At 55.5% G+C, this 52,120-nt stretch carries 50 protein-coding genes and 1 pseudogene; 29 read left to right on the forward strand and 22 right to left on the reverse strand.

The window, feature by feature from the left end; translation table 11 throughout:
- Window positions 1-483 precede the first annotated feature (483 nt).
- Genes ACI9KD_RS06030 through ACI9KD_RS06040 form a run of 3 tightly spaced genes read right to left on the reverse strand, consistent with a single transcriptional unit; the run spans window position 484 to window position 4,419 of the window.
- Complete coding sequence (locus tag ACI9KD_RS06030) at window positions 484-2,637, reverse strand: carbohydrate-binding family V/XII (RefSeq protein ID WP_414980258.1); 2,154 nt, start codon at window positions 2,635-2,637, stop codon at window positions 484-486.
- Between the two features lie 27 nt (window positions 2,638-2,664).
- Window positions 2,665-4,212 carry an arylsulfatase gene (locus ACI9KD_RS06035; RefSeq protein ID WP_414980259.1) on the reverse strand — a complete coding sequence of 516 codons (1,548 nt, stop codon included), beginning with the start codon at window positions 4,210-4,212 and terminating at the stop codon, window positions 2,665-2,667.
- A 36-nt stretch (window positions 4,213-4,248) separates the two neighbouring features.
- On the reverse strand, window positions 4,249-4,419 hold the full coding sequence (locus ACI9KD_RS06040) for a hypothetical protein (RefSeq protein ID WP_414980260.1): 171 nt from the start codon (window positions 4,417-4,419) through the stop codon (window positions 4,249-4,251).
- Between the two features lie 348 nt (window positions 4,420-4,767).
- On the opposite strand from ACI9KD_RS06040, the pseudogene ACI9KD_RS06045 reads away from it, so the two are divergent.
- The 5 genes and pseudogenes from ACI9KD_RS06045 to ACI9KD_RS06065 all read left to right on the forward strand — a co-directional run.
- A pseudogene (locus ACI9KD_RS06045) lies at window positions 4,768-5,034 on the forward strand (hypothetical protein); the annotation flags it as partial.
- Between the two features lies 1 nt (window position 5,035).
- On the forward strand, window positions 5,036-5,608 hold the full coding sequence (locus ACI9KD_RS06050) for an acyl-CoA thioesterase (RefSeq protein WP_414980261.1): 573 nt from the start codon (window positions 5,036-5,038) through the stop codon (window positions 5,606-5,608).
- 6 nt (window positions 5,609-5,614) lie between these two features.
- Window positions 5,615-5,803, forward strand: coding sequence for a CPXCG motif-containing cysteine-rich protein (locus ACI9KD_RS06055; protein WP_414980262.1), 189 nt, complete (start codon window positions 5,615-5,617; stop codon window positions 5,801-5,803).
- Entirely contained in the window at window positions 5,800-7,008 is a 1,209-nt protein-coding gene (locus ACI9KD_RS06060) for an NAD(P)/FAD-dependent oxidoreductase (RefSeq protein WP_414980263.1), read from the forward strand. The genes ACI9KD_RS06055 and ACI9KD_RS06060 overlap by 4 nt, the downstream gene beginning before the upstream one ends.
- On the forward strand, window positions 7,005-7,967 hold the full coding sequence (locus ACI9KD_RS06065) for a nucleoside hydrolase (RefSeq protein ID WP_414980264.1): 963 nt from the start codon (window positions 7,005-7,007) through the stop codon (window positions 7,965-7,967). Before ACI9KD_RS06060 ends, ACI9KD_RS06065 begins: the two co-directional genes overlap by 4 nt.
- On the opposite strand, the gene ACI9KD_RS06070 is transcribed toward ACI9KD_RS06065, so the two are convergent.
- The gene (locus tag ACI9KD_RS06070) at window positions 7,953-8,795 is read right to left on the reverse strand and encodes a 2OG-Fe(II) oxygenase family protein (RefSeq protein ID WP_414980265.1); all 843 of its coding nucleotides are present in this window, start codon (window positions 8,793-8,795) and stop codon (window positions 7,953-7,955) included. The genes ACI9KD_RS06065 and ACI9KD_RS06070 overlap by 15 nt on opposite strands.
- Before the next feature lie 4 nt (window positions 8,796-8,799).
- Window positions 8,800-9,990, reverse strand: a complete 1,191-nt coding sequence (gene tsgA / locus ACI9KD_RS06075; RefSeq protein WP_414980266.1) for an MFS transporter TsgA — start codon at window positions 9,988-9,990, stop codon at window positions 8,800-8,802.
- Window positions 9,991-10,118: 128 nt separating this feature from the next.
- Here tsgA and ACI9KD_RS06080 point away from each other — a divergent pair, with 128 nt between their 5' ends.
- On the forward strand, window positions 10,119-10,973 hold the full coding sequence (locus ACI9KD_RS06080) for an SDR family oxidoreductase (RefSeq protein ID WP_414980267.1): 855 nt from the start codon (window positions 10,119-10,121) through the stop codon (window positions 10,971-10,973).
- Between the two features lie 31 nt (window positions 10,974-11,004).
- Here the strand turns inward: ACI9KD_RS06080 and ACI9KD_RS06085 are convergent, their stop codons facing one another.
- Window positions 11,005-11,595: an HD domain-containing protein gene (locus ACI9KD_RS06085; protein ID WP_414980268.1), complete on the reverse strand. Its 591-nt coding sequence runs from the start codon at window positions 11,593-11,595 to the stop codon at window positions 11,005-11,007.
- Between the two features lie 187 nt (window positions 11,596-11,782).
- On the opposite strand from ACI9KD_RS06085, the gene ACI9KD_RS06090 reads away from it, so the two are divergent.
- The 3 genes from ACI9KD_RS06090 to ACI9KD_RS06100 are packed head-to-tail and all read left to right on the forward strand — an operon-like array spanning window position 11,783 to window position 14,259.
- The gene (locus ACI9KD_RS06090; RefSeq protein ID WP_414980269.1) at window positions 11,783-12,670 is read left to right on the forward strand and encodes a DUF1295 domain-containing protein; all 888 of its coding nucleotides are present in this window, start codon (window positions 11,783-11,785) and stop codon (window positions 12,668-12,670) included.
- 9 nt (window positions 12,671-12,679) lie between these two features.
- Window positions 12,680-13,600 (forward strand): lysophospholipid acyltransferase family protein, encoded by a 921-nt coding sequence (locus ACI9KD_RS06095; RefSeq protein ID WP_414980270.1) that lies wholly within the window; start codon window positions 12,680-12,682, stop codon window positions 13,598-13,600.
- Window positions 13,597-14,259, forward strand: a complete 663-nt coding sequence (locus tag ACI9KD_RS06100) for a DJ-1/PfpI family protein (protein ID WP_414980271.1) — start codon at window positions 13,597-13,599, stop codon at window positions 14,257-14,259. The genes ACI9KD_RS06095 and ACI9KD_RS06100 overlap by 4 nt, the downstream gene beginning before the upstream one ends.
- Window positions 14,260-14,294: 35 nt before the next feature.
- Here ACI9KD_RS06100 and ACI9KD_RS06105 read toward each other — a convergent pair whose 3' ends face one another.
- Together ACI9KD_RS06105 and ACI9KD_RS06110 are read right to left on the reverse strand one after the other, a co-directional pair.
- The gene (locus tag ACI9KD_RS06105) at window positions 14,295-15,110 is read right to left on the reverse strand and encodes a polysaccharide deacetylase family protein (protein WP_414980272.1); all 816 of its coding nucleotides are present in this window, start codon (window positions 15,108-15,110) and stop codon (window positions 14,295-14,297) included.
- The gene (locus ACI9KD_RS06110) at window positions 15,101-16,012 is read right to left on the reverse strand and encodes a mitochondrial fission ELM1 family protein (RefSeq protein ID WP_414980273.1); all 912 of its coding nucleotides are present in this window, start codon (window positions 16,010-16,012) and stop codon (window positions 15,101-15,103) included. The genes ACI9KD_RS06105 and ACI9KD_RS06110 overlap by 10 nt, the downstream gene beginning before the upstream one ends.
- A gap of 69 nt (window positions 16,013-16,081) precedes the next feature.
- Between ACI9KD_RS06110 and ACI9KD_RS06115 the strand changes: the two genes are divergently transcribed.
- Window positions 16,082-16,975, forward strand: a complete 894-nt coding sequence (locus ACI9KD_RS06115) for a patatin-like phospholipase family protein (protein WP_414980274.1) — start codon at window positions 16,082-16,084, stop codon at window positions 16,973-16,975.
- A gap of 3 nt (window positions 16,976-16,978) precedes the next feature.
- Here the strand turns inward: ACI9KD_RS06115 and ACI9KD_RS06120 are convergent, their stop codons facing one another.
- On the reverse strand, window positions 16,979-17,395 hold the full coding sequence (locus tag ACI9KD_RS06120) for a YidB family protein (protein ID WP_414980275.1): 417 nt from the start codon (window positions 17,393-17,395) through the stop codon (window positions 16,979-16,981).
- A 168-nt stretch (window positions 17,396-17,563) separates the two neighbouring features.
- Here ACI9KD_RS06120 and ACI9KD_RS06125 point away from each other — a divergent pair, with 168 nt between their 5' ends.
- The 4 genes from ACI9KD_RS06125 to ACI9KD_RS06140 all read left to right on the forward strand — a co-directional run bounded on the left by ACI9KD_RS06125 (window position 17,564) and on the right by ACI9KD_RS06140 (window position 22,123).
- A complete protein-coding gene (locus ACI9KD_RS06125; protein WP_414980276.1) occupies window positions 17,564-19,393 on the forward strand; it encodes an alkyl sulfatase dimerization domain-containing protein in 1,830 nt (609 codons plus the stop codon).
- Window positions 19,394-19,425: 32 nt separating this feature from the next.
- Complete coding sequence (locus ACI9KD_RS06130) at window positions 19,426-20,769, forward strand: MFS transporter (RefSeq protein ID WP_414980277.1); 1,344 nt, start codon at window positions 19,426-19,428, stop codon at window positions 20,767-20,769.
- Window positions 20,770-20,847: 78 nt separating this feature from the next.
- Window positions 20,848-21,627 carry a trans-aconitate 2-methyltransferase gene (gene tam / locus ACI9KD_RS06135; protein ID WP_414980307.1) on the forward strand — a complete coding sequence of 260 codons (780 nt, stop codon included), beginning with the start codon at window positions 20,848-20,850 and terminating at the stop codon, window positions 21,625-21,627.
- Between the two features lie 73 nt (window positions 21,628-21,700).
- Window positions 21,701-22,123, forward strand: coding sequence for an acyl-CoA thioesterase (locus tag ACI9KD_RS06140; protein ID WP_414980278.1), 423 nt, complete (start codon window positions 21,701-21,703; stop codon window positions 22,121-22,123).
- Here ACI9KD_RS06140 and ACI9KD_RS06145 read toward each other — a convergent pair.
- Window positions 22,120-27,792 carry an SdrD B-like domain-containing protein gene (locus ACI9KD_RS06145; RefSeq protein ID WP_414980279.1) on the reverse strand — a complete coding sequence of 1,891 codons (5,673 nt, stop codon included), beginning with the start codon at window positions 27,790-27,792 and terminating at the stop codon, window positions 22,120-22,122. The two genes, ACI9KD_RS06140 and ACI9KD_RS06145, sit on opposite strands and share 4 nt — an antisense overlap.
- A gap of 266 nt (window positions 27,793-28,058) precedes the next feature.
- Between ACI9KD_RS06145 and ACI9KD_RS06150 the strand changes: the two genes are divergently transcribed.
- Window positions 28,059-29,111 carry a hypothetical protein gene (locus ACI9KD_RS06150; RefSeq protein WP_414980280.1) on the forward strand — a complete coding sequence of 351 codons (1,053 nt, stop codon included), beginning with the start codon at window positions 28,059-28,061 and terminating at the stop codon, window positions 29,109-29,111.
- 34 nt (window positions 29,112-29,145) lie between these two features.
- Here the strand turns inward: ACI9KD_RS06150 and ACI9KD_RS06155 are convergent, their stop codons facing one another.
- Window positions 29,146-29,703, reverse strand: a complete 558-nt coding sequence (locus ACI9KD_RS06155) for a DsrE family protein (protein WP_414980281.1) — start codon at window positions 29,701-29,703, stop codon at window positions 29,146-29,148.
- A gap of 110 nt (window positions 29,704-29,813) precedes the next feature.
- Between ACI9KD_RS06155 and ACI9KD_RS06160 the strand changes: the two genes are divergently transcribed.
- Entirely contained in the window at window positions 29,814-30,749 is a 936-nt protein-coding gene (locus ACI9KD_RS06160) for an alpha/beta fold hydrolase (RefSeq protein ID WP_414980282.1), read from the forward strand.
- A 9-nt stretch (window positions 30,750-30,758) separates the two neighbouring features.
- Complete coding sequence (locus ACI9KD_RS06165; protein ID WP_414980283.1) at window positions 30,759-31,271, forward strand: hypothetical protein; 513 nt, start codon at window positions 30,759-30,761, stop codon at window positions 31,269-31,271.
- 25 nt (window positions 31,272-31,296) lie between these two features.
- Here the strand turns inward: ACI9KD_RS06165 and soxB are convergent, their stop codons facing one another.
- The 8 genes from soxB to soxC are packed head-to-tail and all read right to left on the reverse strand — an operon-like array spanning window position 31,297 to window position 37,696.
- Window positions 31,297-33,060, reverse strand: a complete 1,764-nt coding sequence (gene soxB, locus ACI9KD_RS06170) for a thiosulfohydrolase SoxB (RefSeq protein ID WP_414980284.1) — start codon at window positions 33,058-33,060, stop codon at window positions 31,297-31,299.
- 57 nt (window positions 33,061-33,117) lie between these two features.
- Complete coding sequence (locus ACI9KD_RS06175) at window positions 33,118-33,417, reverse strand: hypothetical protein (RefSeq protein WP_414980285.1); 300 nt, start codon at window positions 33,415-33,417, stop codon at window positions 33,118-33,120.
- 13 nt (window positions 33,418-33,430) lie between these two features.
- Complete coding sequence (gene soxA, locus ACI9KD_RS06180; protein ID WP_414980286.1) at window positions 33,431-34,267, reverse strand: sulfur oxidation c-type cytochrome SoxA; 837 nt, start codon at window positions 34,265-34,267, stop codon at window positions 33,431-33,433.
- Window positions 34,268-34,285: 18 nt separating this feature from the next.
- The gene (gene soxZ, locus ACI9KD_RS06185) at window positions 34,286-34,597 is read right to left on the reverse strand and encodes a thiosulfate oxidation carrier complex protein SoxZ (protein WP_414980287.1); all 312 of its coding nucleotides are present in this window, start codon (window positions 34,595-34,597) and stop codon (window positions 34,286-34,288) included.
- 25 nt (window positions 34,598-34,622) lie between these two features.
- The gene (soxY, locus tag ACI9KD_RS06190; RefSeq protein ID WP_414980288.1) at window positions 34,623-35,075 is read right to left on the reverse strand and encodes a thiosulfate oxidation carrier protein SoxY; all 453 of its coding nucleotides are present in this window, start codon (window positions 35,073-35,075) and stop codon (window positions 34,623-34,625) included.
- A 17-nt stretch (window positions 35,076-35,092) separates the two neighbouring features.
- Entirely contained in the window at window positions 35,093-35,452 is a 360-nt protein-coding gene (soxX, locus tag ACI9KD_RS06195) for a sulfur oxidation c-type cytochrome SoxX (protein WP_414980289.1), read from the reverse strand.
- Between the two features lie 11 nt (window positions 35,453-35,463).
- Window positions 35,464-36,402 carry a c-type cytochrome gene (locus ACI9KD_RS06200; protein ID WP_414980290.1) on the reverse strand — a complete coding sequence of 313 codons (939 nt, stop codon included), beginning with the start codon at window positions 36,400-36,402 and terminating at the stop codon, window positions 35,464-35,466.
- Complete coding sequence (gene soxC, locus ACI9KD_RS06205) at window positions 36,386-37,696, reverse strand: sulfite dehydrogenase (protein WP_414980291.1); 1,311 nt, start codon at window positions 37,694-37,696, stop codon at window positions 36,386-36,388. The genes ACI9KD_RS06200 and soxC overlap by 17 nt, the downstream gene beginning before the upstream one ends.
- 124 nt (window positions 37,697-37,820) lie before the next feature.
- Here soxC and ACI9KD_RS06210 point away from each other — a divergent pair, with 124 nt between their 5' ends.
- The 5 genes from ACI9KD_RS06210 to ACI9KD_RS06230 all read left to right on the forward strand — a co-directional run bounded on the left by ACI9KD_RS06210 (window position 37,821) and on the right by ACI9KD_RS06230 (window position 41,561).
- Window positions 37,821-38,111 (forward strand): ArsR/SmtB family transcription factor, encoded by a 291-nt coding sequence (locus ACI9KD_RS06210; protein ID WP_414980292.1) that lies wholly within the window; start codon window positions 37,821-37,823, stop codon window positions 38,109-38,111.
- Window positions 38,112-38,126: 15 nt separating this feature from the next.
- Window positions 38,127-38,315, forward strand: a complete 189-nt coding sequence (locus tag ACI9KD_RS06215; RefSeq protein WP_414980293.1) for a hypothetical protein — start codon at window positions 38,127-38,129, stop codon at window positions 38,313-38,315.
- Between the two features lie 236 nt (window positions 38,316-38,551).
- Entirely contained in the window at window positions 38,552-39,001 is a 450-nt protein-coding gene (locus ACI9KD_RS06220; protein WP_414980294.1) for a DUF6691 family protein, read from the forward strand.
- A gap of 100 nt (window positions 39,002-39,101) precedes the next feature.
- Window positions 39,102-40,916: a cation:proton antiporter gene (locus tag ACI9KD_RS06225; protein ID WP_414980295.1), complete on the forward strand. Its 1,815-nt coding sequence runs from the start codon at window positions 39,102-39,104 to the stop codon at window positions 40,914-40,916.
- A 93-nt stretch (window positions 40,917-41,009) separates the two neighbouring features.
- Complete coding sequence (locus ACI9KD_RS06230; RefSeq protein ID WP_414980296.1) at window positions 41,010-41,561, forward strand: HNH endonuclease; 552 nt, start codon at window positions 41,010-41,012, stop codon at window positions 41,559-41,561.
- On the opposite strand, the gene gcvT is transcribed toward ACI9KD_RS06230, so the two are convergent.
- Window positions 41,562-42,674 carry a glycine cleavage system aminomethyltransferase GcvT gene (gene gcvT, locus ACI9KD_RS06235; RefSeq protein ID WP_414980297.1) on the reverse strand — a complete coding sequence of 371 codons (1,113 nt, stop codon included), beginning with the start codon at window positions 42,672-42,674 and terminating at the stop codon, window positions 41,562-41,564.
- 107 nt (window positions 42,675-42,781) lie between these two features.
- Between gcvT and ACI9KD_RS06240 the strand changes: the two genes are divergently transcribed.
- A complete protein-coding gene (locus ACI9KD_RS06240; protein WP_414980298.1) occupies window positions 42,782-43,300 on the forward strand; it encodes a shikimate kinase in 519 nt (172 codons plus the stop codon).
- 419 nt (window positions 43,301-43,719) lie between these two features.
- The gene (locus tag ACI9KD_RS06245; RefSeq protein ID WP_414980299.1) at window positions 43,720-43,938 is read left to right on the forward strand and encodes a PA3496 family putative envelope integrity protein; all 219 of its coding nucleotides are present in this window, start codon (window positions 43,720-43,722) and stop codon (window positions 43,936-43,938) included.
- Window positions 43,939-44,027: 89 nt separating this feature from the next.
- Here ACI9KD_RS06245 and ACI9KD_RS06250 read toward each other — a convergent pair whose 3' ends face one another.
- Window positions 44,028-44,873, reverse strand: coding sequence for a hypothetical protein (locus ACI9KD_RS06250; protein ID WP_414980300.1), 846 nt, complete (start codon window positions 44,871-44,873; stop codon window positions 44,028-44,030).
- A 4-nt stretch (window positions 44,874-44,877) separates the two neighbouring features.
- Window positions 44,878-46,224, reverse strand: coding sequence for a glutamine synthetase family protein (locus ACI9KD_RS06255; RefSeq protein WP_414980301.1), 1,347 nt, complete (start codon window positions 46,222-46,224; stop codon window positions 44,878-44,880).
- Window positions 46,225-46,392: 168 nt separating this feature from the next.
- On the opposite strand from ACI9KD_RS06255, the gene ACI9KD_RS06260 reads away from it, so the two are divergent.
- The 5 genes from ACI9KD_RS06260 to ACI9KD_RS06280 all read left to right on the forward strand — a co-directional run bounded on the left by ACI9KD_RS06260 (window position 46,393) and on the right by ACI9KD_RS06280 (window position 52,049).
- A complete protein-coding gene (locus tag ACI9KD_RS06260) occupies window positions 46,393-47,673 on the forward strand; it encodes an NAD(P)/FAD-dependent oxidoreductase (RefSeq protein ID WP_414980302.1) in 1,281 nt (426 codons plus the stop codon).
- Between the two features lie 5 nt (window positions 47,674-47,678).
- Window positions 47,679-48,701: an EF-P beta-lysylation protein EpmB gene (gene epmB, locus ACI9KD_RS06265; protein ID WP_414980303.1), complete on the forward strand. Its 1,023-nt coding sequence runs from the start codon at window positions 47,679-47,681 to the stop codon at window positions 48,699-48,701.
- A 112-nt stretch (window positions 48,702-48,813) separates the two neighbouring features.
- A complete protein-coding gene (locus tag ACI9KD_RS06270; RefSeq protein WP_414980304.1) occupies window positions 48,814-49,650 on the forward strand; it encodes a hypothetical protein in 837 nt (278 codons plus the stop codon).
- An 11-nt stretch (window positions 49,651-49,661) separates the two neighbouring features.
- Window positions 49,662-51,233 (forward strand): tetratricopeptide repeat protein, encoded by a 1,572-nt coding sequence (locus ACI9KD_RS06275; protein ID WP_414980305.1) that lies wholly within the window; start codon window positions 49,662-49,664, stop codon window positions 51,231-51,233.
- A 6-nt stretch (window positions 51,234-51,239) separates the two neighbouring features.
- Window positions 51,240-52,049 carry an SDR family NAD(P)-dependent oxidoreductase gene (locus ACI9KD_RS06280; protein WP_414980306.1) on the forward strand — a complete coding sequence of 270 codons (810 nt, stop codon included), beginning with the start codon at window positions 51,240-51,242 and terminating at the stop codon, window positions 52,047-52,049.
- Window positions 52,050-52,120 lie beyond the last annotated feature (71 nt).

A 52,120-nucleotide genomic window follows, 5' to 3' on the forward strand; every position in this document is an offset into this window, starting at 1 on the left:
AGGCTAGGCTCACGGCAATCCAAGCAGCATCGCGTGCTATCGTTGATTTCGGCATCCCTACTGTTCTTTGGCGTATTAACTTACAAAGCTGTGTGGCTGATCCGCAAAATACAGGAAGACCCCCCCAAACACAGAGAAGGGCCCTGGTAACGCAACACCGGCTAGTAAAGAACCTGAATCAGCGTCGCGGCAAGACCCGCAATGATCGTAGCCATGGCACATCTGCGAAGCAGTACCTGACGATAAAATCCATGAGAACTACGCATACTAAAGTGCCTCGCCGAGCATCAAGGTTTTCACAACGGCTAGTCGTGCCTTAACCGCCACAGCATTGGTAAAAGATCGGAACGCACTGATAAACACAGGCAGCCTCCGGGATGGTTGACTGCCTGAATACGCCAAGTGCGACGGGGAGGATTAACTATTACTGCCTGTTTTTTGAACAACATCCAGCGTTTTTAGCCAGCACCGTCGTCGCTATTCCTAGCGCCGACGCCGCGCAGGCCTCGAACGCTCACGGGATGCCCCCATGTTTCGCGCAGTATGCGCACGATCAAAGTCGTTTCGATTGAAACTGCTGCGGCTTGAGTCTCGCTGCTTCGATACATCGCGAGTCGACGAAGAAGGCAGATTACTTGTTCTCGTTCCAAGACTTTCAGCCTTGTTGCTTGCAGTACCTCGATCCCACTGCCCTTTATTGCGAGTCTCCCAGCCATCGTCGACGCGACGCGCGACGTTGCCTTCACGGTCAGCAAATACATTGTTGGCGCGCTGTGTCGAGGGTCGCGCTTGCTTCAACTGATCTCTCTGGCTCTTATCAGCCAAGCGTTCGCGATTCTCTGGCCGCTGGTATAGGTTCCTGTTGCCGTCTCGATCGCCAACAGACAGTTTGTTGTTACCGATACGATTACTGATGTCTGTGCGATTCCCAACATTGATGTTATTGCCAATATTGATATCGCCCGTGTTGATAACGGTCGGGCCGCGATAGCCCCCACCGTACCAACCACCGCAGCAACCCCCTCGCCCGTAACCACCGCCCCAGCTCATACCCATGGTCATAAAGCCGTTGCTCCAACTCATACCAAAGTTCCAGCCGGTCCAGGGGTTGTATCCCACATGCAGACCCCAGGTAGGAGGACGGGGATAGTAATAGCGGCCCCAGTAGGGTGGGTAATACCAGCCGGTACCGTAGACCGGCACGCCGTAATAAGGAAATGACCACATATAGCCCGGCGTGTACCCGACATACACCACCTCTGGCGTGGACTGATACACATGGACATGGGTGACGTTGTACACCGGTGAGCTGGGTGGAATCGTTGCTATCTCGTCCGCGGGCACTGAGTCGGCTACGGTCCAGGGGCCGGTTGGCGCAGCAGCGACAAACCAGACACCGTCGTCAACTGCATAGTAGCGGTCGTCAATGCGCAGTACCTGAGCAGCGGTGTTTATCGCGTAGGCCACCGATGTCCCATCAATTTTCTCGAACTTGGGGCTGCCGTCATAGTCCACGTTAAGCGTGGCGTCAGCACGGACGATCGCAGCGGTCTGGGGAATCGCCGCATCAAGCATAGCCTGCTCGGCTTCGTCAGTTCCCGCTACCGAGCTTCGCAGTCCGCCAATATCAGAGCCGGGCGGGATCTGTGCAAACGCCTCCGGTAATTCATCGGCTGGCACAAAGGTCCAGGGACCCGCGGCCGACTTGGAGCGATACCAACGCCCGGACAAGAGCAGATACATATTGCCTGTGGGAAGATCACGCAGCCACGGCGTTTCGGTGTTTTGTACATAGAGAATCTGTCCGCCAGTCAAAGACTGCCAATCAGGCTTTCCATCGGTGACAACCAGCTCCGTAGGCTCCGTGGCAGTGATGATCGCAGGGCTGCGATCCGAAGCTTCCACCCCGTCCATGCCGCCACTTTCGCGCACCGCTTTCGCCAAATCCGCCGGTGGATTGCTGGTTAAGGCCCAGGGGCCCATAGGATCATTAGACGCATACCAATGACTGCCGTCACTAAGATAAACCTTGCCTGACTTATCCTTGGCAACCAGAAAAGGCGTATTCAAGGCGCGTTCGTAAGGGGAGTCCTCAACGGGCTCAAATCGAGGCTTCCCGTCATACATCAGCAGTACCGCAAGCTCTTCAGAAAAAAGAACAATCGGCGGATCACTCTTGAGTGACTCCAGACTTTTGCGCTCGATATCGGCAGTTTCCAAAGAAGCCGACAATCGCTCATAAGACAAAGCGAATCCATACTCCGGAAACGCCTCCTCCACCGCTTGCATTAAACGCTGCTCGCCGGCATCTCGAGAATCAGGCCAGGCAGCTTTCGTGATTTTGATATCCAGAACACGAACAATACCGGCGTCCAAGTCAGTGGAGATCCGTGATTCAAACCACATGGCACCAAAAATCGTTTCATCGCTATCTTTGAGTTCGAGAGAGATCGCCGAACGCGCACTGAGCAAATCGCCATCCAGTGCCTCAGGCTGAGGTTGGTAAACCACCAAAGTGCCCTCAGAGCCCGTGATTTCCTGGGGCCAGGAAAGCTCTTGTGCAGACGTGAACGCCGCCCACAGCAAACAAAAAGACAGCGCTAACACTGCAAGAAGGAAGTTGTAGGACCGTTGCATTCTCACTGCCTCTTTAGGTCTAAGCATCTACTGCGATTTGGGTTGATAGAGCGATTCCATAATCTGGTCCACGGTAAAAGTACCGGGTCGCTGGCGCGGCGGGAAGGCCTGCAGAGACTGCACAAATTGACCGACCGCCATACGCGCCATCCCCGCTGCCGGCGCTACCTTGTGATCCCACCACACGTTATAGCTGTTGGAATCTGTATCGGCACGTTCAAAAGGATCGCGGCGCAAATGAAACACCTTAGGAATGCGTAGGGTCACAAAAGGGTCTCTCCAAACATCAAAACGATGTGCCCGCTGCTCGGCAAACACCGTCTTCCAGTCACCGATGCGGGCAGAGACCAACACGCCATCATCACTGAAATAGAAGAACTCCCGACGCGGCGCTGTAGGGGCCTCTCCGGTGAGATAGGGCAAGAAGTCGTAGCCATCCAGATGTACCTTAAATTCCTTACCGGCAGCGCGATGCCCTTCTTTGAGCTTAGCCGCGATGTCAGACTCGCCCGCGGCGGCCATGAGCGTCGGAACCCAGTCCAGATGCGACATCACTTCATTGCTGATCTTGCCCGGCGCGATCTTGCCCGGCCAGCGAACCATCGCGGGCACTCTGAAGCCTCCTTCCCAATTAGTGTTCTTCTCGCCCCTAAAGGGAGTGATGGCGGCATCAGGCCATTGATTGTAGTGCGGACCGTTATCCGTTGAATAAATAACAATCGTATTGTCCGTAAGACCCAGCTCATCAATCTTGGCCAGTAGCTGTCCTACGTGGCCGTCGTGCTCGACCATGGCATCGTTGTAGAAACCCTGTCCGCTGGCACCCAACTGCTCGTCTTTCACATGTGTGTAGTAGTGCATGCGCGTGGAGTTAAACCAGAGGAAGAAGGGTTTCTCTTCGTCATGCGCTGTATCGATAAACTTGAGCGCTTCACCCAGAAATTCTTCGTCCACCGTTTCCATACGCTTTTTGGTCAGGGGGCCCGAATCCTCAATGCGTCCATCTGCGGATGAGCGAATCACGCCGCGAGGGCTCAGCAAGCGATTAAACGTAGGATCTTTTGGCCAGTCAGGATCTTCCGGGTTTTCCTCGGCGTTCAGGTGATACAGATTGCCAAAGAACTCGTCAAAGCCGTGATTGGTAGGCAGAAACTCATCCTTGTCGCCCAAATGATTCTTACCGAACTGCCCCGTAGCGTAACCCAGAGGCTTCAGCAATTCTGCCAGCGTCGGGTCTTCGGGCTGAATCCCGATATCGGATCCCGGTATGCCTACCTTAGTGAGACCTGTGCGCACAGGATGCTGTCCCGTGATGAAGGCGGAACGCCCCGCCGTACAGCTTTGCTCCCCATAGTAGTCAGTAAAGATCATGCCCTCGTTGGCAATGCGATCAATATTCGGGGTCTGGTAACCCATCTGTCCCATGCTGTAACGGCTGATGTTCCAAATACCGATATCGTCACCCCAAATCACGAGAATATTGGGACGATCAGCGGCGCTGACTATACTTGTTAAGCACAGCAGTGCCGCCATGATGGTTAATCGAGATCCAGTAGCTTGCTGATAGCTACGCATGTCAGTTCCTCAAATCGTTATACTTTTGAGGGAACCTTATACCAACTTACGCTCAATAATCATCGTAAAACTGCTTTCTTGCGATTCCTTCCCCAAAGACCAAAGGCGGTCGCGGTCGCTGAGCGCGAGGTTTACGAACTTATCCAGCGTCCAGACAAACATAAGCAGGAAAATGCTCAAACGCAGGAGCAGCGGCACATCAGACACTGCCGACGTCTTAAGGGGGTTTTCCTGATTGATGATACGGCCTATGTTGGCTAGGTATTTTTCATCACCACAGTCCCGAACAGGAACCCTTATGACAATCCCTCTCACTTCGCGCCGTGTTTTGCTCTCAAACCTATTTTTGTTGGCTGTACTTGCGCTGCCGGCTGCGGCTGACAACACCCCACAAAGCGCTATTAATGTGCTCCTTGAGGATTTTCATCAGGCTGCAGCAAACACCGATCGTGAGCGCTACGTGGGCTACTTCGCCGCGGATGGCGTATTTAGGGGACGGACGATTGGGAACGCTGGACACTACCTACGTTCAGTGACGACGTCAGCGAACGCTTTGCCGGCGGCACCGGCTGGACGTACACCCCCGAAGAGCGCTTTATCACCATGGGCCCGAACGGTAAGAATGCAGGGTTTGACGAAATCGTCATGTCAAAGCGCTGGGAACGTTTTCGGGGCACGGGCGTGCTGTTAAGGGGCGGTGACGGCACCTGGAAGATTGCTCACTACTCGCTCACGGCGCTGGTGCCCAATGAGCGTTTCGCCGAGGTCGCCACAAAAGGCCTTGACGCCCGCGCTGCCAATAAAACCAACGAGGGCAACTAGAATGCCAGTAGAACAACAGGCAGACGGCCATACCGTCAGCTACTCGCAAACCACTCTCACGGAACTCATGATTCCCGCCTATGCTAATTTTGGCGGCAAGATTCATGGCGGTACCCTGCTTTCGCTGATGGACAAGGTTGCCTATGTTTGCGCCAGTAAACATGCCGGCAACTACTGCGTGACCGTCTCTGTGGACAACGTGCACTTTCTGGCGCCGGTAGAAGTGGGCGACCTGGTGTCATTGATGGCCTCGGTGAACTACGTGGGATCCAGTTCACTGGTCGTCGGCATCAAGGTCATCGCCGAAAACGTGCAAACAGCCACCGTCAAACACACCAACACCTCTTACTTCACCATGGTGGCAAAAAGCCAAGGCACCGCCAAGGCGATGGTGCCGCCCTTAATTTTGGAGAGTGTCGAGGATATCCGGCGTTTTGCGGGCGCCCTCAGACGTAGACGCCTGCGCCGCTACATGACCGAGCGCATGGATGAATACAGGGCAGGCTTTGTCGTGGATGAGGAAACACGTGCTTTTCTCGCCAACGAACGCTGCGAAATTCGCCTCGGGAGCTGAGGATTCATGGAACTGCAGGAATCACAGGTTTATTGCCCCTACTGCGGCGAGCCTCTTACCTTGCTGCTTGATACCGGGGACAGCGATATGGCCTATATCGAAGATTGTCAGGTCTGCTGCCAGCCCATGGTCGTAAACGTGCGCTCGGAAACGGATGGAGAACTCAGTGTTGATGTCCGGCGGGAAGACGAATGATGCGCCCAAGTGTAGTGATTGTTGGAGGCGGATTTGCCGGACTTGCCTGCGCCAACTCTCTGGAAGCCGAACATTTTGCAGTCACCCTTATTGATCGTAAGGCAAACTTCGAATTCCTACCCAACATTCATGAGCTTCTCTCGGGTGTTAAGAAACCCTCACAACTACGCCTCTCCTTAAAGACCGCCATGCGTGCAGCGGGCCACCGCTTTGTCCGGGGTGACGTCACGAGCATTGAGCCTGAAGAGCGGCGAGTGAAGGTCGGCTCCGAGCAACACTTTAAAGCTGACTATCTGGTCGTCGCTTTGGGCAGTGCCGATGCGGACTATGGGGTCATCGGCGTTGGCAAGCACAGCTATGGGTTCAAATCCGTCGCGCAATGTCAGGCAATACATCAGCGCTTGCAGAGCTTGAGTCGGGACGGCGGCAGGGTGGTGATTATTGGTGGGGGCCTTGAAGGCGTCGAAGCCCTCGGTGAAGTTCTCCGCCGCTATCGCCACAAACCCTTGCAGCTCACTGTGATAGAAGCTCGCAGCACGCTTTTACCGACAGCTCCGGCTGTCGTTGGAAAACACATTGCCGATCACTGTGAGAAATGGGAGGTCAACTGCGTCACTTGCGATCCTGTCGCCCGCATCACCGCTAAAACCGTGCAGTTAAGCAGCGGACGCCGGCTTCGCTCTGATCTGACTATCTGGACCGGTGGCCCGGCACCTCCTGCACTTTTAGCAGATTCTGGCTTAGCGGAAGCCCATCACTGGGCGCCGGTAGAGAACACGCTCGCCCACTCAAGTTATCCGGAGATTTTTATCGCCGGAGACGCTGCAGAGCTCGAAGCACCCATCAGTAAGCAGGCCTACCATGCTCTGGATATGGGTCGCTGCATCGCCGCTAATATCCAGCGCCTGGCAGGCGGCAAAGTTCCACGTCGCTTCAAGCCCTCAGGCAAGCCCACTCTTTTAGCCTTCGGAGATCTGGATAGCGTGCTCATCAGTGATCGCGTTTGTCTGGCAGGCGTGCCTCTGGCCGCAGCCAAAGAAGCGGTATTTGCCGCAGTCATGGCGCAGTTAGACTTGCGCGCATCCAAGGTAAAACTGAATGCCGTCCTGGGCCGCTCAAAGCAGGCGACTGAACAGTTACTATGGCCAGCTCTTAGCAACTGGCGAGAGCTCCGACAGCAGACGAAGGTGCGAAAACTCACATGAAACGCGTTATTTTTGACACCGATATCGGTATCGACGATGCCATGGCATTACTCTTTTTGCACTATGCGCCGGAGCTGCGGATTGAAGCAATAACCACGGTGTCGGGTAACGCGAGCATCGCGAATACAACGCGCAACGCCTGTTATGTCCGAGAGCGCTTTGGCATTGATGCCCGGGTCTTTCGTGGCGCTTCAGGCCCCTTAGGCCCTGCGCTCGGCCAGGGTCATCCAGACTTCGTGCACGGCAAAAATGGGCTGGGCGACATCAGTTTTCCGGATCCGCTGCAGGGCGCTGAGCTGCAGTCTGCACCCGAAGCCATTGTCGAGCTGGCAGAGGCCTATCCTGGCGAAGTAACCGTCGTAGCGGTGGGTCGCCTGAGCAATCTGGCCAAGGCTCTTGATCTGTGCCCGCGACTTCCCCAGCTACTCAAAGACGTGGTGGTCATGGGCGGCGTATTTATGCGTCGGGGTCATCAGGGCAATGTCTCTCCGGTTGCGGAGGCCAATATGGCCGGGGACCCCACGGCGGCCGATCGCGTATTTAACAGTGGGCTGGACGTTACCGTCGTAGGACTAGACGTGACCGAAGAGACCGTTATGGATGAGTCGTTCATCGACGCATTGCGTGAGCAAGCCGGTGACGCCGGTGCCTTTATCAATGACATCACCCGCTTCTACTTTGATTTCTACGAGAGCATCAATGGTGACCGAAGCTGTCCTATCCATGATTCCAGTGCGGTGGCCTATCTTTTGGCACCGCAACACTACCAAGTAGAAACCGGACCCACGCGGGTGGTCTGCGACGGCATCGCCATGGGGCAAACAATTCTAGGCCTGCACCCGGAACGCTATGCCAGTGACTCCTGGCTTGAACGCCCGAGCTGTCGGATATGCACCTCGGTGGATGCAGCAGCGGTCAAAGCACTGTATCTGGAGACGCTGTCCCTAGCGCGCCAATGAGTTCAAACGTTCGCGAAGGTAACTCCCGGCGGTGTGATGCCTGGATAACTGAACATCAAGATCCGGTGCCAGAAAGTAAGGCATCGAAATACGCGACAGATTACTGTCAGTATCGGATGGATTAATAACCCGGTGAGACGTCGACGGTAACTGTCGTGATGATGCCTCCTGCAACATATCGCCAGAGTTCACGATGACATCGCCGGGCCGCCCCGGAACATCTGTCCACTGTCCATCTCGACCCATAACCTGCAACCCTGGCTCCACTGAGACGGGCAACAAGGTGATCAGATTGATGTCCTCGTGAGCAGCGGCACGAACAGCGCCTGGAGGCTCATCACCGGTGAGCGGGGGATAATGCAGAATCCTAAGCAGACTATCTGACGGCGACAGACTCTCTGCCAACTGTCCACGTAAACCTGGCGGCAGCGCACTACCACAGTGGATATCCAGCCAGCCCAACAGCAATCTACCCAAGCTCAGCGCGTCACCCAGATGCGCTTCGGCATCGTCAGCTAAGCGGGCCGGAAGTACGGTCTCTGGCATGATGTGGAAAAACTCTTTTAGATCTTTGCGGTCATGACCTACAGCGGTCTCGGACACATCGGGCGGGATGAATCCACTGGTGTTTCCCGAGGGAGTTTCTTCCGCGATGTAATTCCACTTATCTTCACCGAGGAAAAAATCCCGCCAGTCATCCGCCATTCTCTGCAGACGCGCGGCGTCCATCGGGGGGTTACGCAGTACTGCAAAACCGGTACGCCTGAGAGTCTCCACAAAAGCCATCTCGGCTTCAGCGCTGAACATGTCTACTACTGCGACGGTCATGGCCTTAGGTCTCTCCCGTTATCTGGCCGCATCCGCGGCCCGTATCTACGCGGCTGTGCATTAGCCACCAAGCAACAAACACTAGAATACCCAAGGCAAGATAACAAAGAGAGCCAAACTGAAGAACAGCACGGGTATCCATCGTCCCCACAATAATACTAGTGACCTTAGGGCTGATCGCAGTCCCTGACGTGGCGCCAAACAGTAAGGCCGCTACGAGTCGCGGAGTGGGACTGGGAACCGCCAAAGTCGCAAAAGAAATGACAATCTTTAGCAGGCCCAAATTGGCGACACCCCAAACCAGTGACAGCCAGGGCAACCAAGTCAGTGATTCGCTGAGCCACAAGGGCAACGAGCCCAGAAAGGCCCCGCCTACGCTCAGCAGTACCAGACGGCGGGCGCCGATGCGCAAGACCCACCAGGCCACGAGTAACTGCGCGATAAGCATGCCAGTCCAGAATCTGGCCACCACCGCTCCGGCCGCGTCTCGGGGCGCGCCTAAAGACTCCTCGAGATAGGTGGGCAACCACCAGAGCAGGGAATATTGTCCAAGGGTATAGAGAAAAAGCGCAACGATGCAGAGCCAAACTGGCAGAGGCCAGGCTGGACTCGTTATGTGTACAGCATCGACGCTGTTCGTGCTTGGAAAACGCGCCGTGGCTACGAGAATCACCACCAGGGCCGCGACAACCGCTACGGCAAGATAAGAGGTGGACCAATGCAACCCCGCTGCCACTAGCGATACCGCCAGCGTCGATATAACGATCCCAGCAACACTAAAGGAGCCATCGGTAATCACCAGCATAGAAGCGCGATGATCCTCGGCGTACAGTTGCGTAATTGTGCTGGCCGAAGCCGCTAAACCTATCCCACAGCCTGTACCTACAACGCCCAAAGAGAGACGCAGGGCAAGCGCCGAATCAGACAAGCGCAGAGTCAGTAGCGCGGCTGCGATGGCCAGATACACCAGCAGAATCCACATCCGCACCGTCAACACATCAAACACCACTAACGCCAGCGCAGACCCCAGCAGAATCCCCAAGGTAAGCCAGCTAAATATAGGCGCCACATCTGCTACGGACTGACCCAGATGCTCCGCAAGAGGCGGGAGCACGATACCAATGGGTGCGAGCATCCCAGACATCACGAAATAGGCGAAGAAACAGGCTAGCGTCACGCGTGCGTTATTACTCAAGAAGCTTGACGCCTGTTCTGCAGTAAGAGGATGCTATGGAGCTTAGCAGTGCGCGGTCGCTATGGGCCAGTAAATCTGAGCCCCCAGAACTACGTAGACATCACATTTTAATAAAGGGTCACACAAACATGCGAACCGTTGTAATCACCGGGGTATCTACAGGCATTGGCCACGCGGCCGCAAAAGTTATGATCGGCCGGGGCTTTCGTGTATTTGGATCCGTGCGTAATTCTGCAGATGCCGAGCGCGTTCAAGCCGAGCTGGGCGAAAAATTTGCCCCTTTGATATTCGATGTCGTAGACACCCAGGCGATTGCCGAAGCGGCTAACTGTGTCCGGGAAGCGCTCGCGGGAGGCACTCTGGCGGGACTGGTGAACAACGCCGGTATCGCAGTTTCGGGGCCTTTGCTTGAGGTGCCCGAGAGTGACTACCGCAAGCAGCTGGAAGTAAACCTTATGGGCCCTTTTTTGGTCACCCAGGCATTTGCCCCGCTACTCGGTGCAGACCCGACGCTGCAGGGCCCCCCGGGAAGAATCGTGAATATCAGTTCTGTTTCAGGCATCCGGGCAATGCCGTTCCTGGGCCCCTACTCTGCCTCAAAGTTTGGTCTCGAAGGGTACTCTGACTCACTCCGCCGAGAGCTCATGCTCTTTGGTATCGACGTAATAGTGATTGGACCGGGGCCTGTGAAGACCGCCATTTGGGACAAAGCCGAAGAGGTGGACATGGAACAATACGTCGCCTCCCCTTACCGCCCAATGCTTGAGCGCTTTCAAAAGGTGTTTATCACTCAGGGCCGCGACGGCTACCCCGCAGATCGCCTCGGGGAATTGATTTACACAGCCCTCAGCACGGCAAAACCGAAAGCGCGCTACGCAGCAGTGAAGGGGCGCATGATGGAAAAGCTAATGATGAAGATCGCGTCTCCGAGAATGCTCGATAAAGCGATTGCTAAAATGCTTGGTTTGAACAAGAAAGCCTAAACCGGGGGAGCAAAGCTCCCCCAAAGAACGCCTACTCTTCCAGGGCCGCCTTGTATAGCGACGCCTTAGGTGCTGCGAACACGCGACGAACCATAGGTTCAAAGAACTCTATCGGGTAAGTTTCGGCGTCCGGGTCAAATGCCGGCGCATCGTACTTCTCGATAAACTCTTTGGTGTATGCATAGTGAGGGTGGGTTTCAAATTGCTTATGCTGATCGCGATCCAAGCCAATGTGATGGAAGAAGTAGTAGCCCTGGAAAATGGCATGGTGCTTTACCATCCAGTGATTTTGCTCACTCACAAAAGGCTCTAAGTACGTCGCCGCAATATCAGCATGGTTATACGGGCCCAAGGTGTCGCCAATGTCGTGCAGAAGCGCGCAAACAACGTACTCCTCGTCCTTCCCATCCTTGTGCGCCAGCGTAGCCGTCTGAAGACTATGCGTAAGACGATCCACGGGGAAACCGCCACAGTCGCCATCCAGCACACGCAAGTGCTTAAGCATGCGATCAGGCAGCTCATCTGCAGCCGTTTTGAACTCTTTCATGATGATTTGCCAGTCTTCGGCCGTGCCATCTTCCATATGGTGAAATTTTGCGCGCTCGGGCAATACTGTATTCATAGGATCTCCTTCTTAGATACCGCTTTATAGCTAAGCGGGGATAAAACAATACTCTGGGCTCGCGCGCAAGCAGCTAAGAATTGCCGCTACGGCTCTCCGTCCGACCCACAGTATAGTTGAAGCTCGATGGAAGGCCGACAAAGCGCGCTTGCGCTAGACTAGGTCCCCTGGCAAACGGAGGCCCTAAATGAACGATACAGGTAAGAAACCACCGGCGAGCAAATCCATTATCAGTATCGCTGTCGCGGTGTCGATTGCGGCTGCGATGGCGGCAGCCGGCAGTTATCGTGGACAGGAAATTGAGGGCATCCCCGTTTTCGCACTGATCGCCGCGCTAGCCTTTGTTATTCAATGGGTGATTTTTATTCCTGCCTATCTCAGCCAGTCTGAGCGCTACTACGATTTCACCGGCTCAGTCACTTACGTCTCCGTCATCGCCTGCGCACTGTGGATGAACAGCGACCCCCGGTCGCAATTGCTCGCGGCGCTCGTCGCGATTTGGGCACTGCGGCTAGGGAGTTTTTTATTCCTTCGAATTCGTGACGCGGGCTCCGATCGACGCTTTGATCGCATAAAGCCGTTCTTCTTCCGCTTCATGATGACCTGGACCCTCCAGGGCCTGTGGGTTGTCATGACGGCCGCTGCGGCACTCGCAGCCATGACCTCTACGCTCACGCCCGCCATTGGTGTGACAACAATGGTGGGGCTGATGTTTTGGGTCGCCGGCTTTGCCATAGAAGTAACGGCAGACAGACAGAAGCGTGAATTTCGACGTAATCCCGATAACAGCGACCGGTTTATCCAACACGGCCTCTGGGCCTGGTCACGACATCCCAACTACTTCGGTGAGATCCTCTTGTGGTGTGGCGTCGCCATCATCGCTGCGCCCGCTCTGCAGGGTTGGCAGTATGCAACCTTGGTATCGCCCGTATTTGTGTACCTATTGTTAACGAAGATCAGCGGCATACCGATGCTGGATGCGCACGCGCTCAAGCGCTGGGGCGACGAGGATGATTATCGCGCCTATCGCGATGCAACACCGGTGTTGTTTCCACGTCCTCCCAAGGGCCGCTGATAGCGGCTCATGAAGTTTCTTCTGGGATTACTGGCCGCACTTCCACTGCGCATCGGCTATGCGCTGGCTGGGGTGATGTTTTTATTGCTCTACTATCTGTTTCGTTATCGGCGAAACACTGTGCGTGACAACCTCCGCTGGGCTTTTCCAGAAAAAAGTGCAGCCGAACGAAAAGAGATAGAACGCGCGTCCTATCGCCATTTCTGTAATCTATTCTTCGAAATCCTCAGCTCTACGCGCATGCGCCAAGAGGACATAGCTAAACGCGTTACCTTTAAAAACATTGAGCTGTTGGCTACCGCAACAGAGAACTTTGAAAAGCAGGCTATCGTCCTGTTGATTCATCAGGGGAACTGGGAGTGGATGTTGCACGCAGCGATGCTGGAGATAGGCGTGCCTATTGACCCCGTTTATAAGACCCTGCACAGCACTGTCTGGAATCAGTTCATATTCGACGCGCGCTCGCGCTTCGGAGCTTCGCCCATGCCCATAGAGCGCGTTGGCCGAGAGGTTATTCGTGGGCGCAGGCGTAGGCGACTCATTGGAATGCTCGCCGATCAGACCGGCCCCAAGGCAGCCGGGTACTGGAGAAACTTCCTGAATCGGCCCGCGAGTTTTTACCGCGGCGCAGATAAACTAGCGCAAACACTGAACATCCCCGTTGTGTTTGCGAAGTGCCGTCGCGTGAAAACCGGTCACTATGAAGTGCTATTTGAGGAGATCAGCCTGCCGCCCCATGATGCGAATCCAGAGCTCATACTTGAGCGCTATGTGCTCGCTGCAGAGGCCGCTATCGCTGAGCAACCCGAAACGTACCTGTGGACGAATCGTCGCTGGAAAAAAACCCCACCCGATTCTTTCGCCATTCAGCAACAAGAACACATCGCTGCCGTCGAGGCAGATTCGTCTATTAGGGAACGCAATCCATGACTGCTCAACCACTACAACTCGGTGCTGTTCTCTACCCGGGTTTTGAAATGCTTGATTACTTCGGACCGCTGGAACTTTTCTCAGTGCTTGGCTCCTCCCTGATCAACATCAACACGGTTGCCGAACATGGCGGCCCCGTAGCGGCAGCGATTGGCTCAGAAGGCGCAGTGGGCCCGAAGGTGATTGCCGACTACAGTTTTGAGAGTGCCCCCGCGTTCGACATGCTCCTCGTACCGGGCGGCTCCGGCACGCTCACGGAACTGGAGAATGGAGCGATGCTCGACTTTCTGCGAACACAATCAGAAACCGCACAGTGGATGGCCTCAGTGTGTACCGGCTCGGCTCTCCTGGCGAAGGCGGGTTTACTGGATGGGCATAGAGCGACGTCTAACAAACAGCTGTTTGCCATCGCAAGCATGCAGTCGGACAAGGTGGAGTGGGTAGAAGCCGCCCGCTGGGTCGAAGATGGCAAGTTCTTCACGTCCTCCGGCGTGTCTGCAGGCATGGACATGAGCCTTGCGATTATCCAAAAGCTCTGGGGAGATGAAGCCGCGGAGATGGCTGCCAGCTACACAGAGTACACCTGGCATCGGGATGCGGATAACGATCCCTTTGCAGCGGAGCTGAATGTGCTCGCAAAACAGTTGGGGATGGTTTGAGCACGACTTTTGCGTTGCGCTAAGTCAGACTTCAGTTATGCGCCTCGCAAACCCGTACGCATCCTTAGCCTGAAAGCCAGCATAGAATCCTTACCGCTCACTTTGATGCGCGGCAACTCCATCGCCTGACTAACCACATCCGAGGGAACCCCCTCATCGGTCGTTACCGCGGTGGTGAACCCAGCTGCCCGGGCCGCAGCCACATCGTTGGGCCCATAGATTCCAAACGGGTAGGCAAAACTATCTACTGTTGTACCAAATCGTGCGGCAAGTGATTTTCGAGCGTCCGAAATTTCTATGTCACGTTCGGCCGCACTCAGATTGGCCAGATTGGCATGGGTGCGCGTATGCCCACCCAACTCCCAGCGGCCGCTGGCAAGCATCTGCTCAAGCTGCGCGTCGGACAATTTAGGCTCGCGCATGAGCTCACCGCTGTTGTGGTGTGCCTTCTTGCTGGTGGACCAGTCACGATCAAAACGATCTTCTACCACGTAGAGTGTAGCCCTCGCGTCGTAGCGCTCCAGCACAGGGTCAGCGTTCAACAAATTGTCTTCGTAGCCATCATCAAAAGTGAGAACCACGGTTTTCTTGGGAAGGTTCCGTGCACCGCCAAGATCTGACATAGAAGCAAAGTGCCAACCCTGGTCTTTGAGCCAGCGAAGTTGCTGCTCAAAGTTTGCCGGGGGCACGCGTAGCTTGTTGAATTTTGCACCTGGCTGGGGATCACAAACCATGTGATACATGAGAATTCGAGGGCGACGGTAATCCACAGACGCACGCCACCATGCATAGCGGCGACTCAGCATGACTGCGATCAGAGCCGCAATGATCAAAAAAGCAATCACAGCCATCCCCGCTCAAGAATACGCTGAGCACACCGGTCCGCCTCAGCAAAAGCGGCGGCGGGCACAGTCGGCTCGCAACCCGTCGCAAACGCATCAAATGGCGTGACGAGTTGCCGCGCACACAAACCTTCTATGGCACTGGCCACTCGGCTCCCCGCCTGCGCCGGCAAATCAAACACACCCACCGCGCAGCCTGCGGTCAGTGCTTCGTAGACCATAGAGGCACTATCTGGACTGATCCAGCACTCTGCGGATTTGGGTAGCTCACAAGCAAGCCAGCCTGTTGGCAGCGCATCAGCGTCGTGGACTGTAAGACCTGGAATTTCCAGTGTCGACAGTGCTTCTAGAAATTCCGGTGGAGTTCGCCGGGACCCGCTCAGCTGCCACTGACGCTGTCCGTTGCACAAACGTTGAATCTGCACCCTCAGCGCAGCACCATCCCAGACAAAGTGCGGCGATGGTCCACCGATCAGGATGAGGCCGTCATTAGAGCGCGCCGCTGAAGGCTGCATCCGGTTCAGAGGCCCCTCACTGATCCAGCAGCGCTCATTCTCCGCCCCACCATCGTGACGCGGCTCAATACGTAGATCAAAAAATGCCCCGGGAAGACTCGGTCGCATCAACACAATTGTAGGGCAGCCATAGGCGCGACGCAGGGCGAGAAGACTCAAATGTGTAGCATGTCCTGCGCCGATGAGGAGCCGCATGTCTTGTTTGGGATTCCCGGGCCACAGAAGCTCCCCCATGGCCTGCCGCCAAGGCATCGCCGGAATCTCCTGAACATCAAGCTCAGGTCGCAGGCGCAGCAAAGCATCTGCGAGGCCAAGACTCTGGTTCAGATGCCCGGGCTTCCCGTCGCTCAGGATGCCGATACATCCATGCATTAGTTCCTGTGTCGCCTCTTGCACCTATTGATCACTTCACCCTTGGGGATCTGAGAGTATAGTAATGCGGTGCAAAGCCAAGGTGTATCCGCAATGGCAGATACTCATCACGATCGCCACGCCAGTCTAGATTGCGATCAGCAAATAGTACCGGTACTTGCAGGAGGCGGCGCTCGCCTGCCTGCTTACATTGGAATCCTCGCCGCACTAGAAGAACTAAAGATCGGCTTCACGCAAATTGTCGGCGTCTCCGGGGGCAGTATTGTCGCTGCGTTGCTGGGCGGCGGTTACACGCTCTCGCAGATTCGAGAAATCGCCGACGAGACAGATTTCTCGCAGTTTCTGGGACAGAATTTGATCTCACTGCTGAGAACCGGTGGCCTTTCTAACGGTGATCGCTTTGAGCGCTGGATGGATGAAAAAATGCAGGGTCGACGCTTTCGCGACCTGGACATGGATTTACATGTTGTCGCTACTGATGTGCGTTCGGGGAAACCGGTTATCTTTAACGCCGCAACAAAGCCTCAGATGCCGGTGTCTGAGGCTATTCGCTATTCCATGTCAGTTCCACTGCTGTTTAGCTTCAAAAGCCTCGGCGATCAGGTTATGACTGACGGCAGCATTCTCTCGGAGGAAGCCTTACGACGCGACTGGTCTGGCACCGGCACACCTGTTGTCGTGTTCAAACTACGAGGTACCGGGGCACTTAAAATCAAGCACCGTAAATCTCTAATCCCCTTACGGAACTATCTTGCGATGCTCATTCACACTTTTATGACCACGCTCTCCCACGAGTACATCAACGAAGCTTTTTGGCTGTCCACCATTGTGGTGGACACCGGCGACGTGTCGCCGGTAGCGTTTTCTCTGGGAGCCAAGGTCAAGGCTGACCTCTACCAAGCAGGGTATCGCAGTACTTTGGACTTTTTACCCGTCAAGCTGGCACAAAGCGGTAAAAAGACTTTGGGAGCCGCTACCAAACGCTAGGTCTCAGCCAAACAAGGACTTCGCCGCACCCAGCAACCCACCGGCACCGCCAGCCATCTCTAGCAAGCTTCCGCCGCTGCTGGACTTGTCCATCATCTGGGGCAATATGTCCGCAAGGCCACTGCTGGCTGTGCCCGCATCGGTACCGAGTTTACCGGCAAATTCCGCGACCTTGTCACTGCCAAAAATCGAAGAAATACTCTCTGCCGAAATCGCCTGATTCGCGCCATCGCCCAACCAAGACCCTACAATCGCACCGAGGTCGCCACTGCTCGCCATTTTGCTGGCGATTCCTGCAAAGTCGATTTCCCCGCTTGAGTTAGACAATAATCCGCCTAGAGCAGACGCTACCACGTTAGGGTCGAGGTCCACGCCCAGCTTCTGAGAAAGCAGCGACGCTCCCATTTCCATGATACCCATATGCTATCTCCAACTGTTATTGTTGCGTGTGTAATGAACTAGAAAGTGTAGCTTGCGATTCTAACTGATGCGCAATATGGATTGCCCGCCAGATTGGTCGCACTGATAAAAGCTAGCGGCATAATTCTAATAAGGCGTACAGACGCCAGGTGCAAGGAACTCAATCTCATGAACTCGCGACTCCTGAAATCAGCTAGCCTGCTTGGACTCACTGCTCTCCTCATTGCCTGCTCCAGCGATGAGTCGATCGTGGATCGTGCCGCGTCGGTAAGCGAGGGAGAGAATCCCTACAAGGTCCCCTTTTCTTCGCCGGAATATCTTCGGGAACACGCCCGGTACCTCGAAGAAGAATTGTTTCAGATCGGCGACACGCCAGTGTGGGACTACAACACACCCAATCGAGGCTTTGGAAACGTCATCATGATTGAGGGCGACGATGGCTTAATCATTATTGATACGACCACCGCCAATGAACACGCAGCGGTCGCGGAGAGCGCCTTCCGGGAGATTTCTGACAAGCCCGTAAAGGCGGTGATTTACACGCATCATCACGCGGATCATATCAACGGTGCCGGCGCGTTCATCGACCGGGCGGATGCCGAGTCAGGGCAGGTAAAAGTCATCGCCGCCCAGAACTTTCTGCGAGAACTTGAAGACGAGAATCAGGTGACGGCGCCCATCATGGGGATTCGTGCCCTGTACATGTACGGACAGCTTTTAGATCCAGTGACCGACGGGCGGGACTATCACGTCTCCTGCTGTGGCTATAGCTTAGGCAGCAATCTGGGAACTTACATACCCCCCAACCACTTTGTGGATGAGCGCGAAGACTTAACGATCGCTGGCATTCGTATGGAGCTGTTTCAGACCGGCGGCGAGTCAGCCAGTCATCTGGCGATCTGGTTACCCGACTACCAGGTAATGCTCGCGGGAGATGAGGTCCAGGGCCCGAACTACCCCAACCTGCACTCCCTGCGCGGCACCAAACCTCGGGATGCCGTCAAGTGGGTCACGGCCATTGACCGTATGCGCGCCTACGATGCTCAACACCTGGTGCCCAGTCATGGCCAACCGCTAGCCGGGCGAGAGGAGATTCAGGACATGCTCACGGTGTACCGCGACGCCATACAGTACACCCACGACCAGTCTCTGCGTCTCATTAACAAAGGCTATACGCCAGACGATCTTGCGAATGCCATCAGCTTGCCCGACTTCATGGATCGCGACCCCTGGACCCGGGAAATGTACGGAACGGTTAAACACAATGTTCGTGAGTTCTATGTCTCCTACATTAGTTGGTGGAATGGCGACCCGGCGGAACTCGACCCTCTGCCGCGGCTGGAAAAGGCTCAGCGTCTTGTGGAACTCATGGGGGGCCGCGATCGCGTTTTTGCCGAGGCCGAAAAAGCCTTTATGGCCGAGGATGACCAGTGGGCTGCTGAACTTACTGCGTACTTGGTCCGCATTGACCGCGAAGACATGTCTGCCCGTTATCTAAAAGCAGCCGCCCTGCGTCGCATCGGCTATGCGACAGCCAATACCAACTGGCGTGGATTTTATCTAACCTCCGCTCGAGAGTTAGAAGGCTCAGTAGTTCCTCGCGATATTCTCATCGCAATGCAAAAGCAGCGTTTTGATCCCTCGCAGCTAGCGACAAGCCAGCTATTAAGCCTCCTACGGGTTCGTGTTGACCCCGATGCCGCAGGCGACAAGGCGATCAATGTTGCCTACGAGCTGACGGACACCGGCGAGGCTTACACCGTGCAACTACGCAATAGCATTTTGGACATTCAGCCTACGCTGGAATCCGATGTGGATGCGGACGTGACACTAAGGCTTAACCGAGCACTCCTTGATCAATTGTTTCTTGGCGATATTAGCTATGCGGATGCCATCGACCAAGAGCTGCTGAAGGTAAACGGATCCAAACTCAAGCTGCGCAGCTTTGGGCAGGCCTTTGATAGCGATCCCGGCCACCCTTATTTGAGTCTGCGCTAACGTCCAATTTCTCGCGAGTGCGTATAACTCGCATGGAAAAGCCAAATAAACAGGCCAGTGTCGCAAGCCAGATTCCCTCTCTATCCGTATTGCTGGCTTATGGATCTCTGGCCTTCCCCCTTGCCGGGGCGTTCATTGCGCTGCAGGTCATTGTTCCTACCTACTATGCGCAGTCTCTGGGACTGAGTCTTTCGGCCATTGGCGGCATTCTCTTGGCCGCACGACTTTGGGATCTGTTTACCGACCCCGTCGTCGGTTATCTCTCGGACAGAACCCCCGCTCACTGGGGCCGCCGTAAAGCCTGGGTCGTGGGTAGCGCGCCCCTCATCGCGGCGTCCGTGTGGTTGCTGTTCAACCCGCCCTTAAGTGCAGGCAACAGCTTTCTCTTGCTGAGCACCCTCGCTATCTATGTTGCCGGGACTATGAGTATCGTTCCCATGAATGCCTGGGGTGCCGAGCTCAGCGAGTCCTACCACCAACGTAGTCGAATCTCAGGAGTGCGGGTGATTTTTGGTCTTGCAGGGACCCTGGCCGCACTGCTGCTACTAGACAACAGCGATAACGAGTCTCTGGCAAGCTCACTCTTCGCGATTACGATTCTCACCGTCGTGGGGCTGGCGGTAAGCGTACCGCTCGCCGCGGCCGTCGTCCCCGACCAGTCTAAGGTCGATAACCAGGGTAACTCTCTGCGCGAAGCGCTAAGCCTTTTGAGTCGTCCCTCGCCTTTTCGACGTCTGTTATTGGCGTTTCTACTCAATGGTCTTGGTAACGCCATTCCCGCGACCCTGTTTCTTCTTTACGTGACCCACGTACTTGAAGAACCGGCTGTGGCCGGACTCATGCTCTTTGGGTATTTCGTCTGTAGCGCACTATCGGTGCCCATATGGTTGGCTATTTCCAAGCGTTGGGGCAAACATCGCAGCTGGTGTATCGCGGTCATTGGCTCCTGTCTGTTCTTTTGCATAGCGCCATTTCTCGGCAGCGGTGACGTCTTACTCTACGGCGTCGTTGTGATAGGCACGGGTTTAATGATTGGCGCTGATCTCGCACTGCCTTCGGCAATCAATGGCGACCTTATCGAGTGGGATGCGCTGGAGAACAATCGCCGTCGACCTGGATTGTTTTTCGCACTTTGGGGAACCGCATCCAAGCTGGCCTACGCTTTAGCGGTAGGGCTGATGTTTCCGGCCCTGGAGTTTGCAGGCTTCGATGCAACCATCAGCAACACAGCGGACGACGTTCGATTACTCGCCGTGTTGTATGCGGCGCCAAGTCTCATCTTTAAGATTGCCGCCATTGCGATGATGTGGCGATTCCCCATCGATGAAACAGAGCACAAACGCATTCGTGCCGCACTGGACGCACGCGGCATCTAAGGGCAGGCTTGGTGTCTTCTGGCTCGAGGGCGGCGAACCACCCCGAAGGCAAGTCAAGTTTTTAGGGGTAGGAACACCATCAGCGACTGGAACGCGCAGCAGTACGATAGCTTTGCAACGCTACGACAACAGGCGGCCCATGATCTGCTGGCAGCCGTGCCAGCGGAGTCCATAGAAGCAATCAGCGATCTTGGCTGCGGGTCGGGGATTTCCACCGCGCTGCTCGCGCAGCGATGGCCCGACGCTGCCATTATTGGGGTCGATCAGTCTCCGGACATGCTGGCCACAGCAGCCACACGCGTACCCTCAGCCAGGTTTCTACAAGGCGATATCGCAGACTTTAGCGCCCCTGAGTCTCAGGATCTGATCTTTGCAAACGCGAGTCTGCACTGGCTTGCCGATCACAGGCAACTGTTCCCGGCGCTGGTCAATCAGCTAAGGCCCGGGGGGATGTTGGCGGTGCAAATGCCCAACACCTTGCCCGAAGCCAGTCATCGGCTGATGGGCGAGGTGGCGTCTCGTGCAGACTTTGCACAACACCTTGGCGAAATGAATACACACAGAGAAACGCTGTTAAACCCAAACGAGTATTACGACTGTCTGACCCCGAACTGCGCCGCCGTCACAATCTGGGAAACTCACTACTACCACGTACTGGATGGCCCTTCGGATATTCTTCGCTGGTTCTCAAGCACCGCTCTCAAGCCCTATCTGGATATGCTGCCGGCGCACAAACGCGAAGACTTCAGTCATCAGTATCTCAGCGAGTTGATCCGCGTCTATCCGCCACAAGCCGATGGCAAAGTCCTGCTTCGATTACCGCGACTGTTCATCGTCGCCTTTCGTTCAGCTTCATGAATCAATCGCAGATTAAGACTACCATTCGCGTCCGCAGCAGCTAATTCTTAAACAGCTTGGAAACCAACACACTATGGACAGGTCCTATCAGGAAACACTCCGCGTTCGCTTTCGAGACACCGATGCCCAGGGGCACATGTTTTTTGCCAACTATCTGGTATTCGCCGACGAAGTGACGGGCAACTTCATGAAGGAACTGGGTTTTGACTGGAGCAATCCGGACAGTCTGCCGTGCTACGTGTTTACCGCCAACGCCAGCTGCGACTACCTCCGCGAATGCCTCTGTGGAGATGATGTCAGCGTAGAGGTGGCGTACGAGCGTATCGGCAACACCAGCGCGACAGTGGGATTTTCGATGACGCGAGTCAGCGACAGCGTCGCCCTGGCCAAAGGCAGTTTCGCTCAGGTATTTGTGGACAGAAACACCCGCAAGCCCACACCGGTTCCCGATTTTCTGCGCGCGATGCTAAGCACCTCGCTCAGCGAATCAGACTAAGCACGCACCCCCGCCAATCGTGGTGACGCAGCCACCACAAGCATCATAGCCATCAGTATCAAAAGCCAGCGGGGATTCGTAGGTACACTTTGGATCTTAAAGGTGCCCCGGGGCTGTGCTGCACAGGCGGGTGTAGCCGGCGGGTAAGTCACAGTGCCGCTCCCAGTGGGGTTGAACTCCACTTCGAGGGTCATGGCCGGTATACGGTCGTCCGCAACCTGAACCCATTGACCATTGGTGAAGGCCCAGCCCGGCCAGCCGGTTCCATTGCCACTTGTGTCAACACTGGCGCCTGGCCAAAGGAGTCGACCTGAGCCCGGCTGGTTAGTGAGCTGTTCAGCAACCCGGGTACTGGCACCAAGCGTTACCCAACGAACAGTGACACTTGGGGAAGATTCACCTGCGAATCCGACTATGCTGTAGTCCACATAGGGCACGTCGTTTATACACACCGCATTCAAGCTTAAGGCCAATACGCCCGGCGCTATCTCGCCAAAGTTGTACTCAACACCAGCGTCTCCCGGACCCAGCGTGATCAGCGAAATAACGTCACTCAAGGCGTCGTCACCCTCGGGCAATCCACCCACCGTACCGCGAGTATCCTGCCCATCTGCCCAGCCACCGGGCTGCACCTCGGTCACCGTGTAGTCACCCGGCGGCAAGCCGCTGAAGCTCCAGCTGCCATCTGCGGCGGTGGTTGTCGTTACCGTGACGGGACCCGTAAGGCGTATCTCAACACCACCGATACTCGGTTCGCCTGCATCCAAGACGCCGTCATCGTTGCGATCAAAGTAAACGTTTCCGCTAATCGTCGCGGGCACGATCTCTGAGAAATTGTTGTCCGGTGAGCCACTCACTTCTGTGGCGGTGCCGGCGTTATCGCCCAACACAATGCCGGTGATCTGGCTTGTAGTCGTTGAGGGATTAGAGGCACTGCCGGGCGTTCCCGTACTCGCACCAAAGGGCGTGATCGTGCCCTCGGTCGTGATGCTGTTAAGCGTGCTGGGCGGCTGAGTAGTCTGGCAGACAGAGTAAGTCCCAGCCGGCAACTCATCAAAGAGGTAATTACCCTGTGCGTCGGTGCTCGTGGATTCGAGCAATGCGCCGGAGCAGCTGGCGCCATTGCGAAGCTCAATCGTATTCCCGGCAATTGGCGTTGAGTCACCCGCAATGAACAGGCCGTCAGGCACAGTCTGCGGATCAAGGAAGACCTTTCCGGAGATAAATCCGAGCGTGCTCAACTTCAAGGGCGCTTCTGTTGGCGTGTAGTTGGGCCCTAAGTTGCTCTGCAGGGCACCTACGGGAATGTTGTTGAGGTAGTCCCCGGGCTCAGCAGCGGTGACATCAACAGACAGTACACAACCACCCGGAGGAATCGTCGCACCACTTGCCAGAGTCACAAAACCTTCGCCAGCATTGGCAGTAAACGTTCCTGCACAGCTACCTATGTCGTCGTTAGGTGTCGCGGCTACCACCATAGCGCCCGGCAATGTGGGAAACATATCTACCAGAGCATCAGTCAAGGTGCCCGCTATATCGTTGTCATTGCCCAAGGTAATCCTCAATGTAGAGGTGCCATTGGGTGGAATAACGGGCGGATCAAAATCTTTGCTAACCGTAGGCGGCTCACTGACAACGATCTGCGCCTGGGTAGGCGGATCGTTATCTACACCTTCAAAACTCGTTACGTCACCGGCGGGGATTTCGTTGGTATACACGCCGGGTACGTTACTAAATACATCGGCTGTGACCGTACAGATTGCACCCGGACTCCCTGCTGCAGCTAACGTGGCCCCGGTGAGCGTCAACGCCCGTCCATTCCCCGCCCCGGTCACCACAGCATCGGTACAGGTAGTGGCTAAATTGGGAGTGGCAGCGAGCGTTAAACCGTCAGGCAGATTATCGGTGAACTGGACCTCGGTGAGATCAAGAGTGTTGGGGTTTTCCAGACGAATAGTTAGCGGGGCCACCACACCCGGTAGCCTTGTCGCAGTCCCCGAAGAAAACCCGCTTGGCACGGTTACATCAAGCGTTAAGGAGTCGATAGCTTTGTTAACGATGATGCGCTCGCGCACCTGCAATGTCGTTGAAGTCGGGGGATGTGACACTGGCACACCGCGAATCGTAAGGGTATCTGCAGGAATCTCATTGAGATAAGAGCCCTCAGTTGCGGCGCTAACGTTCACCTCAATAAAGCAGCTGGACGCGGCGTTCCCCACTGCCGCCGCCAGGGCGCCATTAGTTAAAGTGATACTGCTGGCGGTAGGCAGGGTAAGTACCGGGGCACCCCCGCAGTTACTGATGGGATTAGGATCTGGCGCATTGACGAGTCCTGCAGGGTAAACGTCAGTCAAGCTCACATCAGTCAATGCCTGCTCATCACCATTGAGAATTTCAATACGCAGACGCGAGACCTCGCTGGGTGAGACTACCGAGGGCGTGAACAGCTTGCTGACGCCTACGCTTCGGCTGGTGGTAAGGCTACTACTGGCACTGGTGCTTGAATTGGTCGCGCCTTGATCAGACTCAATCGCATTAAAGGGAATTCGGTTAATGATAGTTCCCACAGACAAGGACGTGATCTGCACACGTACTTCACAGGCTTGCCCCCCGGCTAATGCGGCATCCGAGAGTCTCACGCTGGAGCCCCCGGGCACTGCTGTAACAATGCCAGACGTGCAATTCGTGCTTGCTCGGGGATCGGGCGCTACCCGCATGCCATTATCGACACCCGTCGACAGGCCATCTTCGGTAAACCAGTCAACGACGGTCACGCCACTTAAAGACTGTGCGCCGTTAGTGATATTAATGGTCAGTGTTGCAGATTGCCCCGGCACAATGGCGCCAGGATTGATTTGTTTGGAAATGGAGGGCTCGGCAGGCGCTTCAAAAATAAGCGTATCAGTGATCGGCGCCGTATTGAGAATACCCTTATCAGCGACAATGTTGCCGGCCGGGATTACGTTGGTCCAATCGGCGCTGCCGGTCACAGACACATCAAACACCAGGGCACAATTTGCCTGCGCCGGTAACACCGCATCAGTAAGTGTTACTGAGCCAGCACCAGAGGAAGCACTAATTGAGAGCGATCCCGCACAAGTGGTGTAAGCATTGGCTGGGCTAGCCACAACCATGCCTGCAGGCAGAGGGTCCGTAACGGATATTCCCGTGAGCGGCTGGTTTGTGCTGCGGTTCTCCAAGACAACCGACACGGTAGATTTGCCCCCGGAACCCGCCCGATCAGGACTGAAACTTTTGTCTGCGACCAACACACTTTCATAGGTAATGTCAGCGTCGTCAGTGATGAAGCTCCCAACCGGAGAAATCAATGTGGTGGATCCGTCAGCGTTGGTTCGCTGTCCTCCGGTGACGCGCCCGGTATTGCTATACACACCGGCAGGACCGACGACATCCACCTCAATGGCACAGACTCCTGCAGAGCCATCAAAGGCGGGAACCACACCGTTATCCAATTCAAGTGATGTGGTCCCTGAAAGCGCAACGATAGATCCACCACAGCTGTTACTAATGTTTGCCGGGCTCGCGATGCGCAATTGCGCAAAAGCATTACCCACAACACTGGGCAAGTCGTCGCTAAGGGCCACACCGGACAATGATGAGGTAGCGAAGTTTCGCACCTCCAAGCGGAGCCGGGCTGCAACGCCCTCTGGCTTGGTGACGCTGTCGAGACCGTCAAAGGTTTTTTCAAACTCTATGGGTGTCCGCAACGACGTCGACACAGTGTTAGATGAGCCGCCGTTGCAAATGGCGCCCGAATTAAAACAAGCCCCGCCAGCAACCACGCTATTAGTCGTGGCGCTGGTCGCATCAGGGTCAATCATCACCCAGAACTCAATCGCACACTGACCAGGACTAGAAGGGCTCGCCCGTCCGGGTAAGCCCTGAAAACCAAAGTTCACTACCGGGTCTACGTTGGGAAGAGCGGTGACTGCTACGGTAAGCGCGTTACAAACCGCGGAATTTGCCGGGTCACTGGGATCAAAAGACACGGGCTCAAAGGATCCGCCCCGGAGCAGCGTTGAAGCATTGGTGAGTGTGTCATTCAATGTCAGGTCGTTCAGTATGGCGTCAGAGAAGTTTTGCACTGTGACCCGGTATCGCACCGGCTCTCCGGGAGCGGCATTGTTTGAAGACGGCGGATCAAAACTTCGGCTTTTCAACACCCGCAAACGATCAGCGATGATAACTGTTGCCGAAGTGTCATCTACAAACACTCCAGCGTTAGCAATATCAACATCCCGAAAGGCGAGATCAGAATCCGTATTGCCGCGTATCAGATTGGTGTAGCCCTCAGGAGTCTCGATATCCGTCACGGCTCCAGAGTATTGGACCGTAATAGAGCAGCTTCCGTTTGTGCTCCCAGCGCGCGCCGGAATCACAAAGTCGTCGAGCTGAAATCCATCGCCAGCATCCAGAACCGTTACTGTAGCTGTGCCAGAGCAGCTCGTACTGATACTGCTGGGGAGTCCATCCAACACCTGCAGACTACCCGCCTGCCCATTGGCGAGCGGATTATCAGTTAAGGAGTTAATCGTTATGGGAGTAGAGCCAGCATTCGTGAAGGTGATCATGAAGCTGTCGGACTGGCCGCTGGCAACGACAGGGTTTGCAAAGGCCTTACTGATCGCCAGGGGCGAGCGCACGGTGACATTGCGAGTGGCTGCTGAGCTCGGACGAAGACCCTGATCACTGGTGAAGGAGCTTGGCTCAATTCTGTTTTGCGCCGTGATTTCAAATGCCCCATCTGTATGCAGGCCGTTCACATCTACCTCGATGTCACAGCTGGTGCCTGCCGCGACATCAACACCACTCACTGCAACACCAACCCCGACACCGAGAGGCCCTACCATCGGTGATCCGGAGCAAGTCGTGGTCACATTGCTAAAATCCGGAGCGATGATTGCGCCGGCACTGCCGCTTTGCGGAAACACATCCTCCAGACTGACGTTAGTCAGATTAACTGCCGAAGCGCCGGTATTGTTAATGCGTATGCGTAGACGTACGCCGTCGCCACCGAGCGTAGCAGCGCTACCGCCAGGAAAAGATTTTGCGACCGATGGAACACTCGCCGAGAGCAACGTGATCGACTGCTCGCCGATTCCAGCTGCCTGCCCGGTATCGAAGAGCACGTCCGCGCCGTTAACGGTATAAGCCAAGGTTCCCGTAAGCCCGTCAAGGGAACGCGCTATTACTGGTAAGTCGACGAAACACAAGCCGGGCGCTGAGCCGGCCTGTGCCGGCACGTCGACGCCTGAAAACTCCACGTCAGTCAATCCGGGCGTGACCAACAATGTACCGCCGCAGGTACTAGTCGCTGCCCGGCTGCCGTCGATAACCAATTCTCGCGACGCAGTGCTCGGAAGAGAGCCGGTGTACCGCGCATTGATTATCGCGTTGACCGGGTCCTCATTTTGCAGCGTAATCCGCAAACTCGTTTGCTCCCCTGGAAGCACCGTTCCACTATTGGGAAGTAAATCTGGACTTGTAGTGACTGCGACAGTAAAAAAATTGTTTACCTGGGCCGATACAACGGGCGACGCTAAGGCGCCGGCGCCAAGAAACGCAGTAGCCAGCACAAGACGTAGCGCTGATCGGGGCAACAGGCTTCGGCGGCGGCTTATAGAAGCAACATTGTTATCATTCAACATTCTAATCTGAGGACCCTTATTCTTAGATACCGCACACGCCACAGTTTAAATAAAAAATTCATTTATTACAGCGTGTTATCGGACTTTCCTCGAAAAACTTTAGGTTTTAGTGTGACCGAAGTCGCGGTTTTGCTCGTTTTTTGAACAAACTTCTCAGAATTTTGTAACAAAAATACGAATTTGCGGATTTCAGTGTCTTTACGCGAGCGTCCACTGTCCATCACGAGCCATGCTAGCCTTTGTTTTTTTGTTCCTACGGCGCAGATATGAATCGAACTCTGGTCACTGGCATCGCCCTTGCGTTTGTCACAGGCTCACTGCTCACAGCATTTGCCTTAAGTCCGCAATTGCGTCAGCTGCTAAGCCCTAGCGATGCTCACGCCAACGCGGGACTGTATGCACCCAGAGACTGGCGCCGATCCTCGCCTTCAAAACTCAATATCTCTGTTTTCGCCTTTAGCGACCGTAATCGCAATGGGGTCTATGACACCGCAGACAAGCCCCTCAATCGCATTGCCGTGAGGCTAACGCGCCCTGATGGCAGCACGCGTGTCGAGCGCTCAAATATCAATGGCTTTGCCAACTTCAGCATGCAGCACGAGGGTGAAGACGCAGACATTACCCAAACCGAACAGGACTACCAGTTCGAACTGCTGGCTCCCCCTGGCTGGGATGTCACCACTGAGAACGCGATCCAGGCCTCGAGTTTTCGTGCGATTCGCGGCGCGATAGCCGGACTGGGAGCGAACAAGCCCCCGGCCGTTGTCGGCCTTGCCCCAGCGTCTGGCGCAAGCGGAGATATCGAACGCGGCTATGCCCCGATTGTGTCAGGCAAAGCCGTAGCTCCGCTCAAAGTACGCGACACAGAGCCAAGCACCGTCACCGTGGGCTTTGACGATATTGATCGCTCGCCCATCGAGAAAATCGCGTCGGGCTACGCCGGGCTGGACTGGGACTACCTTCTGGCCGTGAACAACCAGTTCTACAAAGGCCCGGGGTATGTGAATGGTCTAATGAGCGGTTCAATGGTGGCCTACAACAGCTCAGGCCACCCGGTCACTATTCGCGCGTTGGCACCGGGCAGCTACTTTGATTTTGTGGGTGGGTACTTTTCGGTCGCCTGGCACAACGCCGAAGGAGAGACGCTACATATCAAAGCCTGGCGTGGGGACGAGCTCGTTGCACAGGACAAGCTGACACTTAGCCACCTGACGCCGACCTATTTTCAGGCCGACTATCAGGACATCACCCGCCTGCAGTTCGAAACCGAACACTACTGGCAGTTCGTAGTGGACGACCTGCGGTTTCGCTTACCTTAGCTCTGCAGGATCTTCCCTGACTTCCGCTATCCGTTTAGAACGGAATCAGCGTGTAGCCTTCTTTTTGCAGACGCACGTGGGCTGTCATAGCTGACATCGACATAGTCACGGTAGAACTAAACTCCTCGGTCGCCATACCCCGAAAAGCCGCCGTCTGACTGCAAAGATAAATAGGCACATTCGCCGCGTTCAGCTCTTTGAGTAATTGGGAGTTCGGGTTGGGTTCGTTATACCGGGCCTGATACGCCTCATCGGTCAAAAGATCCTTGGCCGCCTTGCCATGAACAATCAGCGCAAACTCGATGTTGTCCGTCGGTATGCCATTTTGCGCATGCATATTCAGGAAACGTGCCGCGGACACAAGGTGTCGATTCTGCTCATCAGGAAAATCCGGCGTCGTGTTCATGTCCATGGAGACCTTGTAATGCACGTCCGGGTCGAGATTGTAAGAGCCGGGAGGGGGCGCCATCACAGGACCAAAACTTGGAATCACAGGCCCTATCTCGGGTTCCGCTGCCCAGGCCGTATTGAGCGTCAACGTTGCCGCCGCAAAGGCTGTCACCGCAGCTACATGTCTTAGGGAATACCGCATGAAAAACTCCTGATTCAATCGACTCTATCAAATGTCTGTATCGACGCTTCGGCGACTGGTAAGGGCCGCCATCTAGTACGTACAATTATGTTCATTAAGGAGTATCTGCGATGTTTCTGTTGAAAACCAGCACCTGCCTTTCCGCCATCCTGCGGTCCCTGGCCTTGATCCTATTCTGCTTGGGAAGCGCAGAACTCAGGGCAGAGATGATCCAGCTTAATGATCGTCAGCCTTCACTTTCCGGTCGTCTTGCGCGCAGCAGCGCCTGGCCCCAAGGCGATGTAGCAATGATCCTTCACGGGACCTTGTCGCATCGCGACACCGAGATCATTCAGTCGCTGGAGTCACTGTTGGGCGACGAGGGAGTAAGCACCCTGGCCATAAACTTGAGCCTGGGTATCGATAACCGCACACAGGCGCTGCCCTGCGACAGTCCTCACCGGCATCGTGAAAGCGACGCCAGTATTGAACTAGCCCGCTGGTCTGCCTGGCTTGCCACTCAGGGCGTGCGCAAGTTCACTGTTGTCGGGCATTCCCGGGGCGCAAATCAAATCGCCCGCTATGTGCTTGAAACCGCTGATCCGCTAGTAGCTCGCTCAGTACTTATTGCACCGCCGCAATGGTCCTCACAAAAGGCCCGGGACGCCTATGCGGATCGCCATGGACAGTCTCTTGCCAAGCTTGTTGCTCAAGCCAGACAACAGGTCGCCAGCGGCAATGGCGATGCACTCCTTCCCGGACCACTGGGTCTCCTGTATTGCCAGGACACTCGTGCCACGGCGAGCAGCTTCCTGTCCTACTACGAAGACGACCCACGGCGAGACACCCCCACGTTGCTTGGGGGGCTCTTGCAGCCCATCCTTGTCATTGCTGGTAGCGAAGACACTGTCGCTGCCGGACTCCCCGCCGCTATGGCCGAGGGTGCACCGAACGTTGTTCTGGAAGAAATCGACGGGGCCGATCATTTTTTTCGCGATCTTTACGCCGATGAGCTGGTAGAGATCACGGTAGACTTCATGCACAGCAGTAAGCAGCCACAGCCCTAGGGGGTGCCCATGATTCTTTTCGGCAAGTCAGCTTGGCAACCAAGGTGGCCTCGGCTCGCGCTGGCGCTACTGGCCCTACTCTCAATAAGCGGTCATGCCTGGACGCAAACCCTGCCAAAACCCCAAGTCGTTGGCTCATCCTGGGTCTACAGCACCCCCGGGCTTTACCACAATGTTCGAGATGATCTTGTGCAGGCGATCGAAGATGAGGGACTGGTCATCTCTTACACCGCGCACCTGGCGAGCATGTTGCGACGCACCGCTAACGCCACGGGAGCAAGCACCCAAGTTTATGACAACGCCGAATCACTACTGTTTTGCAGCTCTGAGCTAACCTACGAGCTTACGCTGAACAACCCGCACAACATCACGCTCTGCCCCTACAGTATCTCGATCTATTCGCTCAGTGCCGATCCGGACAATGTGCTTTTAAGCATACGAGCCCCGGAACTGGAGCAGGCTGATTACGCCGCCGTGCACCAGCTACTGGAACAAATTATTGCGGCCACACTGACCTGGTGATTAGCGAGCCCCGCGGGGCGAGGGCTCAAGACAGCTTGCCGCGGTAATCAGCAAGCCCGGGATTAGAGCTCACGTTCATCAGGGTGGGTGACTCCAGGCGTTCTATACGCACCGTTTTTTGCGATCGCAGATGCCGCGCCACAACCTCCCACACCGGCTCACCGGTAGACTGAGAGCCCACCGTGGCCCAGCCCGCGACCTTGTAAGACGCGTTGTCCTGCATGCGCTTACCGTTGGCCAGGGTCATATCGGACACCCGAGACCCCATCGCCGCCAGGGGGTTGAGCCGATAGTTAAAGCCCCCGGTACGCACCATATCGCCGCCCTGCTGGTAATAGGGGTCGGTGTTAAAGAGATTGTCAGCCACGCTCTCCAGAATCGTACGCAGTTCTGCACCACTCATCTGGCGAACATAGGTCTCGGGATAGGTCATGCAGGTCTGGTCGAGCAGACGATCCATGGTGATCGCTTCGCCAGGCATCACGGTGGTGCCCCAGCGGAAGCCCGGTGATAGCGCTATCTGCGTATCCAGCTCCTGCCTCATGGCATCAACGATCAACTGATCAAAGCTGCCATTGAAATTGCCACGGCGATAGAGCAATGAGTCTGCGACTGCCAGCTCTTCGTCCAGCACCTCTCGATAAGGCGCTCGCACCGCATCAATATGTGCCTGCATAGCAGTATTAGGCGCAAGCAAATCAGAAAACACCGGCAACAACCGATATCGATAATCACTCACGCCGCTGGCCCCAAAATCCAGATCCAGCACCGCAACAAATTTTCCGTTGCTCCCCGCATTGGTAACCACGGTCTTACCGCCACTGTTCTCCACTTCGATAGGCCGGGGCATGCCATCATGGGTGTGCCCACCCAGAATAAAGTCGATACCCGACACGCGACTCGCAAGCTTCAAGTCCACATCAATGCCGTTGTGCGACAGCAAGATCACGGCGTCAGGCTTTTCCTCGGCGCGAATCGTGTCTACCAGCTGGCTCAGCTCCGCATCGCGAATGCCGAAGGTCCAGTTGGGAATAAAGCGCTTGGGATTAGCGATGGGTGTGTAAGGAAAAGCCTGACCAATCACCGCGACCCGATGCGCCTTGAGCTCGCGCATGGTGTAAGGCTTGAACACATGACCGGTGTCCTCGTCATACATAGGAACGCCATCAAACAAGGCATCCTCGGTGGCATAGGTGTTATGGGCGAGAAACTCACCATTAAAGGCCTTGATGTTCTCGAGAATTTCTTCTTCGTGATAGGTGAACTCCCAGTGCCCGGTCATGATGTCGACACCCAGAAGATTCGTCGCCTCGACCATGTCCCGACCCCGGGTCCACAGCGCCGTGCCCGAGCCCTGCCAGGTGTCACCACCATCGAGCAAAAGGCTGCTGCCGTCGGGCACTTCACCGCGCAACCGGTCGACCAATGTCTTAAGGTGAGCAAAACCACCCACGCGACCGAATTTCTCGGCAGCCTGCACAAAATCGAGGTAGGTGAAGGCATGCGCATCCCGCGCAGAAATATTGCCAAGCTCTTTCAGTAGATTGTGTCCCACAACATGGGGCCAGCGTCCCAGAGCCTCACCCAATCCGATGTTGACGTTGGGCTCGCGGAAATAAATGGGTTGTAGCTGCGCATGACAATCGGTCATATGCAGTATGCGGGCGCTGCCAAAGGCCTCAAGATCATAGAGGGCCCGAGCGCTTGCCTGAATGCTCCCGGCGTAAGCACCGGTGCCGGCAACAGCCGCGCCTTGCAACAGTAGTTGGACAAATTCTCGTCGATTCACGGCCGATTCCTCACAAGGTCTGGGACCAGGAGCTCGGTGCCCGATTTATTTACCTGCTCACTCACCAACCACACGCGCCTGCCAGGCACCCTTTTCAGTCTGCGCCTGTTTGAGCGCCTGCTCTGCAGTGAGCAGCGCGCGGTCTGCCAGTGCCTGAGCACCCTCGGTGTCACCGGCCGCCAGGGCTGCTCTGGCTTCTTCTATTAGAGGCTCCGTCACCGACCATCCGTGCTCCTGCGCCAGGGCCTCCTGATGCAGGGCTGTTGCGCGCTCCAGGGTATCGACGGGATCGGCAAAGACTGCCGCGGCGCTCAGTGAAAGCGACAGTAAGAGACTCTTCGTTATCGTTTTTTTCATCGAAACCTCTTCGCTATTTGCGCGATGCAGGGCCATTCAGGGCCATTCCGTTACTCATGTAGGTCAGGAAATATTCCAGGTTTCTGTAGGACTCACTTTGAGCCTCCAGAGGTATCGCTCGCACCTGGGAATTACATTCGATAAATCGCTTGTGCAAGGGACCCACCTCTTTCCACTTCAGGCGATACACCGGCCAATGCGTGGCATGACCCAGCGCCGCGCTCAATCGCTCAGCGCGTAGGGCGTTACCCGCCATGCTTACGTGGCAACCGCTGCAGGCGAAATTGAGCTGCCCTCTGCGCGTATAGAAAAACTCTTTCCCATCTTCGTAGGCCGCCTGCGCCCGAGGATCCTCAGGCACCTCGATGGCAAAGCGCTCGCCCCGGGACTCATAGGCAATAAACGCCATGAGAGCGCTCATCTGGGGTCCGAGATAATCCCAGGGCTCATCACCAGCAGCTTCCCGGCAGCTATTGATTCGCTGCTCCAGAGTCTCGACTTTTCCGCTCGCCGGATCAAACCTGGGATAGTGATGCTTAACAACGGGGGCGTCATCACCGAAACATTCCGCGTAGCTGCTCCCGTCTGCCAACGGCTCATCGTAGCTATCAGCACCATCATCAATGGCTATCTCGTAAGGTGGGAAATCTTCCATCTCCAGCCACTGCGCTCGCTTGTCCGCATCGAGGGCGTAAGCGCCATCGACATGTGCATCCAGCTCAATCCCCGGGAATCGTTGTTCATAAAAAGCCCGAAGCGCGTTGCGATCCTCTTCGGGACCGGCGATGGCCGCGGCACTGATCGCAAAAATCAGTGCCGGGTAAATCCTATGACTCAGCGTGCGCAGCATAGATAGCGTCCTCGTTTTTTACAGGGTGAGCTCGCCGGAGGAACTATTTCCAAGATTATCCTTCCAGCTAACCTCAATAACGTCGCCTTCCTTGGCATTACCCACAACAAATCCAAAATAAGGGTCTTTGGACACCGAAGCGCCCCAGTCGGCGGTGATAAAGACTTCGCCGTTTTGCGTGCAGGTCACTGTCTCGATGTAATGCGCGGGAATTTTTTTGTCATCAAGATCTTTGCGTACGCCGGTCTCCATGGGATGCGGCATGAGGCACTTAACCGCAGCTGTATCGCCTGTGAGGCGCCCACGAATTTTGATTGGTTTTACGTCCATGATCGATTCTCCGTCGGGTGCTCGTTCAACCGCCGCAACCGCCAAGGGTCACCTTGACGTTCTTGGTGGATACATAGAGTGCATCGGCAGTTTCTATAACCGCGCGCACGTCGGAGCTCTCGCCCATTTTGATCCGCGTTTTAAATTCGGCAACAGCGCCTGGCATAAAGTGAAACCGCGCTGAAAGCGGATTAGGATTCGCATCCACCAGCAGTGAGATGGACTTCACTCCCTCCATCTCAGTACTCACCGTCACTGGAACGATGGATCCGTCTTCAGCGATGTTCGGCACCTTGAACTCAAAGCTGTCGTCTACGGTCATAGGCTTGTCGCCAAACAAGGCTTTGATGGCCTCGTCTGTATTAACCGCCGCAAAGGCTTTGTCATTGCGGGCAAATACGCGCAACGGGATGGTCGCGAGGGCCGCAAAAACCAGCAGTGCCTGGCCGAAGCGACGTCGTGTCAGTGTTCCCGGCATGGGATGCTCCTGTTTACTTATAGTGAATGGATGTAATCGACCACGAGCTCCAGCTCGCGAGCGGTAAGAATGCCGTGCGCGCCATAGGGGGGCATCACGGTGTTGGGATTTCGAACACGCGGATCGGCGATCTGTGCTTTTAGCACCTCGCGATCCGGGAAGCGTAGCTGCATCTGTATCAGCGGCGGCCCACCATTCCCGGTCATCTCGGCGCCGTCGGCCATGTGACAGGAATAACAGTTACCGCGATTTCGATCAGCGGCGATCTCTCGCCCCTCGACAATAGACGGCGACTCAGCGGCCTGCGTAGCGGCTGCAGTCATAGCCAAAGCCAGCATCGGCAGGTATCGCATCGGACGTAATCGCTCGGCACTCATGGACCGGTCCCTCATTGACTCTGCTCCACAATATAGTCCACCGCCAGGTTTACCTCACTGTTCGGCAGATTCACGAAACCACCTTTGGGAGGCATGATGCCGTCTTCGCCGGAATACCCTTCAATGGCGTGTTGGTACAAAACGTCCATTCCCTGATCGAGTCGTGAGGCCCAGGCATCTGCATCGCCCATCATCGGCGCGCCGCCAATACCGCCCGCATGACATAAGGCACAGTGGCGCTCGTAAACCCCACTGCCCATTACCGTCGTCACGACGCCGTCTTCCTGAGCGTCACCCTGGCTATACAGCGCATCGGGGCCGCCCTCTGCAACGTAGGCCGCCGCTTCCGAGGCAACGATCACCTCATCAGGATTCTTGCAGCGCTTCATACACCGCTTGTTGCGCGTGTCGGGACGTTCATCGGGAATAAAATTGTCTTCGTTGGGCAAACGTATACTGGCGAGATTGTCGCGAGTCAGTACAAAGTCATAATCCACAATGTCATTCAGATGCAGCACATAAGCGGTAATCGCATAGACCTCATCATCAGTTAGAGACTCGGGCTGAGTGAAAGGCATCGCACGGTGTATGTAGTCCCAAAGCGTACTTGTGTAACGCCAGTAGCTGCCCACCGTCTTTTTGGGACGCGGATCAGTCAGGCTTCCATCGCCTCCTGCCAGCGCTGGGTAACCGCCGACGCTCTCACCGAAGGAGCCGTGGCACAGCGCACATTTTTCTTCGTAGAGCTCCTCGCCGTCTTCTACAGAACCTTCCCCGGGCGGTAAGCCTTGTCCGTCGGGACGCACATCAATATCCCAGCCAGCAATTTGCTCGGCGCTGGCGGGGCTGCCATAACCAAAACGGGCTTGCTCGGCGGCGAACAGCGTAGGCGTTGCAAAGACGCTGGCACCCAAAGCGACAGCAATAAAGTAATTACGCAAGCTGGGCATTGACCACACTCCCATCGCCGTTGAGTTTCCAGGTGTGGATAGCGTTCTTGTGATAAATCGATGAGGAACCTCGAGCATCGCGCAGCTGACGATAGGTAGGCTGCACATAGTCGGTTTCATCCACGGCACGACTTTGGAGTAGCGCGGGATTACCATTCCAGTCCCATTCAACGCCAAAGCGTGTCAAAGCTCGGGGCTCAACAATGCTGGTAAAGCGCGCTTCGCGCCAGCTCACACCGCCGTCAAAGGACACGTCGACGTGTTTGATGCGTCCGCGGCCGGACCAGGCGAGTCCCTCCACCCAAAGCTTGCCGGGCTTAGTCAGGGGCTTCTCGGGGCAGGGGTTGGTCAAAACGGAGTTCGCCTCCTGCACAAACGTGAACTCCCGCGCTTTTCCGCTGGGCAGCAAGTCCGTGTATTTGGAGGTCTCTTCGCGGTGGTACCAGGGTTTATCGCCAATCTCTAAGCGTCGCAGCCACTTCACACAGGTGTTGCCTTCCCAGCCGGGATTGATAAGGCGCACGGGATAGCCTTGCTCCGGGCGCAAAGCCTCACCATTTTGTGCGTACACGATGAGTGCGTCGTCCATGGCCTTCTCCATGGGAATGCTGCGACTCATATGCGATCCGTCACTGCCTTCGGCGAGAATCCACTTCGCGCCTTTTTGTACACCGCACTCCTGTAGGAGCGTAGACAAGAGCACCCCCGTCCACTCGCAGCAGGACAGCATGCCGTGAGAAAACTGCAGTCGATCCATCTGTGCTACACGCCACTCCATGCCACCGTTGGCCGGACATTCCAAAAATCGAATCATGCTCACCGAAGGGAATCGCATGAGATCTTCCATACTAAATATCAGCGGACGATCGACCATGCCGTGAATCATCAAACGATGCTGGCTGGGGTCAACATCGGGCAATCCCGCGTGATAGCGCTCAAACACCACGCCGCTGGGCGTAATGATGCCCTTGAGATCCGCTAGAGGCGTAAAACTCACCGAGGCCATTTTGTCAGCGGTCAGCCACTCTACCGTGCGCCGCTGCAAATCCGCCTCATGGGGAGAGGGCATGCCGTAAGGATTGGTATTGACGGCGGAGCCAAGACTCCCGGTCCAGGACGGAATGCCGGGGGGCATTGCCTGCGCTGCAGTGCCCGAAGCGGCACTGGCCAGTCCTGCGCCACCGAGCAGCGCGAGGCCATTTTTCAAAAAATGGCGTCTCTCGGCGCCGTTCAGCTGTCCAGCAGATTCCGCGACTGATCGAAGCAGTTGATCCAGCTGCTGTTGTTTTTGCATTATGGCTTCCTTCTTATTAGTTGCTGCAAGCCAGACAGTAGTAGACTCACGAACGCATACACATGCGTTAATATATTATAAATTTCTCATATAACAAACCCGGAATGTTATGGACCTCGAAAAAATGCAGAGCTCCGCCTCCGATGTCAGCGATTTGCTGAAGCTTTTGGGGCACCCAGACAGGCTAATGGTCCTCTGTCAGTTAAAATTCGGGGAACAGTCTGTAGGTGAGCTATGCCGCAATCTTGGCGTCAAACAATCGCCGCTCTCTCAACACCTTGCGCGCATGCGCCATGAAGGCGTGGTCGCCAGTCGCCGGGATGCTCAAACCATGTATTACTCGATCACCGATGACAAAATAGCTCAGGTTATTGGTGTGCTTTATGACCTTTACTGCGCGGATGACGAAAACTAAAGCCTCCATTTGGGCGTGGCTTTAGACCGCGTCACTGGCTATCGAGACCCAATACGACCCAAGCAAATCGCAATTAGTCGTTTACAGCGAGCAAATACGCTATTTGCGGGTGGCGCCATCGCGACCGCACTCTTTATTTCCGGCAATGCTGCAGCCACGAACGGGTATTTCACCCATGGCATCGGCACCCACAACAAAGCCTAGGCAGGATCCGGCACGGCTTCACCAGAGCAGTCTATTGATGCCGCCGGCGTGCTCGTGGGCGACCGACTGGATGTCGGTATTGCTATTTTCTCGCCCCGGCGCAGCTACAACGCCACAGATAGCCCGATCAACGGCCAATTCGGCGCCTTCACAATCAATGCCGACGATGTAGAGAGCGGCAGCGAATACTTCCCCATACCTTACATCGGCAAGAGCTGGGCTCTGGAAAAGGCTCCATGCCCGAACTTTGGAAGGCAACTTTTGGCCCCTCTCAGACAACGCGCTACGTAGCATCGTTTTTTGGCGGTGTGCTCCTACTATTCGGGGCGCGACTCGCAGGTGACTGTACCAGCGGCCACCTGATTAGTGGCATCTCACAACTGGCACTCAGTTCCTTCATCTTTGGCATTGGCTGGGCGATCGCCGGCTACTGCCCTGGGACCTGTGTTGTTGGCAGTGCCGGAGGCAAAAAAGACGCCATTTTCACCCTCCTGGTTGCTCTTGCCGGTGCCTTCCTGTTCTCTCTGGCGCTCCCTTTTCTGGAGTCCACGCTTATCCAGCCGGCTAATTTTGGCGCGGAAACGCTTGAGTCGATTCTAGGGAGCAATGGCATCTACATCGCCCTGCCCTTTAGCATTGCGATGCTTTTCATTGCTTTTTTTGTTCTCAAAGATCGCTACGAGTAGAAACCTGTGGGCGCTAACCAAAGCGCCCTCCTTGCCCTTTCCATCGCTCGCTGATCACAGTAGGCTGGCCGGCTAAAATAAAACGCAGGCCTTAGCCTTCATGGATCAATCCATTCTCTACACCATGGCCGCCGTGCTGGTACTTGGCGTCGGCGCCCAGTGGCTAGCCTGGCGGCTAAAGTTACCGTCGATTCTGCCCTTGCTGGCCCTGGGTATTCTCGCTGGACCGGCAACCGGCCTACTCAATCCCGACGAAATGTTCGGCCCTATTCTCTTTCCCATGGTGTCGCTGGGTGTCGCCCTGGTGTTGTTTGAAGGTGGCATGACGCTCCGGTTTCGGGACATCCGCGGACACGGCGCCGTAGTCACCAACCTCGTTAGCTGGGGCGCAGTACTTAACTGGCTACTGATTGCCGCGGGTGCACACTATTTAGCGGGTCTTTCCGGCGACATAGCAATGCTCTTTGCAGCCTTGATGATCGTAACCGGGCCTACCGTCATTAACCCACTACTTCGCACCATGCGCGCCGAAAACAGTGTCAGTCAGGTGCTCCGCTGGGAAGGCATATTGATCGACCCCGTGGGTGCGCTGTTGGCCGTACTGGTCTTCCAGTACCTGCTCACCGGCCAGAACTCGCTCTTGCTCTTTGCACAGAGCATTGGCGCCGGCACCTTTATGGGTCTGGCGGGTGCTTGGAGTCTGGGATTGGTGCTTCGCCGACATTGGGTGCCCGAGTATCTGCTCAACGTGCTCACCCTTGCCTGGGTGGTCATGGTGTTTGCCGGCAGCGACGCGCTTACCCATGAATCCGGCCTTTTGGCGGTGACCATTATGGGCATCTTGCTGGGTAACATGCGCGACGTCGCAGTGAACGAAATACTCAGCTTTAAAGAGAGCCTCTCGGTCCTGATTATCTCCGTGTTATTTGTGGTCCTTGGCGCCCGGGTAGATCCAGCCGAGATCATCGCCACAGGCTGGCAGGGCGCCATTATTCTGCTCGTGATCCTCGCAGCGCGACCAATCATCGTGTGGCTATCCACCATACGCAGTGGCTACCGTTGGCAACAAAAGGCGCTGATCTCCTGGGTCGCACCTCGGGGCATCGTGGCTGCCGCCGTGTCGTCGCTGTTTGCGATCCGCCTAGAGGAATCTGGGCATGAAGGGGCGTCGACACTGGTCGCCCTAACCTTTTTGGTGATTCTGGCCACGGTACTGTTGCAAAGTCTTAGCGCCCGACGAGTGACCAAGGCATTGGGACTTGCCGAGGCAGAGCCCAATGGCATGCTATTTGTCGGTGCCAACAGTGTGGCCCGAGCGATGGCCAAGGCTCTTCAAGATCAAGGCTACCGTGTGAAAGTGGCCGATACGTCCTACGAAGAAATACGCGCCGCACGCATGGCGGGGCTTGAGGTCTATTACGGCGATCCCATCTCTTCGCATGCGGACCAGTATTTGGAGCTCTCAGGAATAGGACGGCTATTTGCGGTGAGCCGTCGCTCTCGCTGGAACACTCTGGCGTGCATGAAGTTTCGCAGCGAATTTGGTCCCCAAAGAGTGTTCAGCCTTCGCAACAGCGAAGACCGCAAAGACACCGAACGCTCGCGCATTGCCGATGAATACGCGCCGCCGCGTCTCTTCACCTCGGATATCACTTTCGAAAAAATCGCCAGCCTGCTCTCCGGTGGCGCAGAAATGAAAACCATTAGACTGGGCGAAGACTTCAGCCTTGAGGATTACAAGCGGGAAAACGGCGCCCAATTGATACCGCTGTTTAGCCTGGGCGAAAAGCAAAAGCTGCGGGTCATTGACGACCCTGATTATCTCGACAAAAAAACCGGTACGCAGCGCCTCATCGCACTGATTTGGAAAAACAACGACGAAGGAATTCCCGGGAAGTCATCCGGTAGCAAATAGGGGTTTTGGTGCATCACATTCAATGTGATCAGGGGATTGTTTACAGGCGGTGATTGCAGTAGCGTAAGGCTCACCTACTACGAGTAGGAACACATGCAAGCGATCCTCAAGTTGGACCTGGCAGGACAGCCTCGCGGTTGGCTGTCACTGCACGAAGCAATATCCGCCTACGCCCGAGGCGACGTTGTCTACGGCATCGGTGACGTATTACCTCCAGTGTTCGGAGGCGTCCAACGACTCTCCGGCAAACGCTCACGCATCGATCTACAGCCTATTGTTGCGCTCCAGGGGCGTATCGTTCAGGGCTTCACCCCGCCACTTTGCAACCGCACCCTATTTCGTCGAGATGATCATCGCTGCCTGTATTGCGGTAGGCAGCATAGTCGCTCGGAGCTAACCCGTGATCATGTTATGCCTGTGTCCCGCGGCGGCAGCGATCGCTGGGAGAACGTGGTCGCCGCCTGTAAGCGCTGCAACTGGCAAAAGGACAACCTCACGCCCGAAGAGGCCAGCATGCCACTACTGGCAATACCGTTTCGGCCCAATACCTACGAGTGGCATTACCTTGCGAAGGATCGCGTCCTTGCGGACCAGATGGAGTATCTATCCAAGCAGTTTCGAGCACACCGGGACTGGGCCAACTGATTAGCCGCGAAAGTATCGCTGAGGTACCAAGGGCAGCTTACAAACCACTACAGGCAATGCTTTGCCGCGAACATCGACATTCAACTCAGTGTCTAAGGCACCGTAGGCGCTATCAACAAAGGCCATAGCAATAGGCGCATCAACGGTAGCTGCGTAGGCTCCAGAGGTGATCACACCCACCACATCACCGCCGTCATTCAGGACATCCTGCCCCTCTCGGACTGGTCGCTTTCCGAGCACGCGAATACCAATACGTACTCGTGCGGTCCCTTCGCTCAACTCCAGACTTATACGCTCCGCGCCAGGGTAGCCCCCCGCTCGCGCACCACCGGGACGGCGGGCTTTACTGATAGACCAATTCAACTTCGCTTCAATAGGCGTGATAGTTGGCGACAACTCATGACCGTACAAGCAGAGTCCCGACTCCAGTCGCAGCGAATCCCGGGCACCCAGACCCACTGGCGCTGTAGCCTCGTGCGCCAGAAGTTTCCGCGCTAAGGCCTCGGCATGCTCCCCGGCTATGGACAGTTCATAACCATCCTCTCCGGTATATCCCGAGCAGGTAACGTAGACCGGCATGCCTTCCAGTTCGCAATGCACGCCTTGAAGGAACGTCAGGCCTGCGGTTTCTGGCAGCAAGCCACTCAATACCTCTCTAGCTCTTGGTCCCTGCAATGCGAGCAGTCCCTGACCGTCGAGCTCTCTCAAGGTTTGCTCCGGCGTAAGCTGAGACTCTATCCATGCTCGATCCTCGGTTTTGCAGGAGGCATTTACGACGAGGAAGAATGTTTCTGCACCCCAGCGAGTAATGATCAGATCATCTCTCACGCCACCGTCATCGTTCGTAAGCAGCGCATAGCTCTGCCGATGCTCGCCCAATGCCTGCAGATCGACGGGCACGAGAGCTTCCAGGGATTTGGTAATTCCCAGACCCTCGAGAATAAATTGTCCCATGTGCGATACATCAAACAAACCTGCGTGCTCGCGAGTGTGGCGGTGCTCCGCAATGATCCCGTTGCTGTATTGCACCGGCATGTCATAACCCGCAAAAGGCACCATTCGAGCCCCCAATTCTCTGTGCAATGCATCCAGGGGGGTGTGCTTGAGACTCATTTCAGTGCTTCCAATACCAACGTGGTCCGGAACTTTAGCATGCACTCACAGGACTTTGAGCCTTCGTCAGAAGTCGGGATAATGCACCTCCTTGAAAGGAAAGCCTCATGAGCAATATCCGTACACAATTTCAGACCATCAGCCTGATCGGTATGCCCGGCGTCGGCAAAAGCACCGTCGGAGTCATTCTGGCAAAACTGATTGGCTTGGGATTTACCGATACTGATCTCTCGATCCAGGCCCGAGAGGGTAGAACACTGCAAGACATCGTAGATGGCGATGGACACCTGCATCTGCGCAGCATCGAAGAAGCTGTGCTACTGAGCGAGCATGTTCAAGGACAAGTGCTGGCGACCGGCGGCAGCGTGATCTATAGCGAGGCCATCATGAAACGATTGCGTGCGGCAGGGCCGGTGGTGTATATGCGCGCTGACGTAGCAACCCTTGTGCAACGCGTTGCCGCGAATCCTGCACGCGGTATCGCCAGTGGCGCCGATCAAACCTTTGAAGACGTCTACAACGAGCGCACCCCACTGTATGAGCGATTCGCATCGCACACAGTTAATGCCGTTGGCGGCAGTGCGGACGCCATAGCAGCCGTGATCGTACAAGAACTCTACTCCTGAGCCCGCACTACCACCTGGCAACCCACTAACGGACACGTTCGCGACACGCTCCGGTACGTGTCCCTGACTGCGCGGAACGGAGCTTGCGCCTAATAGGTACATCAAAAGCCCCGCGTTTAAGGCATTAGGCGACCAAGCTACTTACGCCGGCACGCTGGCATAGGGTTTGCAAACAAGTTTGGGCGGCCAGCTTTGGACGCATGACGAGGCGCCCGGACACGCGACCCATGGCCCTAGCACAGGGATGTGCAGCGTGAATTCAAGGATGAAATCCGGGATCGCCCGTCAACTTCTCGACAAAATTTGCACTTATTAATCGTAATTTTTCATACAAATCCGATACCTCGATAGATTGACTAGCTCAAAGAGCTGCCGGATATTGAATGTGTGGATGGCTCGTAATTATCAGGAGGTGGTTTGTGGGAGATCGCAATCAGAAATCCGTCCCAGACGGCATGGACGAGTTGTTCGAACCTGTGATCGGGGAGTTTTCGGAAGAGGCCTACGAAGGCCTGAGTACGGACTCTTCGCATAAGCATCAGCTGGCAGAAAAACGTCGGCGTGCGGAGCAGAAAATCGAGGAGTTTCGGCTGCGCGAGGAACTGGGCGATTACGACCTGGAATTAGACGACTACTGAGATAGCGCCCCGCGCTGTAATCGGTATCCGTTATCCCGTTCTGCGATATCTACGCGCGGCTTCAAGCCATTGTCGCAACAATATCCTTACTACTTAGCAAGCTGCGGCTGTAAGTCCTGCGTTTCGCGCTGCCAATCAAACACGTTCAACTCGATGAAGATAAACGCAAATAGCCAGAGGCATGCGTCATAAAAATCGAGAAACTTACCCTCAAACCCCCAGTACACCGCGGCAATAAACAAGGTGGAGTACAGGCAGTATTTGAGATATCGCGTGCCATCTACGACCGCATCGGTAAGGCTGCCTCGCAACTGCAATCGCACTTCGATTTCCAGCACAACGACGACAAGTATCCAGGCCGCCGCGTTGATAACATCGGTCCATGCCAGATATCGCGACAAGCGCAGGGTGTCGGAGTCCGCGACAATATTGAACTCACTGATCCGCAGAGCGGTGTCCGCGACTTTCAGGCAGTTTTGAGCATCCAGAGGTGCGTATTCGTCCAGACGCAATAGCAGTGACCAGTCACCCCCGAGCTGTGCACAACCATTCCAAGCATCCATCACCGTCACCTTGTACAAGGTGATGAGCTCCGCACAGTAACCGGTGAACGCCCAGACAATAGCTGCCCCACAAATTAAACGGGTACCGTGGAGTGCGACTTTTACGAGCCCTTGAATCTTTTCATCATCAAGAACCGAGGTTTCCAGTTCGAACAGCAACAGTAAAATCACCCAGGCGGTGGTATCCAGTGTTGCAGCGAACACCTGCACGTACTGACCCAACGACATGGGTCCCGTGAACGTGTATTCGAGGGAAGCGGACTCCTCCTGAAGAAAGAAGTACACATTACCCAGTAGCAGGAGGTAAGTGAGGTACTTGACGGCTACGAAGAGCCGCCCGCGAAACCCATGACCAAACAAACCGGCGTTCAAGGCCTTACACCTGCAGGAGCAAGTGTTCTCGCTCCCAGGAACTAATCACCCGGTTGAACTCTTCAAACTCATCCAGCTTAACCGCCGTATAAGCGCGCAGGAACAAATCACCAAACAGTTCACGCACAGCGGGCGTACTACCCAGGTTGCGCAAGCCCTCTTCCAGCGTTCGCGCGACCTCCACACTGTCTTCATTGGCGGTACCCTGATGCGGTGCCGAGGGTGTGAGTTTTTCCTGCATGCCCAGCAGACCACTGGCCAGCGATGCCGCAATTGCCAAATAGGGATTCGCGTCCGCGCCGGGGAAGCGGTTTTCGACGCGGGTAGCGGCAAGCTCACTGTGTGGCACTCGAAACGCACAGGTGCGATTGTCCAAACCCCAATTAAGATTAATAGGCGCTGAAATATCCGGCGCCAAACGACGATAGGAATTCACATTTGGCGCATACAGGCTGATCAACTCCGGCGTATAACGCTGAAGTCCCGCGATGTAACTCAACAACGCCGCCGAATGCTCACCATTAGCATCGACAAAAACGTTGTTCCCCGAGGCATCCAGCAAACTCTGATGAATGTGCATGGCACTACCCGGCTCGTTCTTCATAGGTTTGGCCATGAAGGTTGCGTACATATTGTATTTATGGGCGGTCTCTCGGACGGTGCGCTTAAATACGAATACCTGATCGGCGAGGGACAACGGGTCGCCATGACGGAAGTTGATCTCCATCTGCGCCGCGCCGTTCTCGTGAATCAGCGTATCGACATCCAGCTCCTGAGCATCGGCATAGTCGTACATGTCCTCGACAAAATCCTCAAACTCCGCAACAGCATCAATACTGTAAGACAATCGCGCCGTTTCTCGTCGACCACTGCGCCCCACAGGAGGCACCAGCTCGTAGTCCGCATCCTCATTGCGGGCGACCAGATAAAACTCCATCTCCGGCGCGATCACCGGTTTCAGTCCCGCTTCCTCGTAAGCCGCAAGCACTTTTCGCAGTACCGTGCGGGACGCCAGGGGGTGTAGCTCGCCGGCCTGGGTATAGCAGTCGTGAATGATCTGCGCGGTAGGCTCGCGAGCCCAAGGCACCAGGCGCATGGTAGACGCGTCGGGCCGCAGCAACATATCCGTGTCCGTGGGCTCAACAAAGTCCCAGTGTTCGTCGCTGTACTCACCGGTCACGGTTTGCACCAGAATACTTTCAGGAAGGCGGGTGTCCGCATGCGAGATGAATTGGTGCGCCGGGATGAATTTCCCCCGGGCGTTACCTGTCATATCCGGCACCAGGCATTCAATCTCGGAAATTTGCTGTTGCTTGAGCCAGTCTGAGATGATCTTGTGATTCGCTGTCATGCGATGCTTCCTACGTTTTAGCCTCAAGAGTATCGCAGTAGCCCCTTAGACCTAGCAATACCCATAAAGGCTAGTTCCGCTGGGGCTATCAGAGGCTATCGCTAGCCGGCGAGGGCTGCGCTAATATGCAGCGCTACCTATTCTTTATAACGAGTGCCACTCCAGTATATGAGCGAAGAACACGTCCACTCCTGGTACGCGGCTACTACCAATTACCCAAAAAGCTTTCCGGCACTTGCCGGCGACGAACGCAGTGATGTGTGTATTGTTGGCGGTGGTTATACGGGGCTTTCAGCCGCTATTCATCTTCGAAAGCGCGGCTACAGCGTCACGCTGTTAGAGGCCAACCGTCTTGGCTGGGGGGCCTCAGGCCGCAATGGGGGGCATGTAGGCACGGGGCAACGCGCGGATCAGTACACGCTCGAAAAACTAGTGGGCAAGCAGCGCGCGAGAATGCTTTGGGACCTGGGGCTTGAGGGCGTAAGCACTGTTTGCGAACTCATCGACGAGTTCAATATTCAGTGCGAGCTAAAGAAAGGCAATCTCCATGCAGCCTCTACCAAAAAAGCCGCCGCCGAGCTTCGTGAAGAGGTAGACCACCTCCAGGCTATCTACGATTATGGTGATCTGCGGTACGTCGAGACTGATGAGCTTGCACAAATGACCTCTGCGCAAGGCTTCCACGGCGCCATACTTGATACCGCGGCGCGCCACCTTCATCCGCTCAACTACTGTCTGGGCCTTGCACGCGCTGCACAGGAACTGGGCGTCACGCTGTATGAAAACAGTCGCGTCACACGTTATGACGAAAATGCGCATGTGCACGTGCACACAGACGCTGGGCGAGTGGAGTGTGAGCACCTGCTGTTGGCCTGTAATGGCTACCTTGGAAAACTCGAACCCCGGGTCGCCGGGCAGATAATGCCGATCAATAATTACGTGATAGCGACCGAACCCCTGAGCGAGGAAACGGCCCGACGACTCATTCGCGATGACACATCCATGTCCGATTCACGCTTCGTGATCAATTATTGGAAGCTGTCTGCCGACAATAGACTGCTCTTTGGCGGGGGGGAGTCCTATACGTCTCGCTTTCCCAAAGACATTCCCGCTTTCGTCCGACCCTATATGGCGCAGATATATCCGGAGCTGGCGGATACGACCATTGAATATGGCTGGGGCGGCACCCTAGCTATCACCTTAAATCGAATGCCGGCGCTGGGGCGCGTTTCTCCGAGAGTGCTTTATGCTCACGGTTATTCGGGCCACGGTGTGCCCACTGCCACGCTTGCGGGCAAGTTGCTCGCAGAAACGATTGCCGGCACGGCAGAGCGCTTCGATATCATGGCCAATGTGCCCACGCCCAGGTTTCCCGGCGGCACCTTGCTGCGCTGGCCGGGCTTGGTCGCAGGCATGCTGTACTACGCTATGCGCGACCGGCTAGGGTGAAGTCGGTGTCTAGTGCCCTCAAAGTTGTTCCACAAGAGACCTGGCAGGAACAGCTGCAGGGGGCCATTCGTACACCCGCAGATCTAGCCGCTGCAGTTGGTATCTCACTTGAGGCGCTACCCTACTCTCTAGCTGCAGATAACGCCTTCCCATTGCTTGTGCCCAAGGTATTTGCCGCACGCATGGAGCAAGGCAACGCGGCAGACCCCCTGCTGCGACAAGTACTTGCGGCTCACGACGAAACAGAGATCACAGCCGGTTATAGCAATGACCCTCTTGCGGAGACCAGCCTTTATGCTGGAACACCGGGTCTACTCCAAAAATACAGCGGTCGGGCGCTACTCGTGGTCACCGGACAATGCGCTGTGAATTGTCGGTATTGCTTTAGACGCGACTACCCTTATTCAGACAACGCGCAGTCAAGTGCAGAGCGACTCAGCACCATCGATCAGCTACTCGAAGACGCGTCAATTGGAGAGATCATTCTTAGTGGCGGGGACCCCTTGCTACTGCCGGACGAGCAGCTCGCCGCCATTGCCCAGCGCATAGCTCAGCACGAGCGCGACCTTACACTGCGAATTCACACGCGCCTTCCCATCGTAATCCCTGATCGAGTAACAGACACGCTCCTACAGGCTTTGTCCCAGACGACGCTTCGGGTAGTGCTGGTCTTGCACAGCAATCACCCTAATGAAATTGATGAACCCACAGCCGCGGCGCTCAAACGACTACGCAACGCAAACATCACTGTGCTCAATCAGTCCGTCTTACTCGCTGGCGTTAACGACAACGCCCAGGTGCTCGCTACCTTGAGTGATCGGCTCTTCGCTGCGGGAGCACTCCCCTACTACATACATATGCTGGATAAGGTCCGGGGGGCGGCTCATTTTGACGTCCCTGAAGAGCGGTCCCGACAGCTATTGGGTGAACTTAGCGCCCTGCGGCCAGGCTATCTGGTGCCCAAACTTGCGGTAGAGCGTCCTGGCGCTGCGAGTAAACGCCAGCTGGCGCCGATTTACCCCTCCTGACGCCGTGAGGCTGTGCGGTGCGTAACGCAGGCATTGCACACTCCCGCCCTGTTTGCCGGAGCATGAGATAAACTAGCGCTCACGCAAAAAGCCCATCAAGAAAAGGCTAACCATGACCCACGCATTCAAGACTCTGACAATTCTCACTCTGATCGGTTTCTCTGCCCTCACGCAGGCGCAGTCAGATGCGGACAGTACTTCAACAGGCATGTTTGACAGGAAGCACATGCTTTCGGTTGGCATGACCCGCCAATCAACAAGCACTTCGATAAGCGCCACATCAGAGAACTTCGACCCTGTGATAATTGATATGGATGAACTGGGGGTGGGAGAGAGGGACTATTCCTATTTTGTAGACTATCGTTACCGCCTGAAACCCAAATGGTCGATTTTTGCGGGCACCTACCAGTTCTCCGGTAGTGGCGAGAGCGTCACAGAGCGGGACATTAACTACGATGGTATCGAGTTCACAACGGGCTCCGAGCTGAGTAGTGAACTGAACATCGACGTCTATATTCTGGACATTCTCTACACAGTACACCGCAGTGAAAACGTCGAAATAATGTTCGGCGGCGGTATACACGCCTTTGACCTGGGAGCCGAGATTTCCGGTAGCGTGCGCATTGATGATCAGAGCAGCGAAGTTCGGCGAGCAAGCAGCACGCTGCTAGCGCCGGTGCCGAATTTACGCGGAGCGGCAACCTGGTCGCTTAGCGACAAGTTTGGCGTCAGTCTCGTCGCGGGATGGCTATCGGCGGATGTGAATGAATACAGCGGAGACTTCGTTTATGGCCACCTGAGGGGTCATTATCAGATCAGTGATCGATTTGGTGCATCTTTGGGATACCAGATCACCAATATTGATATTAGCCAACAGCGCTCTCGAGGCGAACTAGCCTTTGATACGGATCTGGACGGACCCACGCTGACTCTAACGTACAGCTTCTAGACAAAAATTTTATGGCCTCAAAAATAACAGCAAGCGGTGCTTTGGAACAGGCTGCCCGCTTGGCCAAAAGTGGGAACCTGGATGAGGCCAAGCGTCTCTATGCACAGGTGCTCAGTGCTGAGCCTGGGAACAAAAAGGCAAAGAAAGCGCTAAAGGCATTAATCGGCAGCAGTAACGCGACGCTTAGCGCGGCAGATTTTGACCGTGTAGCGAAGCTGATAAACGCAGGTAAGCTCGATGCCGCGCGCGCAGATATCAACAAACTTTGTCGACTCCACCCAGAACAGCCTGCACTGCACAATCTTCGAGGTGTTGTTCTTAGTCGCCTAGCAGAGCCTGAGCATGCGATAGAAGCCTACAAGGCTGCGCTGACCATAGAGCCCGCGTTCGCCGAGGCACTGAATAATCTCGCCACCGCCTTTACAGACCTGAAGCAGTATAAAGAAGCGCTTGGTTGTTATCAGGAACTGGTCAACCGCGGTGAAGCAGACGCAGAGATTTATGCCAACCTGGCCAAGGCTTTACGCGGCGCGGGACAGGCTGACAACGCATTGAAGGCGCTTCGGCGCTCACTGCAACTGAACCCGCTGTATACCGACGCCTTTAATGACTTGGGCAACCTCCTGAACGATTTAGGCAAGCACGACGATGCAGTCAAGGCCTACGAGAATGCCTTGAGCATTGAGCCCAAGCATCGCAAAGCTCTAATGAATGTGTCTCTCAGCCTCAGCGCCATGAACAAGCACGAAGCAGCGCTCCGCGGTTATCAGGATGTACTTGGGATCGACCCAGTGAATGAAGCTGCGCTTCGCGGTGCCGCCAATACACTGCTTGCGCTAAATCGCGAGCAGGAAGCAAGCGAACATATGCAGCAGCTGTTAAAGCTGCAACCCGATGACAAGACGGCCAAGCATTTACTAGCCGCCATCACCGGACAGAATCTCAGTCATGGCGATGTCGACTATGCTCGGGCCGTGTTTCAGAGCTACGCGGCCAACTTCGAGAAGCATATTACCGAATCACTGGAATACTCGGTCCCCGAGAAGATTCCAACTTTGCTTGAGAAGCTCGATGGCGAGAATGCCTGGTATAGCCAAGCCCTGGACCTGGGCTGTGGCACCGGTTTGGTTGGGTCACAAATTCGGAGCTATTGCGAGCACCTCACTGGAGTCGATGTCGCACCGGCAATGCTCGAAAAGGCAACAGAAAAAGCCCTTTACGATCAGCTAACGATGAGTGATGTCACAACAATGTTGCGTGATGCCGACAGCGGCTACGACCTCATATTGTGTGCTGATGTGCTGATCTATATCGGCGCGCTCGAAGCGGTGTTTCAAGGCGTCGCCAAACGATGTAATCCGGGCGCGCGTTTTGTTCTGAGCACCGAACGGCTAGAAGAGGGTGAGCTCAAGCTCCAAAAGTCAGGGCGCTTCGCGCACTCCAGCGACTACGTACAGCGCTGCGCTAAAGACGTCGGATTAAGTCTTCTTCATCAAGAAGCTATTCCCCTGCGCAAAGAGCGGGGTGAATGGCTGCCGGGTGAATTGTTCGTATTCACACTAGAAGAAACCAACAACGAGTAATCAAGCATGAAGTCACTGAATCGGTTATTGCAGCTTAGTCTTGTAATCACCATCGGTTTGTTAAGTCTCAACGCAAACGCCTTGGAAACAAAAGATCGCGTGGCCATTATCACAGGCAGTAGCTATGGACTCGGGTACGAGTTAGCCCTGCTTGCCCGGGACGAGGGTATGAAACTGGTTCTGGTTGATATGCGTGCAGGGCCATCTCAAGCGCTCGCGGACCAGATTCAAAAAGACGGCGGTGAGGCTATCGTGGTGGAAGCTGACCTTGCAAACGCCAGCGAGCGTCCTCAGATTATCGAGCGTGCAATGGAGGCCTTTGGACGCATTGATTACCTCTTTAACAATGCAGGTTATGCCTACCTGTCGACACTCCAGGATATGACTCTGGAAGAGGCCCATCACAACTTTGAAGTGAACTACTGGGCCTACGCAGACCTGGCTCAGCGTGTTGTCGGTCCCATGCGGGAGGTCGGTGGCGGGGCTATCGTAAACACCGCATCAATTCTGGGGGTGCGCCCATCACCCCCTGGCTATGGCCACTATGGCGCTACCAAGCATGCACTATTGGGTTTGTTCCAATCCGTAGCTAAAGAGCTCGAGGCAGATAACATCAAAGTAATTATCGCAGCCCCTGCAGGAATGAAGACCAACATTGGTAAGCATGCCCAAGGGCCCGCCGTGAATCCGAATGCCGACATGTCGCAGGACTGGGAAGATCCGGCTATCGCTGCCAAGGATATCTTTAATGCACTGGACAGCGATGAGATCGTGATTTACCCGGGCTACATTGGTCGGCAAATGCAGGGCCAATGACTGCCGCAGCCTGAGCATCGCACAAGTCATCTCACTCCATAAATAAGGCGCTTTAAGCGCCCTATTTTATT

The organism is Congregibacter sp. (assembly GCF_047617445.1).
Taxonomy (GTDB): Bacteria; Pseudomonadota; Gammaproteobacteria; order Pseudomonadales; family Halieaceae; genus Congregibacter.

Excerpts from the sequence above, each read along its gene's own strand:
- ACI9KD_RS06030 (WP_414980258.1), bottom strand. The coding sequence starts at position 2,637 with ATGCAACGGTCCTACAACTTCCTTCTTGCAGTGTTAGCGCTGTCTTTT.
- ACI9KD_RS06035 (WP_414980259.1), bottom strand. The coding sequence starts at position 4,212 with ATGCGTAGCTATCAGCAAGCTACTGGATCTCGATTAACCATCATGGCG.
- ACI9KD_RS06050 (WP_414980261.1), top strand. The coding sequence starts at position 5,036 with ATGCCAGTAGAACAACAGGCAGACGGCCATACCGTCAGCTACTCGCAA.
- ACI9KD_RS06055 (WP_414980262.1), top strand. The coding sequence starts at position 5,615 with ATGGAACTGCAGGAATCACAGGTTTATTGCCCCTACTGCGGCGAGCCT.
- ACI9KD_RS06060 (WP_414980263.1), top strand. The coding sequence starts at position 5,800 with ATGATGCGCCCAAGTGTAGTGATTGTTGGAGGCGGATTTGCCGGACTT.
- ACI9KD_RS06065 (WP_414980264.1), top strand. The coding sequence starts at position 7,005 with ATGAAACGCGTTATTTTTGACACCGATATCGGTATCGACGATGCCATG.
- ACI9KD_RS06070 (WP_414980265.1), bottom strand. The coding sequence starts at position 8,795 with ATGACCGTCGCAGTAGTAGACATGTTCAGCGCTGAAGCCGAGATGGCT.
- ACI9KD_RS06080 (WP_414980267.1), top strand. The coding sequence starts at position 10,119 with ATGCGAACCGTTGTAATCACCGGGGTATCTACAGGCATTGGCCACGCG.
- ACI9KD_RS06085 (WP_414980268.1), bottom strand. The coding sequence starts at position 11,595 with ATGAATACAGTATTGCCCGAGCGCGCAAAATTTCACCATATGGAAGAT.
- ACI9KD_RS06090 (WP_414980269.1), top strand. The coding sequence starts at position 11,783 with ATGAACGATACAGGTAAGAAACCACCGGCGAGCAAATCCATTATCAGT.
- ACI9KD_RS06095 (WP_414980270.1), top strand. The coding sequence starts at position 12,680 with ATGAAGTTTCTTCTGGGATTACTGGCCGCACTTCCACTGCGCATCGGC.
- ACI9KD_RS06100 (WP_414980271.1), top strand. The coding sequence starts at position 13,597 with ATGACTGCTCAACCACTACAACTCGGTGCTGTTCTCTACCCGGGTTTT.
- ACI9KD_RS06105 (WP_414980272.1), bottom strand. The coding sequence starts at position 15,110 with ATGGCTGTGATTGCTTTTTTGATCATTGCGGCTCTGATCGCAGTCATG.
- ACI9KD_RS06115 (WP_414980274.1), top strand. The coding sequence starts at position 16,082 with ATGGCAGATACTCATCACGATCGCCACGCCAGTCTAGATTGCGATCAG.
- ACI9KD_RS06120 (WP_414980275.1), bottom strand. The coding sequence starts at position 17,395 with ATGGGTATCATGGAAATGGGAGCGTCGCTGCTTTCTCAGAAGCTGGGC.
- ACI9KD_RS06125 (WP_414980276.1), top strand. The coding sequence starts at position 17,564 with ATGAACTCGCGACTCCTGAAATCAGCTAGCCTGCTTGGACTCACTGCT.
- ACI9KD_RS06130 (WP_414980277.1), top strand. The coding sequence starts at position 19,426 with ATGGAAAAGCCAAATAAACAGGCCAGTGTCGCAAGCCAGATTCCCTCT.
- ACI9KD_RS06140 (WP_414980278.1), top strand. The coding sequence starts at position 21,701 with ATGGACAGGTCCTATCAGGAAACACTCCGCGTTCGCTTTCGAGACACC.
- ACI9KD_RS06145 (WP_414980279.1), bottom strand. The coding sequence starts at position 27,792 with ATGTTGAATGATAACAATGTTGCTTCTATAAGCCGCCGCCGAAGCCTG.
- ACI9KD_RS06150 (WP_414980280.1), top strand. The coding sequence starts at position 28,059 with ATGAATCGAACTCTGGTCACTGGCATCGCCCTTGCGTTTGTCACAGGC.
- ACI9KD_RS06155 (WP_414980281.1), bottom strand. The coding sequence starts at position 29,703 with ATGCGGTATTCCCTAAGACATGTAGCTGCGGTGACAGCCTTTGCGGCG.
- ACI9KD_RS06160 (WP_414980282.1), top strand. The coding sequence starts at position 29,814 with ATGTTTCTGTTGAAAACCAGCACCTGCCTTTCCGCCATCCTGCGGTCC.
- ACI9KD_RS06165 (WP_414980283.1), top strand. The coding sequence starts at position 30,759 with ATGATTCTTTTCGGCAAGTCAGCTTGGCAACCAAGGTGGCCTCGGCTC.
- ACI9KD_RS06175 (WP_414980285.1), bottom strand. The coding sequence starts at position 33,417 with ATGAAAAAAACGATAACGAAGAGTCTCTTACTGTCGCTTTCACTGAGC.
- soxA (WP_414980286.1), bottom strand. The coding sequence starts at position 34,267 with ATGCTGCGCACGCTGAGTCATAGGATTTACCCGGCACTGATTTTTGCG.
- soxZ (WP_414980287.1), bottom strand. The coding sequence starts at position 34,597 with ATGGACGTAAAACCAATCAAAATTCGTGGGCGCCTCACAGGCGATACA.
- soxY (WP_414980288.1), bottom strand. The coding sequence starts at position 35,075 with ATGCCGGGAACACTGACACGACGTCGCTTCGGCCAGGCACTGCTGGTT.
- soxX (WP_414980289.1), bottom strand. The coding sequence starts at position 35,452 with ATGAGTGCCGAGCGATTACGTCCGATGCGATACCTGCCGATGCTGGCT.
- ACI9KD_RS06200 (WP_414980290.1), bottom strand. The coding sequence starts at position 36,402 with ATGCCCAGCTTGCGTAATTACTTTATTGCTGTCGCTTTGGGTGCCAGC.
- soxC (WP_414980291.1), bottom strand. The coding sequence starts at position 37,696 with ATGCAAAAACAACAGCAGCTGGATCAACTGCTTCGATCAGTCGCGGAA.
- ACI9KD_RS06210 (WP_414980292.1), top strand. The coding sequence starts at position 37,821 with ATGCAGAGCTCCGCCTCCGATGTCAGCGATTTGCTGAAGCTTTTGGGG.
- ACI9KD_RS06220 (WP_414980294.1), top strand. The coding sequence starts at position 38,552 with ATGCCCGAACTTTGGAAGGCAACTTTTGGCCCCTCTCAGACAACGCGC.
- ACI9KD_RS06225 (WP_414980295.1), top strand. The coding sequence starts at position 39,102 with ATGGATCAATCCATTCTCTACACCATGGCCGCCGTGCTGGTACTTGGC.
- ACI9KD_RS06230 (WP_414980296.1), top strand. The coding sequence starts at position 41,010 with ATGCAAGCGATCCTCAAGTTGGACCTGGCAGGACAGCCTCGCGGTTGG.
- gcvT (WP_414980297.1), bottom strand. The coding sequence starts at position 42,674 with ATGAGTCTCAAGCACACCCCCCTGGATGCATTGCACAGAGAATTGGGG.
- ACI9KD_RS06240 (WP_414980298.1), top strand. The coding sequence starts at position 42,782 with ATGAGCAATATCCGTACACAATTTCAGACCATCAGCCTGATCGGTATG.
- ACI9KD_RS06255 (WP_414980301.1), bottom strand. The coding sequence starts at position 46,224 with ATGACAGCGAATCACAAGATCATCTCAGACTGGCTCAAGCAACAGCAA.
- ACI9KD_RS06260 (WP_414980302.1), top strand. The coding sequence starts at position 46,393 with ATGAGCGAAGAACACGTCCACTCCTGGTACGCGGCTACTACCAATTAC.
- ACI9KD_RS06270 (WP_414980304.1), top strand. The coding sequence starts at position 48,814 with ATGACCCACGCATTCAAGACTCTGACAATTCTCACTCTGATCGGTTTC.
- ACI9KD_RS06275 (WP_414980305.1), top strand. The coding sequence starts at position 49,662 with ATGGCCTCAAAAATAACAGCAAGCGGTGCTTTGGAACAGGCTGCCCGC.
- ACI9KD_RS06280 (WP_414980306.1), top strand. The coding sequence starts at position 51,240 with ATGAAGTCACTGAATCGGTTATTGCAGCTTAGTCTTGTAATCACCATC.